The following is a 57,671-nucleotide window of genomic DNA, read 5'->3' on the forward strand; positions in this document are numbered from 1 at the left end:
CGAGCACAACATCGGCCTCGTGCTCGAACTCTGCGAGCGCATCTTCGTGCTCGATTCCGGCGAGATCATCGAAGTCGGCGCGCCGGCGCAGATCCGCAACAGCGACGCGGTGCGGCACGCCTATATGGGCACGCAGCGCGACGAAGTGATCACGGCGCCCGCGGCCGAGATGGGCGCCGCATCATGACGCTGCTCGCCGTCGACGACATCACCGTCAGCTACGGACGCCTGACGGCGTTGCGCGGCGTCACGCTGAAGATCGCCGAAGGTGAGGTTCTGTTCGTGACAGGCCCCAATGGCGCAGGCAAGTCGACCCTGCTGAACGCGATCGCCGGCGTCGTGCCGGCGGGCTCGGGCTCCATCACCATGGACGGCGCCAACGTGACGGGTGCCTCGCCGGAGGACATCGCCCGGCGCGGATTTTCGCTGGTGCCGGAAGGACGCAACGTCTTCGGCGCACTGAGCATCGAGGAAAATCTGAAGGTCGGCACCGGCATGCGAGCCGACAGGCACAAGATCGCCGGCGACCTGGACTCCGTCTACGCCGAATTCCCGATGCTGGCCGATCGCCGCCACACTGCGGCTGGCATGCTCTCCGGCGGCCAGCAGCAGATGCTTGTCATCGGTCGTGCGTTGATGACGGCTCCGCGCATCATGGCCATCGACGAGCCTTCGCTGGGACTTGCACCCAAGATCATCGATCAGGTCTACGAGATCCTGGTGCGGCTACGGGCGCAGCGCAAGCTGACGCTGCTGATCGTCGAGCAGAGCTCGACGCGCGCCATGATGACCGGCGGACGCATGATCCTGATTCGCGGCGGGCGCATCGTCCTCGAGGGCGCCGCGGCCGACATGATCAAGGACGAACGTCTGAAGCAAGCCTATTTCGGCTTCGGAGACCACTGAGAATGACGGCGGTTCTGCAGATCATCTTCGACGCACTGAGCCTCGGCAGTCTCTATGCCCTGGGCGCCCTCGGCATCGCGCTGATCTTCGGCGTCATGCGGCTGGTCAACTTCGCCCATGGCGACTTCATCGCCTTCTGCGTGTTCGCAATGCTATGGCCGTCGATCGATGCAACCGCGGTCGTTTTCGCCGGCATGCTGCCGTTCTATCTCCTGATTCCGCTGTTGCTGATCATCGGCGCGACACTGTCCATCCTGTCGGAGATCGTCGTATTCCGCCGTTTCCGCAACACCAATCCGGCGACGATGATGATCGCGTCCTTTGCCCTCGGCTTCGTCATCCGGCACTTGATGCTGATGCTCTATTCGAGCCGCCCGAAGTCGATCACGCTGTGGCCAAGCCTCGGCCTCCCGGTCGATTTTCTCGGCGCCCACATCCCGATGCTCCAAGTCGTGACCATCGTCATCACGCTGGCCGCGCTCGCTGTGCTGGTGCTGTTCCTCAAGCGCACGCGCTATGGCCTCGAAATGCGCGCCGCAGCCGAAAACTTCACCATGGCGCGCATGCTCGGGGTCCGTGCCAACGGCGTCATCCTGCTGGCCTTTGCCATCAGCGGCATGCTGGCCGCGGCGATCGGATTGATCCTGGCCACTATCTCCGGCACCGCCGACATCAACATGGGCGCCAACGTCATGCTGATCGCCTTCATCGCCACCGTGATCGGCGGTCTCGGCAGCGTGCCCGGTGCCGTCGCCGGCGGCTTCATCATCGGCGCCGCCAGCGTCATCTTCCAGGCGACACTGCCGCACGACGCGCGCGTCTTTCGCGATGCCTTCGTCTATGGCGCGGTGATCGTCGTCCTGCTGGTGCGGCCGCAAGGCCTGTTTGCACCGAAATCCGCCAAGCAGAGGGTCTGATCGATGCCAAAGCGGCCGTCCGTCATCCGGCAAACGATGCTGACACCGATCGTCCTGATCGTCGTCCTGCTCGTCATGGCTGCGCTGAGCTATCAGTTCGGCAGCCGCGCATTCAACCGAACCGCCGTCGAGATGTTCATCAACATCATGGTTGTCGTCGGCCTCTACGTGTTTGTCGGAAATTCGGGCCTGCTGTCGTTCGGGCACATCAGCTTCATGTGCCTCGGCGCCTACATGACCGCATGGCTCGCGATCCCGCCCGTGATGAAGTCGATGACGCTCAAGGGACTGCCGACCTGGCTGCTGCACACGCAATTGCCGATGTGGGTGGCCACGCCGATTTCGGGCGTGTTCGCCGCCCTGTTCGCGCTCGTCGTCGGACGCGTCATCATGCGCCTGTCGGGGATTGCCGCCTCGATCGCGACTTTCGGACTGCTCGGCGTCATCAACAACGTCTATTCGAACTGGGATTCGGTCACGGGCGGACAAGGTTCGATCGTCGGCATACCGCCGACCATGAACGTCTGGATCGGCTGGCTGGGTGCCGCAGTTGCGATCGCGATCGCCTACCTCTACGCGATTTCCCGCTCCGGGCTCGCGCTTCGGGCCACACGCGATGAGTCCGTTGCCGCCAGCGCCTCGGGTATCGACATTGTCCGCGAACGGCTGGTCGCGTTCGTGGTCAGCGCCTTCATCATCGGCATCGCCGGTGCGCTCTACGCGCACTTCCTCAGCATCGTCAACCCCGGTGCCTTCTATCTGCGGACGACCTTCATCACCCTCTCAATGCTGGTCGTCGGCGGCATGTACAGCCTCAGCGGCGCCGTCACCGGCGTCGTCACGATCTCGGTGCTGATCGAATTGTTCCGCAATCTTGAAAAAGGCATCAGCCTTGGCGCAATCAAGGTCGCACTGCCGAACGGGGTCCAGGAGATCGCGATCGGCATCATCACCATCGTCATCTTGATGTATCTGCCGACCGGTCTCACCCGCAACCAGGAGTTCTCCTGGCGCGGATGGCCGATGCTGCGACGTTTGTCACGCCCGGTGCGGACGGCGATGAAGGAACTGAACTGAAGTTCGCTACACAACTGGAGGAATGGTTATGCGTCTTGCGAGAATACTGGGTGTCCTGACTGGGGTGTCCGCACTCTGGTTCGCACCGGCCAAGGCGGCCGACGAGATCGTCATCGGATTTGCGACCGCAGCGTCAGGCTTCATGCAGGCCTATGACAAGCCGGCACAAGATGCGGCAATGATCCGCATCGACGAGATCAACAAGGCGGGCGGCTTGCTCGGCAAGAAGATCAAGGCCGTCTTTGCCGATACCAAGACCGACCAGGCCGAGGGCGCCAAGGCCGGCCTTGCCGTGCTCGACCAGGGCGCAGATCTCGTGGTCGTCTCCTGCGACTACGATTTCGGCGCGCCGGCGGCACTCCAGGCGCAGGCGGCCGGCAAGGTCTCGTTCTTCCTCTGCGCCGAGTCGATCAAGGCCGGCATCCCCGGCGTCGGTCCCTACTCGTTCTCCGGCTCCGTTCTGGCGGCCGTGCAGGGCGCGACCATGGCGGAATGGGCCTACAACAAGAAGAATGCCCGCAGCTTCTACCGGCTGCTCGACAGCTGGACCGTCTACAACAAGGGCATCTGCGACGGCTTCGACTGGATGATGCCGAAGCTGAAGGACGCGACGCTGGCCGGAAGCGACACCTTCAAGAATGATGATGCTTCGATTGCGTCCCAGATCACGCGCATCAAGAGCCTGCCGAAGGAGCCCGACGCCATCATGGTCTGCACGATGATGCCGGGCGCGGTGTCGGCCATCAAGCAGATCCGGGCCGCCGGCATCAAGTCGATGATCCTCAACGGTTCGAGCATGGACGGCAGCTACTGGCTGAACGCCATTCCGGATCTGTCGAACTTCTACGTTCCGGTGCAGGGCTCGATCTACGGCGACGATCCCAATCCGAAGGTCAACGAGTTCAACAAGAAGTACAAGGACGTGACGGGCGGCGATCCGTCCAGCCAGTACGTCTATCCTGGCTATGTCCTGATCGACGTCTGGGCCAAGGCGGTCGAGCACGCCAAGACCACCGACGCTCCGGCCGTCGTCGCGGAACTGGAAAAGATGAACAACGAGGCCACGCTGTTCGGGCCGCGCACCTTCAACAAGGACATCCACCATCAAAACCAGGGTCGTTACCTGATCATCGACACCGAGGCCGGCAAGCCGAAGATGGTCGATCAGTGGACCATCTCGGAGAAGATCCCGGTCGACTATCTGGTGTCGAAGTAAATCGGCAATGCGCCGCCCGCGGTGCCTGTCGCACCTGCGGGCGGCCGTCCCCCTTGGATCGAACGCAAGCCGTTGAGAGGAAACAGGAGAATGGTCGTGATTAATTGCGACATGGGCGAGGCCTATGGCCTCTACAAGATGGGCGACGACAAGGCGCTGATGCCCCACATCGATGTCGCCAACGTGGCTTGCGGCTTCCATGCATCCGACTTCAACCACATGCGGCAAACGGTGCAACTCGCCAAGCAGTTCGGCGTCAAGGTCGGCGCCCATCCGTCGCTGCCGGACTTGCAGGGTTTTGGGCGGCGGGAGATGAAGATCGACCGCGAGGAGTTGACGAACTGCCTGCTTTATCAGATCGGCGCTCTCAAGGCATTCCTGGATGCCGAAGGGCTGCCGCTCAATCACATCAAGCCGCACGGCGCCCTCTATGGCATGGCCGCGCGCAGCGAGAACATCGCAGAAGCCGTCGCGGATGCCGCCGATGTCTATAAGGTGCCGCTGCTCGGCATGAAGGGTACGCTGCATCAGATGGTCTACGAGCGGCGCGGCCATACCTTCGTCGCCGAATACTATGCCGACCTCGACTACAATGCCGACGGCAGCCTCATCATCACGCGCGAGCACGAGGCCAAGGATCCGGCCGACGCGGCGTCACGGTGCACGCGAGCCGTAAATGAAGGCAAGACCCGGTCGGTGGCCGGAAACGACGTCCTGGTCGGAGCCGATTCGATCTGCATCCACTCCGACACGCCCAACGCCGTCGCGATCGCGCACGCGGTTCGCGAAGCCGTCCGCCCCTATCTCACCGCGCGGTGAGAACGACCCGAAGAAGCGAACGACCAGGAGGACCCCATGGCAACTCAACAGATATTCTCGCCGCTGCCGGGCATATTCTATCGCAAGCCCGCGCCCGACAAGCCGGACTACAAGTCCGACGGAGATACCATCACGGAGCACGACACGATCGGTCTCATCGAGGTGATGAAATCGTTCAACGAGGTGAAGGCCGGCGCGGCGGGCAAGATCTTGCGTTTCCTGGCCGAGAACGAGGAGGCCATTATGGCGGGCCAGCCGATTGCCGAGATTGACGTTTGAAACGGTTCGCGCGTTCATGACGATCCAGAAGCTCCTCATCGCCAATCGCGGCGAGATCGCCGTCCGCATCATTCGTGCGGCGCGCGAGCTCGGTATTGCGACCGTCCAGGTCTACAGCAAGGCCGACAAGGACTCGCTTGCCGTCCGGCTGGCCGACCAGTCGATCGAGATCGGTCCGCCGCAGGCATCAAAATCATACCTCAACCAGGCGACGATCCTCGCCGCCGCCGGGACGACCGGCGCCGACGCCATCCATCCCGGCTACGGCTTCCTGGCCGAGAACGCCGAGTTCGCGGCCGCGGTCGAAGCAGCGGGGCTGATCTTCGTCGGCCCGACCGCGCAATCGATCAGGCTGATGGGCGACAAGGTCGCGGCCCGGGAGGCTGCGCAAGCCGCCGGCGTGCCGACCGTCCCCGGCAGCGCCGGACGCCTGGAATCTGCCGACGCAGCCTTCGCATTGGTCGAGAAGACCGGCTTTCCCGTGATGATCAAGGCCGCGGCCGGCGGTGGCGGACGCGGCATCCGCATCGCGCGTTCCGCCGAGGAATTCCATCATTTGATGCCTCAGGCACGGGCGGAAGCACTCGCCGCCTTCGGCGATGGCGGGCTCTATGTCGAGAAGCTGATCGAAGGCGCGCGGCACATCGAGGTACAAATCCTCGGTGACGGGCGCGACGTCATCCATTGTTTCGAGCGCGAGTGCTCGCTGCAACGACGCCGTCAGAAGGTCTGGGAAGAGGCGCCCTCACCGTCGCTGACACCGGCGGTTCGCGACAGACTGTGTTCGTCGGCGGTCGCGCTCGCCAAGGCGGTGGACTATCGCGGCGCCGGAACGCTCGAATATCTCTATGACGACCGCAGTCACGAATTCTACTTTCTGGAGATGAACACCCGGATCCAGGTCGAGCATCCCGTCACGGAGATGGTCACCGGCATCGACCTCGTCTGCGAGATGATCCGGATCGCCGGCGGCGAGCCGCTCCGCATTCGCCAGGACCAGGTTCGGGTCCGCGGTCATTCGATCGAAGTCCGCATCAACGCCGAGGATCCGGCGAAGGGCTTTCTCCCAAGCCCCGGCACAATCAATGCGCTCAGCGTGCCCAGTGGTGAAGGCGTGCGCTTCGACAGCATGCTCTATCAGGGCTACACGGTGCCGCCGTTCTACGACAGCCTGCTCGGCAAGCTGATCGTGCACGACGTGGACAGACCGCGTGCGATCCGGCGGCTCGAGCGCGCTCTTGCCGAGCTCAGCGTCGAGGGCCTGGCAACGACAAGGCCCCTGCATCAGGCGCTCGCGCGCGATCCCGACGTTCAGGCCGCGCGCTTTCATACCGCCTGGCTCGAGCCATGGCTGGAAAACCATGCGTCGTCGCTCGGCACCGCGGCGCCGTCACCGACCGCCAAGGTCGCGCAATGACCGCGAGAGAACCCGCCCCGTCAGCAACAGGAGGCCGCTAGTCATGCAAACCCGATTTTCCTACGGCGGCGATGAGCACATCTTCGCCGAGGTCGCTGAGTCCATGTCACTGGAGGCTTTCTTCAAGGGCCTGTTCGTCACCAATGCGGTGCGCGACGCCAGGATCAAGGGCGTGACCGAGATCTGCCCGGCCAACGCGTCCTATCAGGTCAAGTTCGATCCGGATCAGATCAAGCCCGACGACCTGCTTGCCGAGCTGAAACGGCTGGATTCCGCATCTGAAACATCCGCTCCGGTCATCAAGACGCGGATCATCGAAATCCCCGTGCTCTACAATGATCCCTGGACGCACGAGACCCTGATGCGCTTCCGCGAGCGCCATCAGGATCCCAACGGCACTGATCTCGAATATGCTGCGCGCATCAACGGGCTCGACGGGGTCGACGCCTTCATCAAGGCGCACTCCAGCGCGCCGTGGTTCGTCTCGATGGTCGGCTTCGTCGCCGGCCTGCCGTTCCTCTACCAGATGGTGGAACGCCAGCGGCAGATCCAGGCGCCGAAATATCTGCGCCCACGCACGGATACGCCAAAACTCACCGTCGGGCACGGCGGATGCTTCAGCTGCATCTATTCGGTACGCGGCGCCGGTGGCTACCAGATGTTCGGCATCACGCCGATGCCGATCTACGATCCCAACCAGAAGATCAGCTATTTGCGCGACTTCATGTGCCTGTTCAAGCCGGGCGACATCGTGAAATGGAAGCCGATCGACCGAGCGGCCTATGACGCTGCCGTGGCCGATGTCGATGCCGGCCGTTTCGCGCCTGTTATCCGCGACGTTTCGTTTTCGCTAACCGAGTTCAACAACGACATCGACGCCTATAACCGCAAGCTCGAGGGGGTTCTCCATGGCAATTAAAGTCTTGAAGCCCGGCCTTGCCACCACCGTGCAAGACCTGGGGCGTCCCGGCTACTATCACATCGGCATTCCGCTCTCCGGCGGCATGGACCGTCACGCGCTTGCCGCGGCAAACCTGCTCGTGGGCAACGAGGAAGGCGCTGCGGTCCTCGAGGCCGTATTCATGGGGCCGGAGCTCGAATTCACCGATGACGCCCTGGTCGCAATCACCGGAGCCGAGCTGCCGCCGAAGCTCGATGGCGAGCCGCGCGAGACCTGGACGAGCTTCAAGGTGAAGCGCGGCCAAAAGCTGTCCTTCGATTTCCTCAAGCAGGGCGCCCGCGGCTATATTGCAATCGCTGGCGGCATCGACGTGCCGCTTGTCCTGGGCTCCCGCTCCACCTATGCGCTCGGCGCACTCGGCGGCTTCAAGGGCCGGAAGCTCGAAGCCGGTGACGAACTTCCGATCGGCAAAGCCGGTGCAGCCGTCAGGGATGGCCGCACAGTCGCGAAGGAGCTGCGCGGCCTGCCGGCGGCGATGCCGACCGAACTGCGCGTGATGCCCGGGCTTTACTGGCACCGCATCACCGAGACGGCCGGCGTTGGGTTTTTCGGCGACACCTGGAAGGTCGCACCGGAAGCTGACCGGATCGGCTACCGCTTCAAGGGCGGCAAGCCGCTCGAATTCGTGCCGCGCGAGCCGCCCTTCGGAGCCGGTTCTGATCCCTCCAACATCACCGATGCCTGCTACCCCTACGGATCAATCCAGGTTCCCGGCGGCACTGAGCCGATCGTGCTGCATCGTGACGCGGTCTCGGGCGGCGGCTATTTCATGGTCGGCACGGTCATCGCAGCGGACATGGATTTGATCGGCCAGCTCCAGCCCAACACTCCGGTGAAGTTCGTCAAGGTCGGGATGGATGAGGCCCTTGCGGCGCGCAAGAGCCGGGCCGGCTTGCTGGGCAAGCTTCGCAGTGCTCTATTGGCGTAGGCGCTGAAGGGCCGTACGGTATCTGCGCCCCCGGTCGACCAAGCTCCGATACGGCGCTTGGTCGCTCTGACCGTCCGCTATTCCACTATTGTGTTGCTCAAGTTGCCCGCGCGCAGACTAGGCACGGGAGTTGCATTGAAATCCTTTGCGCCCAAAAGCAGCGCTCAACCGCTCGTGAGTTAGGTAAAATCAAATATCGGATCGACCGTGATGTCCGTTTCTCTGAAACAAATCCGCTATTTCGTCGCCGCCGCCGAGACGGGGCGTATCAGCCAAGCAGCCATCGACCTGAATGTCTCGCAATCCGCGGTCACCGCCGCGATCCAGCAACTCGAAGCCATCGTCTGTGCCCGCCTGCTGGAGCGCACCCCGACCGGCGTGACCGTCACCATGGAGGGCAACCGGTTCCTGTCGCAAGGACGCCAGATCCTTGCTTCAGTCGCCGAAGCCGTCCACGGGACGCATATGTCCGCCGGTCCGCTGTTCGGAACGGTGCGCATTGGCGTCACCTATACCGTTTCCGGTTATTTTCTGCCGCGGCATCAGATGCGTTTCCAGGCAAGCTTTCCCGGGATCACAGTCGAGCTGTTCGAGATGCCGCGCGACGTGCTCGAACGCGCCGTCGTCGACGGTGCGCTCGACCTTGCGGTCATGCTGGTCTCGAACCTGCACAACAACGCCATGCTTGCGAGCGAGACGTTGTTGCGGTCGCCGCGCCGGTTGTGGCTTTCTCCCGATCATCCACTGACACGCGCCGAGCGCGTCCATCTCGCTGAGATCGCGACCTACCCTTACGTTATGCTCACCGTCGACGAAGCCAAGCACACGTCGATGCGCTACTGGAATGCCTTGTCGCTCGAACCGCGAACGATCTTCCGCACCTCCTCCGTCGAAGCCGTCCGATCCATGGTTGCGGGCGGAATGGGCATTACCATCCTGTCCGATCTCGTCTACCGGCCCTGGTCGCTCGAGGGCCAGCGGATCGAGACCCGCGTCATCGAGAACGAAGTGCCCAGCATGGACGTCGGACTGGCCTGGCGCCGTGACACCGAATTTTCCGATGCTGCGAAAGCGTATCGCGATTTCATGCGCTTTGCCGTGGCGGGCGTTGGTCCCGCACGTCCTCCGGTCGGCACCGACCACCGACAACGATCGGACGAGGCCATCGAAATCTGAGATATCGGCCCCCGCTTATTTCGATTTGACGCCGTCATGTCGTCCTCGCCAAGCTTGGGCCGATCACGGCGGTCGGCGCGATGAAAGAGCGCAAGGCCCGAACGGGCGATGGCAGGGACGGAGTGCGGCATGCAGGCCACTTATGCGACCAGCAATGTTCCCTCGCAAAATCGGCGGCACTTCTGGCAGGACGTTGTCTCCAAGACATACTTCCCGCTTGATCTTGTCTTTCCCGGCGGCCGCGACTTCCACGCGAGCCTGGGCGCCTGGTCCATGGGCCCTCTCTCGGTCTCCCGCAATGTCTCGAATGGCCTGCTCTACAGGCGCCACGAACGCCACCTCGTGAACGAGCGGGAAGAATGTTTCCTCATCACGGTCCCGGAGCTCGCCGAAATCCGCTTCGAGCAGGACGGCAAGGATGTCCGGTGCCGGCCCGGCGCATTCGTGATCGAGCGAAGCCATCTGCCCTATGAATTCAGCCACGATGATCCGGCGGCGCTCTGGGTGCTGAAGATCCCAAGCGCCGTCTTGCGCGCAAGGATATCCCGTCCCGAACGCCTCGCAACCCTGCAATTCGACGCCAACCGCAGCGTGGGTGCACTGTTCGTCGACACGCTGCGGCTTGCCGGCGACCGCATCGCGGACATGGACGAGGCGGCCCGGGCCGTGATGGGCAAGCATCTCATCGATCTCCTGGCGATGGTGATCGCGTCGGATGACCGCGTGCTGGTGGGCCATTCCTCGTCCGTTCGCAACGGCCACCTCCATCGCTGCGAGCAGTTCATTCGCACGCGTCTCGACGACATGCGACTCACGCCGCAAATGATCGCGGACGGCTGTGGCATCTCGCTCAGATATCTGCATCAGGTTTTTGAGGGAGAAGGCATCACCGTTTGCGCCTATATCCGGAACCAACGCCTGTCGATGTCCGACGCCATGCTGCGCGATCCCGGCTGCCGCAAGAGCATTTCGGAAATCGCCTACCTGTGGGGGTTCGGCGACCAGGCGCAGTTCAGCCGGAATTACCGCAGCCGGTTCGGCTGCACCCCGAGCGAGGCTCGCGCGGCGGCGCGCACCGCCCCTTGCCTGAAAGCTCATTCGCGCGCCTGACCGACCTTTAGGCATCCGGCAGCCGGCGCCCGTGCGGCGGTCGTTGGTGCTCTCTCGCACAAATCTTCCTGCGCTCAGCGTCAAGAATTGCCGCCCCTGATCTGCCTATGATCGTCGATCGCAATTCGATGAGGAAGTCGCATGGTGCAGAACCTTCGCGTGGCCGTCGACGTCGGCGGCACCTTTACCGATATCTGCATCATGGACGAGGCAACCGGCCTGATCCGCATCGAGAAGACGGCGTCGACCCCCGACCCCATCGACGGGATCATGGGCGGTGTGTCCAAGGCCGGTGTCGATCTCGCCGAAGTGGCGCTCTTCTCCCACGGCACCACCGTTGCAACCAACGCGCTGATCACGCGCCGCCTGCCCCGCACCGCCGTGGTCACGACCAAGGGTTTTCGCGACGTCATCGAAATCCGCCGCGCCAACAAGGAAGACCTCTGGGATACCTACAAGGACGTCGTCAAGCCATACGTCCCGCGGCGCGACCGCCTGACCGTGCCGGAACGCGTCGACGCCGGCGGCATCGTGATCGAGCCGCTCGATGTCGAGGCAGCACGCAACGTCGCGCGTATTCTCAAGCGCCGCGGCGTTGCCGCGGTCGCGGTCTGCTTCATGAACGCCTATCTCAACGGAGCGAACGAGCGCGCCATGCGCGATATTCTCGTCGAGGAGATGCCCGACATCCCCGTCTCGATCTCCTCGCAGGTGCTTCCCGAAATCTTCGAGCACGAGCGGTTCTCGACCACGGTCGCCAATGCCGTCGTGAGCCCGGTCGTGGTCAGCTACACGAGCCGGCTCGGCGAGCGTCTCGCCGATGAGGGCTATACCCGCGATCTCCTGCTGCTGCACACCGGCGGCGGTGTCATGACGCCGGCCAGCGTCAAGGATTTTGCCGCGCGCCTTGCCGGTTCCGGAATTGCTGCCGGCGCCATCGCCAGCCGCTACATCGCCGGCCTCTGTGGCTTTCCCAACTCCATTGGCCTCGACATGGGAGGCACATCGACCGACGTCTCGCTCGCCTATGAGGGGCAGTCGCGCATCACCAAAGACTGGCACATCGAGTTCGGTTATCCGATCCGCTTTGCGTCCATCGAGGTCCTCACCATCGGAGCCGGCGGTGGATCGCTGGCCTGGACCGACTCGGCTGGCTCCCTGCGCAACGGCCCGCAATCGGCTGGCGCCTTTCCGGGCCCCGCCTGCTACAGCAACGGCAATACCCAGCCGACCAATACCGACGCCAACGTCACTCTCGGCCGGCTCGGCACAAATCTCGCCGGCGGCAAGGTGAAACTCGACCCCGCGCTGGCACGCCAGGCGGTCGAGGATGGCGTCGCAAAGCCCTTTGGCCTCGGCCTGCACGAGGCAGCCGACGCGATCGTCAAGGTCGCCAACGCCAACATGTCGGATGCCGTACGGCTGATCTCGATCAGCCGCGGCTACGACCCGCGCGACTTTGCCCTGGTTGCCTTCGGCGGCGCCGGCGCGCTGCATGGGGTCGATGTCGCCCGCGAGCTTGCGATCCCGGTCGTGATCGTGCCGCCCAACCCCGGCGTGACCTCGGCGCTCGGCTGTCTCCTGGTCGACATGCAGCACGATTTTTCGCAGAGCTGCATGACCGGCGCCGATGAGGCCGACGCCGCCGACATCGAAGCACAGTTCGCCGCTCTGGAGAAGGACGCGCTCGCCCGGCTCACCCACGAAGGCATTGCGTCACAGGATATCGTGCTCCAGCGATCGATCGACATGATGTACCGCGGCCAGTGGCGGTCGCTCGCGGTCCATGCACCGCGCCCCATCGGTGCGATCGCGGACCTCGTCCAAAGCTTTCATACCGAGCACAAGCGTGAGTACAATTTCCGCCGTGACAGCGCCCCGGTCAGCTTCTTCCGTCTCAATCTCAAGGCGGTGGGCGTCGTCCCCAAGGCGGAGTTCGCCATCCATGAACCGACCGGCGTGATCCCTGAGCCGGTTGGCCGCCGCAGGGTGTGGTTCGACGGCAACGGGTTGGACACGCCCGTCTACGAGCGCGACGACCTGCCCTGCGGCTTCTCTTTTCAAGGACCCGCGATCGTCGAGCAGGTCGACGCGACGACCGTCGTACCGCCAGGCGCCTGCGCCGAGGTCGACAAATATCTCAACATCATCATCCGCGTGAAGGAGTGAACCATGGCCGGAGATCTCCCGCTCGACCCCGTGACCTTCGAGGTCCTCAAGAACTCCTTCATTACCAGCGTCGACCAGATGGGCGAGCAGGTGCTACGGACCTGCTACTCGTTCGTCATCTACAACCGCGATTTTTCCAGCGCCCTGCACGACGCCAAGGGCGAATGCGCCGCACAGGGCAATCAGGACATCGCCGTCCATGTCGGTACGCTGCATTTCACCTGCAAGGACGTCATGCGCTTCTTCGACGGGGATATGCATGAAGGTGACGTCTTCGCCATCAACGACCCCTACGCCGGCGGCACGCATTTCCCGGATGTTCGCCTGATCCGGCCGATCTTCGCCGACGGCAAGATCATCGCCTTCAGCCAGTCGAACGGCCATTGGTCGGATGTCGGCGGCAGCGTGCCGGGGTCGTTCGACGTCTCCGCGCGCGAAATGTTCCGCGAGGGGCTGCGCATCACGCCGGTACGGCTGTTCGACAAGGGCCGCTTCTGCAAGGACGTCGCGCATCTGATCGCCTCGAACACCCGCGACCCGGTCTCGATCATCGGCGACATCCAGGCGCAGTCCCAGGCCACCCAGGTCTGCGAGCGCGAGATCCTGCGTCTCGTCAACAAATATGGTCGCAACACGGTCGAGACCGGTCTTGCTGCCGTGCAGGACTATGTCGAACGTTCGGTGCGCCAGCGCATTGCGGCCCTGCCCGATGGCGAATGGGAGACGGTCGACTTCATCGACCGCGACCCCGCCGGCGGCGAAGGCATGATCCCGATCCGTATCAAGCTGACGATCAAGGGCGACCGCGCCATCTACGACTTCACCGGCAGCCATCCAACCATCGGTTCGATCTACAACTCGGCCTTCGGTACGACCTTCTCGGCCGTTGCGGCCGGCATGAAGACTTTCTTCCCGGATCTCCCGCTCAACTCCGGATTCTACCGCTGCTTTGAAATCATCGCGCCGGAAGGCTCAATCGTCGATGCCAAATGGCCGATCGCGGTCACCGGCTTCCTGATGCCGTTCGAGAAGATCATGAATTCGATCTACGAAATGTGGTCGAAGCTGATGCCGGAGCGCGCGCTCGCCTGCGCCTTCAATCTCGAATATCTGCTCACCGGTGGTCTCGACGCCCGCAGCCCGGACAAGCCCATCTTCATGTTCTACGACTGGCTGCCCGGCGGCTGGGGCGGACGCAACGGCAAGGACGGCAGCAACGTCACGACGGCATGCTTCGGCACCGGCCTGATGTCGCAGCCCGTCGAGGGCCAGGAGCGCGCCAACCCGATCCTGACCACGGAATGCGAAATTCTCAAGGACTCGCCCGGTCCGGGAAAATGGCGCGGCGGCGCCGGGGTGGTCAAGACGTCGCGCATACTGCAGGCCGAGAAGACCGTGATCTCCTATATCTGCGACCGCGAGCGTGCGGTGGTATGGGGCATCGAGGGCGGCTTGCCGTCCATGCCGCACGGGCTGACATTGACCCGCGCCGACGGCAAAGGCGAAGAGCGGCTCGGCTCGATCTTCTCGGATGTCCCGATCGGTGAAGGCGATATCTTCTCGCGCCCGACAGCCGGCGGCGGCGGGTTCGGCGATCCGCTCGAACGCGACCCGGCCCTCGTGATCGAGGACATCAAGGACGACTATGTCTCGGTCGAGCGGGCTGCGAAGGATTATGGCGTTGTCGTGCATACCGTTGACGCCGAGCTTTGCGAATATGAGGTCGACAAGGCCGCGACCGCAGCGCTTCGCACCAAAATCAAGGCCGAGCGTGTCGCCAATGTGCGGCTCGATCCTGAGATCGTGGCGAAAAATTATCGCAACGGCGCGATCGGCGTGCTCGACGTGATCCGCCAGCACGCCGTGATCCTCGACTGGGGCACCGGTGCTCTGCTTCCAAAATCCACAAGTCAGTTTCGCGAGGTGTTCGAGCGGCGCTCAGTGGCGAAGTGGAGCACGGGCTGACCGATCGAACCGAGAGCGCGGACGACATGGATACGCCTGCTTCGAGGTCCGTCTACGTTGCGCCATCGCTGACGTCCGCGCTCGATGCGCTCGACGAAGGCGGCGCCGCAGCCGCGCCCTTCGCCGGCGGCACCTGGATCATGCGCGCCCCAATCCGGCACGAGCTGCTCAAGCCCCGTTACGTCGCAATCGGGAGCATTCCGGAGCTCCATGGCATTAAAATCGATGCCGATGCGGTTGAAATCGGCGCGGCGGTCACGCACGCCACGCTGGCCGCAGCGCTGGCGGAGCTTTCGGAATTTAATGTGCTCACGGCGGCGGCCGGCCGCTCAGCCAATCCTGCTATCCGCGGGATGGCGACCATTGGCGGCAACCTCGCAACGACAGCATTTGCCGCGGCCGATTGCGTGCCCGCGCTGCTCTGCCTCGATGCCGAAGTCGAGATCGCGAGCCGAGGCAGCCGGGAGCGGATCGATCTGGAGCAATTTCTGACAATGAGATCGACACTTGCGCCCGGGTGGCTGGTCCAACGCATCATCGTGCCGCGGCAGGAGCGCAAGACCGCTCACGCTCGCCTGCCGCTGCGACAGGCCGGAGACTATCCGACCGCCATCGTCAGTCTCGCCGTGAGCCTTGACGATGTCGGGCGTGTTCAGACGGCACGTGTCGCCGTCGGTTCAGTCGAGCCGGTTGCGCGCCGATGGGAGCGCCTTGAGGACGCTCTTGTCGGACATCCGCTGAACGCGGCGAAGGCTGCGCATGCAGCGGCTGGGCTGGCGGATGAATTTACGGGTCGCGACAGTACCGACGTGCCTGCCTGGTACCGGGTGCGCGTCCTACCCGGCCTCGTCCGCCGTGCAGCCGCCGCGCTTGGCTCTTGAACCGTCGGGGATGAACATGGGCCTTAGCCTGACCGTCAACGGCGATCACCTCACCTCCACTGCCGATCCCATCACGCCACTCGTCGACGTCCTACGCGAGGAATTTCATCTGACGGGCGCAAAGCCGGTGTGTCGCGAGGGCTTTTGCGGCGCCTGCATGGTGTTGATCGACGGCAATCCCACCCCGTCGTGCCTGATGCCGGCCGCGCTCGCCGAGGGTTGCGATATCCGCACCGTCGAGGGCCTTGCCGTCAATGGCGGATTGAACCCGATCCAGGCCGCGCTCGAGGCCTGCGACGCGGTCCAATGCGGCATGTGCTTTCCCGGCATGGTGGTGAGCCTGACGCATCTCCTCACAACGCGCCCTGGGGCAACGCGCGACGATATTCGTGCTGCTCTCACGGGCAACATCTGCCGTTGCACCGGATACGAACGCATCATCGAGGCCGCGCTGCTGGCGCTTGCGACGACATGACGGGAGACGCAAAAGTGTCCGATGCTTCCGCAACCATGAATTTTAGACGACGCGACGCGGCGGACAAACTGCGCGGCCGCACGCGCTACACCATCGATCGCTACCTGCCCGGCATGCTGCACGCGGCTATCTTGCGTGCCGGCGTGCCGTCAGGCAGGATCGCCCGTCTCGACATCACCAAAGCTGCCCGCATGCCCGGTGTGCGCGCCGTCGTGACGGCTGCCGATGCGCCCGGCATGATCGGGATCGGCATCGCCGACCACCCGCTCTTTGCCCGCGACGTGATCCGCTACGATGGCGAGCCGATCGCCGCGATCGCGGCGGACACGCTGATGCAGGCTCACGCCGCGCTTGCTGCAATTGACGTCGAGATCGAACCACTGCCCGTGGTTCTCACCATGGCGGATGCGCTTGCGCCGGACGCTCCGCTCGTGCATCCCGACTGGCGCAACTACGAGGTTCTGCTCGAGGGCGGTGTCCGCGGAGGCAACATCGCCTGGGAGGCGACCGTCGTTCGCGGTGACGTCGATGCCGCATTTGCCCGGAGCGACGTCGAGATCATCGATAGCTCCTTCAGGGTCGGTCGCCAGAACCACGTCGCCTTCGAGCCGCGCGCAGTGGTCGCAAGTTATGAAGACGGGCGCTTCCACATCGAGACATCCACCCAGGTGCCCTGGACCATCCGCAACGCAACCGCACGCCTGCTGGGCGTGCCGGCCTCGCGGGTCCGCGTCACGGTACCGCCGGTCGGCGGCGGCTTCGGCCTCAAATTCGATCTCGCGATCGAGCCTTTTGCGGCCCTTCTCGCTCGCGCGAGCGGACGGCCGGTCCGGCTTGTCAATTCGCGCGAGGAAGAGATGCTCACCTGTCTCTTTCGCGAAAACGCCGAGATTCGCATACGCTCGGCGGTGACGCGCGATGGCGAGATCGTCGGACGGGAAGCCGTCGTCCTGATGGATTGCGGCGCATATGGTGGCGAACAGATTTTCCTGACGACGATGACCGCTCACACGCTCGGCGGAAATTACTCCCTTGGCGCGGTGCGGCTCGTCTCGCGCGCGGTCTATACCAACACCGCTCCGAACGGCGCTTTCCGTGCCTGCAACGGCGTCTACAACACTTTCGCGCTCGAGCGGCATACCGACGAGGTCGCGGCCCGGATCGGCATGGATCCCCTTGCCTTCCGCCGCCGCAACGTGCTCGGCGACGGCGATCTCGGCGCCACCGGCCAGGTGTTCGAGGGCGACGTGCTCGGCCCGATGCTTGACCGGATGGATACGATGCGCGATGCCGCCGCAACGCCGCCCGGGTGTGATGACGGCCGGCTTTATGGACGCGCGACCGTGGTCGGCACATGGTTCGTCTTTGTCGGCCCGTCGGCCGCGACCGTGAACATGAATGCCGACGGGACGGCGACGCTGGTGACGTCGGGGGTCGAGATCGGGTCAGGCTCCATGATGCAGGCTCTGCCTCAGATCGTGGCCGGCACGCTCGGCCTCAGCCCTCATGATGTGATCGTGCGCGCAGCCGACACGGATGCCGCCGGCTACGATGTCGGAGTCGGAGGCGGCCGAACCACTGTCTCGCTCGGTGCAGCCAGCTTGTCGGCGGCGCACGAGGTGCGCACGAAGCTGCTGAAGGTCGCCTCGGAGATGATCGAGGCCGCGGCCGAGGATCTGGTCATGCGCTCGGGGCGAATTGAAATTGCCGGAGCGCCGGGCTCCGGCCGCCTGATCTCCGAGGTTGCAGCCCGCGCCCAGGCGCAGATCGGCCCGATCTCCGGCACCGGCGCCTTCACAGGAGCCGGTATGCCTGCGATGCCCGGCTGCGTCGCCGGCCATTTCATCGACGCGATCGACATCCCCGTCTTCGCCGTCCATGATTGTGAGGTTGCCGTCGACACTGAGACAGGACACGTCGAGGTATTGAGCTATCGCGTCGTGCAGGACGTCGGCCGCGCGCTGAACCCGCGCGCAATCCATGGCCAGATCCAGGGCGGCGTTGTGCAGGGATTGGGCTATGCCCTGCATGAGGAAGTGACGATCGGCAGCAATGGCCGCGTCCGTCAAAATGGCTTCGAGACCTACCGCGTGCCGCTGGCCCTCGATGTCGTGCCGGTCGAGATCAACCTGTACGAAGGTGCGCCGTCGATCGGTCCGCTCGGGACGAAGGGTGCCGGCGAAGTCCCGATCCTGAATGTCGCAGCCGCCGTCGCTTGTGCCGTCGCCAACGCAATCGGAAAACCGATCCTGGAGCTGCCACTAACTCCGCCGCGGGTGCTCGAACTCCTCCTCGACCAAAGGCCGACTCTCTCCCTGCCCCACATTGCCGAAGCCTGGACGAACAATCTGCTGCGCCCGCACAAAACTGACGGGTCGAATTGAACGACCAAAGGCGGCAAGATTCCGCTTGGAGCTTTTGCCCCTAAAACGAGCACCCAGGCTCGGCTGGATCGGTCACCCCGACCGTATGGTAGGCGCGGCCGAAATAGATCAGATTGTCGGTGCAGCCGGATTTTTGCACAGCCACGACACGGCAGAACAGCACATCATGCGTGCCGACATTGACGATATCGGCAATCCGGCAGTCGAACGCGGCAGCACAGTCGGCCAGCACCGGCGCGCCTGTTTCGAGCGTCGACCACGCGGCTGCGGCAAACCGTTCCTCCGCTGGCACCTTGCCGCCGAACAAGCGGGACAGTGGCTCGTGCCGGGCCGAGAGCACGTTGACGCACACCACCTTGTTGCGCGTCACGCCGGCATAGGCCGAGGAGCCGCGGTTGATGCAAACCAGCAGCGTCGGCGGATCGTCCGTGACGCTGCAAATCGCAGATGCAGTAAATCCGGCACGGCCAGCGCCGCCGTCGGTCGTGACGATACTGACGGCCGCACCGAGACGAGCCATCGCGTCGCGGTAGTCTTGAGGGGCGACGTCCTGCATCGATATTCTTACGCCTCGACGGCAGGCGCAAAGGCGAGCCTGCGCAACACCTGCACCAACACGGACGCGCCGGCGGCAACGTGATCAGGTTCGGCCCATTCGTGCTCGACATGGCTCGCGCCGTCGCGGCACGGGATGAAGATCATGGCAGCGGGACAGATTTTGGCGAGATGACGGGCATCGTGACCTGCCGCGGAAAGGATCGTCATGGTGGAATGTCCCTGCTCACGCGCCGCCTGCGCGATGCTCGCCCGCAGGCGCTCATCGAAGGCGTTCGACGGCGCATCGACGAGCGGCGTCACCGTGACCGCGCACGGTGAGGCGGTCTCCTCGCAAAGAGCTTTGATACGCGCACCGGCCGCATCGAGCACGGCATTGTCAGGGTGACGCAGATCGATACTGAAGCTGACGCGCGACGGCACTACGGACGGCGCATTCGGCGAGACTGTAACCCGGCCGATGGTGAATTTGATGTCTGCGTCAATGGTGCCGATCTCGGTATGGAGCGCCGTCGCCATCCGGGCAAAGGCCGCGAGCGCATCCCGCCGCTCCAACTGCGCCAGCGTGCCGGCATGGCCCTCGGCACCCACGACCACCACCTGAAAGGTCTTCTTGCCCTGGATGCCGGTGACGACACCGATGGTGCAGGCGGCCGCTTCCAGCAATGGTCCCTGCTCAATGTGCAATTCGAGATAGGCTCCGACCGCAAAGCCGAGTGGTCGATGCGGCATATCGGGAAAAGCCTGATGGAGGCGATCGAGCGCCTCGCCGACGCTGATGCCGTCTGCATCGCGCGCGGCGCGGATCGCGTCCATGTCGCGCTCGCCCGTAAAGGCCTCCGAACCCATCATGCCCGGAGCGAAGCGCGAGCCCTCCTCGTTCATCCAGGCGACGACGATGACGTCGCGCGCAGGCTTGTCGCCTCGCTCGGCGAACGAGACCACCGCCTCCAACGCTGCCATCACGCCGGCAGCACCGTCGAACTTGCCGCCGGTCGGCTGGCTATCGAGATGGCTACCAAGGAGAAACGGCGGCGCGGCGCGGTCGCGGCCGGCCAGCGTCAGGAACAGGTTTCCCGCAGCATCCGTCGACGGTGTCAATCCTGCCTCAAGCGCCCAGCCGATGACCCGTCGCCACGCCGCGATCTCGCCATCGCTCAGCGCCTGGCGGTTGACCCCGCCGGCCGGCGTCGCGCCGATCTCGGCGAGCGCCATCAAGCGGATCCAGAGCCGATCGGCGTTGATCAGAGGTTGGCTCGTCATCGATCTACTTCGTACGCATAATCTGGCCCGGCAGCGCGCGGGGATCGCGTGGCAGCCAGTGTCCGACCTCGACCTGGGCAATGAACTCGGCGAGCAGTGCGTTGAACGCCGCCGGTTCTTCGAGATTGAGCGTGTGGCCGGTCTTGGGGAAGACCGAGAGGCCGCAGGCCGGAATGGTCTTCTTCAGGAAGATGCCGGGCTGGAGGCAGTGATCGTCCTCGTCACCGACGACGACCAGCGTCGGCACCATCATCTTTTTCAGGTCGTCTTCGAGATCATAGAAGGACGGCCGCCGCGCCTGGACGCCGCGCATGGTGTTGGCGGCACCGCGATCGGAATGGGTGGCAAGGCGATCGGCGAATTCCTGCCAGCCCCGCGGATCCTTGTTCTGGAACTGAACGCGGCTCGCGCCGAGCGCATAGATCTTCGAAAACTCCTTCGCGCCCTGCTTCTCGAAATTGTCGGCGACTTCGCGCGAGACGCCGCGAAAATACTCCTCGAACTCCTTCTCGCAGCCATAGCCGGCACCGGCAACCGTCAGCGACAGAGCGCGCTCCGGCGTACGCAGGCCGAAATGCACCGTGCAGAAGCCGCCCATGGAGAGGCCGACGATGTGCGCTTTCTCGATCTCGAGCGCGTCGAGCACGGCGACCGCATCGTCCGCAGCGATCGCCTGCGAATAGGCCTCCACGCTGTCGGGCACGTCCGACGGCGGATAGCCGCGCGCGGCGTAGCTGATGCAGCGGTAGCGGCGGCTGAAATAGCGGAGCTGCGGCTCCCAGCTTTCGTGATTGCCGCCGAACTCGTGAATGAAGAGGATCGGCGTGCCCTCGCCCGCCTCTTCCACATGAAGCTTCACACCGTCCTTCGTTGTGATCATCGTCATCGGCATCGTCCCTAGAATTGCGGCGGCAGGTCGTTCAGCGTGCGTGCCTGCGCGACCATCTCCGGCAATAGCGTGCAGAGCTTTTCGACCCAGGCCTGCGGCACCGAGGTGCTGATCTTCACAAAACGGTCGCCGAAGCGCTGGGTGTGATAAGTGCCCTGGCGGATCATGATGCCCTGGCGGCGATAGCACTCGACCAGCGCCTCGGGGCGGATGCCTGCCGCGATGGTTTCGAGCACCAGGAAGTTTCCGTGCGAGGGCATGATCGGCAGCGCGAGTCCCTCGATACCGGCCGCCGCCTCCTGGATCATCGCCTTGTTGGCGCGGTCGGTGCTGCGGACCTTCTTCATCCATTCGGCCTTGACCGACAAGCCCGCCTGCGCGGCGCGCTGGGCGATGACGCTTGCGCCGAGCACGCTGGTGGAGGTGTGCGCCAACTCCGCGAACAGGTCGGGCGCTGCGACAAGCGCACCGATGCGCAGGCCGGCGAGCCCGAGCCATTTCGAAAAGCTGGTCGAGACCACCGAGCCTTTCGGCGCCACATGAAGTGCCGGCGTGTGGCCGTCGGCGAAATCGCGGTAGGTGCAGTCGTGCACCAGCAGCGCGGCGCAGTCGCGCGCGATCGCCGCAAAACTCTCGATCTCCTCGCGCGTGTAGCGGATGCCGAGCGGATTGTTGGGATCGACCAGATAAATGATCGCGGTGCGCTCATCGACATGGGCCTTCAGCGCCTCAGCCGTCAGGCGATAGTTGCAGGCCGGATCGTAGATCGGAATCTCGATCACCTCGGCGCCCTGCTGGCGCGCGAACAGGCACGGCCATTTCCAGGTCGGATCGGTCGTCACAAACGTCGTGCCGGGCTTGCAGCGGGCGCGGCAGATCATGGCCAGCGCATTGACGCCACCCTCAGTCACCAGCGCTTCGGCACCGGGCGTGCCGAGATCAGCGACGATCGCCGCGCGTAGCGCCTCGAAGCCGAGCGGCGGGGCATAGGCATTGAACTCGCCCGCCTCGATCGAGCGCAGCATCGCTTCGCGCACGGCGGGATGGCTCTCGATATGGTTGGTGTTCTGGCCGAGCCAACAGAGTTCCGGCGTCGCCAAGAGCTCGTCGAAATAGCGATTGCGGACCAGCGCCGCGGATTGAGGTCCCGACATCGACGCCTCAGATCACCGAGCCGCGCGCGGCAATGCCGCCGTCGATCGTCACCACGGTGCCGGTGACGTAGCCCGACCGCGGCGAGGACAGGAAGGCGACGAGATCGGCCACTTCTTCCGACGTCGCTGGGCGCTTGCCCGGATATTTGTCGAATAGCTCCTCCCAGCGGCTTTCGTCGCCGAGCATGTCGATCGCCTTGCGCTTCATGATCTTGAGCATGCGGTCGGTGGCCACCGGCCCCGGATTGACCGCGACGACGCGCACGCCGTGATCGAGACTGCGGCCGCCGAGCGCCTTGGTGAAGGACATCAGCGCCGCATTGCCGGTCGAGCCCGCGATGTAGCTCGCGTCCCAGTTCTCACCCGAATTGCCGATGATGTTGATGATGACGCCGTCCTTGCCCTTCATGCGCGGATAATAAAGACGCGACAGCGTGATGTAGCCGAACACCTTGAGATCGAAGCCGCGCCGCCATGCGGCATCGTCGAGGATCTCCAGCGAGCCGGCCGGGATGTCGCCGGCGTTGTTGATGAGAATGTCGATGTCGCCGACTTCGGCCGCGAGCTTCTCCATCGCAGCCGTACTCGACAGGTCGAGTGCGTGGATGCTGATCTTCACACCATGGCGGGCTTCGAGCTGCTTCTTGGCCTCGAGCATCGCCTCGCCGTTGCGGGCAGCGAGATGCAAATGACAGCCCTCCGCGGCGAAGAGCTCGGCCACCGCAAGTCCAATTCCTTTCGACGCCCCGGTGATCAGGGCGGTCTTGTTCGTCAGCTTCAGGTCCACTCCGGGTCTCCAGGATGCAAGCTAGATATACAAGGTCTAGCAATTTGCATACCAACCGATCCCCGGGTCATTCGAAGCCGGCGAGAAAGTCCAGAAGGTTGTCGCCGAGCAGGTTGACGTGGTCTCGCATGGCGCTGTGTGCGCGCTCCGGATCGTGAGCCAGGATCGCCTGCATGATGGATTCATGCTCGCGGATCGTATCGGCGATCCGGTTCGGCATGCGCGTCACGCGGCGGCGATAGGCCGCCACCTGATTGCGCAGCCTGCGGGTTTGATCCGCGAGGAAGGCATTGCGCGAGGCCTCGTAGATCGCTTCGTGGAATTCCTGGTTGATGTCGTAGAAGACGTCGATGTCGCCGGTTTCGCCCGCCGCCACAAGCCGCTGGTGAATCTCGTCAATTTCCGCCCCCCAGGCTTGCGAGACACGCCGCGCGGCAAGCCGTGCGCAGAGCCCCTCCAGCTCCGCCATGACCTGAAACATCTCGATCAGCGCCTGCGCCTTGATGCTCCGGACCGTCGCGCCCTGCCGGCCGCGCAGCTCGACCAAATTGTTGGCGGCCATCAGGCGGAACGCCTCTCGCACCGGCGTGCGCGAGACGCCGAAACGCTGGGCGATTTCCTGTTCGTCGAGCCGGCTGCCGGGTTCGAGATGGCCCGCCGCGATCGCCCCTTCAAGCTTCTGGCGCAGGCTCTCGGCGAGCGTCATGCCGGGGCTCGCAGCGAGGGTTTCATGCCCATTTTTGACGCGCTTGCCTCCACTCTGTGCACTAATATCTGCCATCATGTTTCTCCGATACCAATGTAAGTATACATATTGGCACTCACATCCCAGTGAAATGCCCTATTCTCTCTCGGAGATGCGCACCTCTCCGACCTTCTCGCCGTCGACCTCGCAAGTCTTATGCCTGATTTGCGGGGAAATCGCACTGGCACACGAGTTGCTAAGAGATTTCGACGCGGCCCGCTTTCGTATGCGAATGGCCGCCGCCATTATACAAGGACATGCCGGTGCAGGCCGCCCGCCTCCCCAATCCCGGACCGACCATCGAAGTCCCGCAGGCTCACCCAAAACCTGAGCCGCTGCTCGAGCTGCGCGCGATCAACAAGGCCTTTGGCTCCGTCGTGGCGCTGTCCGGACTTCATGCGGCCGTCGCGCCCGGCGAGTTCGTCACCGTCGTCGGCCCCAGCGGCTGCGGCAAGAGCACCCTCTTCAACATCGTCGCCGGCCTTGAGGAACCGGACGCCGGCGGCATCCTGCGCTTCGAGGGCAAGAGCTGCCATGCCGCCGACCTGCTCGGCCGCGTCTCCTTCATGCCGCAGCGCGACCTCTTGTTTCCCTGGCGTAACGTGGTGGACAACGCCATCCTAGCGCTCGAGGTCGAGGGCATGCCGCGCGACCAGGCGCGTGCCAAGGCGCTCAAGATGCTGCCCGAGTTCGGGCTGGCGGGATTCGAGAAGCAATATCCAAATCAATTGTCCGGCGGCATGCGCCAGCGCGTCGCCCTGATGCGCACCTTCCTGTTCGAGCGCGACCTGATGCTGCTGGACGAGCCGTTCGGCGCGCTCGACGCGCTGACGCGGGCGATGATGCAGCGCTGGCTGCTCGATGTCTGGCAGAAATACCGCCGCACCATTCTCTTCATCACCCACGACGTCGACGAGGCGATCTTCCTCGGCGACCGCGTGTTGGTCATGACCGCACGTCCCGGCTCGGTGAAGCTCGAACAGGTCGTCGATCTTCCCCGCCCGCGCAAGCCCGAGATCGTCACCTCCCCTGAATTCGTGCGCCTCAAGCGCGCGCTGCTCGATGCGATCGAGGAGGAAAGCATGAAATCGTTCCAATCCTCCATCGCGCAGGAGAAGTCGCAATGAACGCGATGTCAGCGAGAGAACAGCGGGGGATCAATCCGGCGGAGTGGGACGCCCGCGTCAAGCTCGCCGCCTGCTATCGCATGGTCGCCAAGCTCGGCATGGACGACTTGATCTATAATCACATCTCGATGCGCGTTCCCGGCCATGACGATCAGTTCCTGATCAATCCCTATGGGCTTCTGTTCGACGAGATCACAGCCTCGAGCCTGGTGAAGATCGACACCAAGGGCAACAAGCTCGACGACACGCCGCAGGCCGTCAACGTCGCCGCCTTCGTCATCCATGCCGCGATCCACACCTCGAACCATGATGCGGCCTGCGTGCTGCACACCCATTCCGACGCGAGCGTTGCAGTCTCCGGACAGGAGAAGGGCCTGCTGCCGCTCAGCCAGTTCGCGATGCGCTTCCACGATCGCCAGGCTTTTCACGATTACGAGGGCGTCGCCATCGACCTGGACGAGCAAGTTCGCCTGGTACGCGATCTCGGCCAGCACAAGGTGATGCTGATGCGTAATCACGGCATCCTCACTGTCGGCCGGACGCCAGGCGAAGCCTTCATGCTGCTCTATTATTTCGAGCGCGCCGCGCGGATCCAGCTCCAGATGCAGGCCGCGGCCGCAGCCGGCGCCAAGCTCGTGATGCCACCGCACGAGGTCTGCGAGAAGGCCGCCCGCCAATTCTGGGAATTGCAGGGCGACATTCTCGTGCCCGGCGAACGCGAATGGCCGGCACTGATGCGTCAGCTCGACCGTACCGATCCATCCTATCGCAATTGATTTTCATCGCCTGGAGTATGACCATGTTGAGCCGACGCTACGCCTTCTCTGTCCTCTCCGCACTCGCACTGGCGACCGGCTCACTTGTCACGGCCGCGCCCGCCGCCGAGTTGCAGAAGGCAAGCTTGCGCCTGAAATGGTTGCCGCAGGCGCAGTTCGCCGGCTTCTACGTCGCGGTGGCCAAGGGCTACTACAAGGCCGAGGGCATCGACCTCACCATCAATCCCGGCGGACCCAATCTGCTGACCGAAAATCTGGTCGCGACCGGCGCCGATATGTTCGGCTTGTCCGGCGGCACCGACAGCGTGTTCGCGGCGCGCGACAAGGGGCTGCCGATCGTCTGCATCGGCGTGTCGCACCAGATCACGCCATTCATCTTCGTCACCCGCAAGGACGGTCCGGTGAAGACGCTCCAGGACTTCAAGGGCAAGACCGTCACCACATGGTTCACCGGCGCCAACCATGTGCTGAACGGCATGCTGGCCAAGGAAGGCATCAAGCCGGATGAGCTGAAGATCCAGCCGCAGCAGGTTTCGGTGACGCCCTTCGTCGACGGCAACGTCGACGTGATCACGGCGACCTACTACAATGAGTTCTACACCATCCAGTCGCGCATGCCGAAGGACAGCCTGAAGACCTTCGTCGCCGAGGATTACGGCATCACCTTCCCGCGCGACACGCTGATCGTGGCCGAGGCGACCGCCAAGGAGAAGCCGGAGCTGGTCAAGGCGTTTCTGCGGGCGTCGCTGAAGGGCTGGAAGGATGCGTTCTCAGATACCAAGGGCGCCGTCGACACCGTGATGGCCGCAGCCCCGACGCTCGACCGCGCACAGCAGGAGTTCATGCTGACCGAGGTGAAGCGCCTGATGACAGCGGGCGCAGCGGCGAGGAACGGCATATTCTGGATCGACGCCGACGCGGTCAAGACCGCCCACGACTTCTTCCTGAAGTACGGCGTGATCTCCAAGCCGCTCGATCTTGCCGCCGCCTATGACGCCAGCTTCATCCAGAGCATCCCAGCGGCGGACCGGCTGCCGTGAGCAGCCCTGCGGCGACATCGCTCAGTGACGGCCGCGCTGCCGTGCGATCGATCACGATGCCGGATTCGTTGCGCAAGCTGATCCGGCTCCTGCTTGGCCTCGCTATCGCGGCGGTGATCTGGGAAGGCGCGGTGCTGCTGTTCGGCATTCGGCCCTATTATTTGCCGCGCCTCAGCGCGATCCTGATGGCGATGGCGGCGACGCCCCGCGCCTATGTCGACGGCTTCCTGCGCACCCTCGCCGAGACGCTGATCGGCTTCGCCTCCGGCGGCGCGTTCGGCGTGCTGATGGGCGTCGTGTTCTTCCGCGTCCGCGCACTACGCGAGATGGTGTTTCCGATCTTCGTGGTGTCGCAGACCATTCCGGTCATCGCCTTCGGCGCGCTGGTCGTGCTGTGGTTCGGCAACACGCTGCTCGCCAAGGCCATCATCGCGTTCTACCTGACCTTCTTTCCGGTGACGGTGAACACCCTGCTCGGCCTCGAAACCGTCGACCTCAGGCAGGTCGACCTGATGCGCAGCTTCGGCGCCTCCAACGGCCAGCTCCTGCTCCGCTTGCAGCTTCCGACCGCGCTGCCGCAGATCTTCGTCGCGCTGCGGCTCGCCGCGTCGCTGAGCCTCGTCGGCGCCATCGTCGGTGAATGGTTCGGCGACACCACGGGGCTCGGCGTGTTGCTGCTCCAGGCCATGTTCACCGAGAACGTCGTGGCGATCTGGGGCGCTCTGCTGGCTTCGGCGCTGCTCGGCACCGGCTTCTATGCGGTGGTCGCCGCAGTCGAGCGGCGCCTCGTGTTCTGGAACGCCGAGCAGTGAGCCGCGCAATCGCCTCTCCCTCGCTCGCCGTCCAGCGCGGCATTTTGGGCGCCGTCCTCCTGATCGCATGCTGGGAAGGCACAGCGCGTGGACTGCACCTGCCGGCTTATGTTCTTCCCGCGGTCAGCGACATCCTCGTCGGACTATGGTCGAAACGTGCAACGCTCATCGACGCTGCCGGCTACACCCTGCTCGAAGCGCTGGTGGGCTACGGACTCGGCTGCCTGATCGGCATTGGCCTCGCCGTCGCCATCGCGTTGGTGCCGGCGCTTCGCGCCGCGATCCTGCCGCTCGCAACCGCGATCAATTCGGTGCCCGTGGTCGGCTATTCGCCATTGATCCTGCTCTGGTTCGGGATCGGCGTCAGCTCGAAGATCGTCATGGTGGCAATGGCGGTGAGCTTCACCATCCTGCTGTCGATGCTGTCCGGGCTCGACCGTGTCGACCGCCGCGCCGTCGACCTCATGAAGAGTTTTGGCGCAAGCCGTTTTGGCGTGCTGTGGCGCCTGCGCTTGCCGACCGCACTACCGCTGCTGCTCGCCGGCATGCGCGTCTCGACGGTACGCAGCGTGATCGTGGCGATCGTCACCGAGATGCTCGGCGCCCAGGGGGGGCTCGGCTGGGTGATCTACCAGGCCGTGCTCCAGATCGACTTCGTCCAGGTCTGGTCGGCGATCTTCGTCGCCTCCGCCGCGAGCCTCGCCTTCTTCGGCCTGATCGGCTTCCTCGAGCGAAAAATCCTGTTCTGGACATGACGCCATGAAACGACAAATGCATCTCGGCCTGTTCATCCTGGGCACCGGCAGCCATGTCGCGGGATGGCGCTATCCCGGCGCGGTCGACAGCTTTCAGGATTTTGCGGCGATCCAGGAGATCGGCCGCACCGCCGAGCGCGGCAAGTTCGACCTGATCTTCATGGGCGACAATCTCTATGCCGATGCCGTTGCCCATCCCTCCTACACGCTGCGGCTCGAACCGCTGACCATGCTGGCCGCGCTTTCGACCTCGACCAGCCATATCGGTCTCGGCGCCACCGTCTCCACCACCTACAGCGATCCGTTCTCGGTCGCGCGCGTCTTTGCCTCACTCGACCATATTTCCAAGGGACGCGCGGCTTGGAATGCGGTGACGACGGCCAACCCGGCCACGGCGGCGAATTTTGGTACCGCTCACCCCGACCACGCCCGCCGCTACGAGATGGCAGGCGAATTCCTCGACGTGGTCAAAGGCCTGTGGGACGGCTGGGCGGATGATGCCATCGTCGCCGACCGCGCCAGCGGCGTCTACATCGATCCGGCGAAGCTGCGCGCGATCGACCATGACGGCGCGTTCTTCAAGGTGAAGGGCCCGCTCAACATCGGTCGCAGCCCGCAAGGCCGCCCCGTCGTGCTGCAAGCCGGCGGCTCTGAGGCCGGGCAAGCGCTCGCCGCGCGCACCGCCGACATCGTATTCTCCGTGGTGCAGGACATCGACGAAGCCAAAGCCGGCTACACTTCGCTGAAGACGCGGCTGCCGGCGTTCGGCCGCAAGGCCGAGGATGTCACGGTGCTGCCCGGCGTGATGCCCGTCGTCGGCCGCACCGACAAGGAGGCGTTCGAGAAGCTCAACCTGCTCCAGAGCTTTGTCAGCGGCAGCAACGCGCTTGCCATCCTGTCCGACCGCTTCGGGTGCGACATGTCTGCTTACGACCTCGACGGGCCGATCCCCGACATCGCGCCGCCCGACAGCTACCACAGCTTCGCCAGCGTCATGCTGGCCAAGGGCCGCCGTGAGAACATGACGCTGCGCGACCTCTACAACCTCACAGCTGCCGCCCGCGGCCATTGGGTGCTGTGCGGCTCGGCCGAGCGCATCGCCGACACGCTCCAGCTCTGGTTCGAAGAGCATGCCGCCGACGGCTTCAACGTCATGCCGCCCTATTTCCACGAAGGTTTCGAGGATTTCGTCCAGCTCGTCGTGCCGATCTTGCAGGATCGCGGGCTGTTCCGCACGGACTATGAGGGAACCACGCTGCGCGATCACCTCGGCCTCGCGCGGCCGGCCAATCCGTTCTTCCAGGCCTAGTCTAGCCCGCACTGGCGATCCGCAAGGTGCGCTCAAGCGCCTGCCGACCTCGCGGGCGAAACCCATCTCGTGAGCGACGCACAGCATGGTCATGCCCTCTTCCGGGGGCCTCTTCGCTCGCAAGAGTCCCCAAAAGCGAAAGCATCTCTTCGCCATTCCTCATCGAACACTGCGGCCCGCGCACTTCCCGTGCCGACATAGATGCCGAGGAAATTCTTTTCCGGCATGCTCCGTGATTTCCTTACCGTGTTTGACGATGACGCGTCTTACAAGTCGTTGCTCTGGGGCAGGATGACGAGATCGCGGATGGTGACGTTCCTCGGCCGCGTCAGCATGAACAGCACGGCCTCGGCCACTTCCGCAGGCTGCATCAAGCCTCCGGCGGCCAATTCGTCATCGAGCTTGTCCTTGGGCCAGTCCTTGATCAGGGCCGTGACCACGGGACCTGGAGCCACGGCGCCGACGCGCAGCCCATGCTTGGCGACCTGCCGCCTGACCGTATGCACGAACGCCTGAACGGCATGCTTGGAAGCGGTGTAGATCGGCTCCCATACCACCGGCACCAGACCCGCAATCGAGCTCGTCACGATAATGTCGCCCGTCCCGCGCGCAACCATGTGTGGCAGGACGGCGTGTACCGAGCGGAAGGCAGCGTTGACGTTGAGGTTCAGTACGCGGTCCCAGATATCGGGATCGCCGTCGAGGATATCGCCGCCGACGTAGGTTCCTGCATTCGCATGGAAGATGTCGAGTTGGCCCGCGAGGTCCAGTATCCGCGGCATCATACGGCTGACGCTTTCAGGCATGGTGAGGTCGATCGTCAACGGGATCGCCTCCTGACCGAGGATTGCGCAAGCCGACTTCAAGGCATCCTCGTCACGGTCGACCAGCACGACGCGCGCGCCCTCGCGCAGCAAAATCCTGGAGCATTCCAGACCGATCCCAGAGGCCGCTCCCGTGATGGCGGCCACTTTTCCGGACAGCGTGAGAGTCATGGCATTCCTGTTGCTTGGGGTGATTTCAGGCCCGGCCATGGGACATGCGCGAGCGGCGGGCCAGCGAATCGACGATGACGGCAACGGCCAGCACGGCACCGGTGATCATGTACCGGAGCGAAGATGATAGATCGAGCAGCGTCAGACCACTTGCAATCGATTGAATTACGATGATGCCAAGCAACGCGGAATAAGCGCTGCCGCGACCGCCGAACAGGCTGGTTCCACCGATCACGGCGGCAGCGATGGCGTTGAGATTGACATCGCCGGTGCCGGCCTGCTGGCTCGCGGACGCGAGGCGCGCCGCCGAAAGGATGCCGCCAGCGGCCGCGAAGGTCGCGCATAGCACGAAGGCCGTCATGTGGGTCCGACGCACGTTGATTCCGGCGCGGCGCGCCGCCTCCCGGTTGCCGCCGACGGCATTCATCGAGCGTCCCCACTTCGTTCGGGTCAACGCATAGTTCATCGCGACGACCAGGGCTACGAACAAACCGAACATCCAGGGCACGCCGCGATCCTGGTTGAGATAATAAACGACGAGCTCGAGGACGATCGTGATCACGATGCCGCGAAGCAACAGGCTGCCCAGCGATCTCGCCGACAGACCAGCCCGCTTGCGGCGGGCAGCCGTTCGAAAGGCCGTTGCGAAGATCACCGCGCCGGTCACCGCAGCCAGCGTGTAGGCGACAGCAGGCGACATCACCAGCGTCTGGCCAAAATTCACAAGCGGCGAGCCATACGGCAGATTGATCGAGCCCGTCGAGCCCAGAAGATAAAGCTGCAAGCCCAGAACCGCGAGCAGGCCGGCCAGTGTCGAGACGAAGCTTGGCATCCCAAAGCGGTTAAACAACACCGCGTAGAGTGCGCCAATGGCTCCGCCGACGACGAGGCCCGCGAAAATCGCGAGCCATGCGGGCCATTCCATGTTGACCCAGAGCACGCCGACCACGGCCGAAGCGAAACCGCTGACCGAGCCGACCGACAGATCGATTTCACCGACCATCAGCACGCAGACAATCCCAAGCGCGATCACCCCCACAGTCGAACAGTCGAACAGCAGGTTGACGAGATTGTTGCTCGACAGGAACACGGGATTGAGGCTCTGGAACGCCGTGCAGATGATCACGAGCCCTATCACGACCGGAAGCGCACCGAGATCGCCGGAGCGGACCCGGTCCAGGAAGGCGCGCGTGGCGCCGGCAAGACCCGCATCATGGCGAATCCGCTCGTCCGCGCGATCGAGCGGCGCCGACGTTGCGCGACGTTCCTTGTCGCCGTTCACGGCCGCGGCTCCCCTGAATGTTCGCGTGAGCCCTGTCGCCGCTCCGCGCGGCGGGACACGGCATTGTTCGAGGCCCCCGTGATGGCGCTCACGAGCTCCTGGTTGGAAGCGTCGGGATGGAAGATGCCGTTGTTGCGTCCGAGCCGCAGCACCACGATCCGGTCCGCGACCGCGCGGACGTCTTCCATATTGTGGCTGATCATCACCACGGCGAGACCACGATCGCGGACGCGCTCGATCAAATCCAGCACCTCGGCGGTCTGCGCCACGCCAAGCGCAGCCGTTGGTTCGTCGAGCAGGATCAGCTTCGGCTCGAGCAGCAGCGAACGGGCGATCGCAACCGTCTGGCGCTGGCCGCCGGAAAGCGATGCCACCGGCTCGCGAACACTAGGGATGCGCGCCGACAGTTCGTTGAGCAAGGTCCAGGCCCGAATCTCCATCGCCACCTCGTCGAGACGCCATGGATCAAGTTCCCGTCCGAGGAAAATGTTAGCGACGACATCGAGATTCTCGCACAGCGCCAGGTCCTGGAATACGGTCGCGATTCCGAGCCGCAGCGACGCGGCCGGATCGTCGAGGACGACGATTTCACCGCAGAAGGTGATCGTGCCCGAATCCGGCAGATGAACGCCGGCGAGGATCTTCACCAGGGTCGACTTGCCGGCGCCATTGTCGCCGACTAGCGCGACGACCTCGCCGGCGTGCACATCCAGATCGATTTTGGTCAAGGCGGAGACGGCGCCGAAGCTCTTCGAAATGCCGCGCAGGCTGAGCACTAAGCCGTTCCGCGAATTGGATTGGGATACCGGGTCGGTCATGCGGGCGTTCCGTGATCGTCCCGGCCATGCGGCGAACCGAACCGCATCGCCTGGCCAAATGATACCTTGCCGAAATTCTACTTCGTAATGCCGAGTTTCTTGCAGCCTTCGGTATAGCGGCCCGCGCAGAGCACTTCGGAAGTCTGGATCGGCTTGCCGTTGATCCGCTTGTCTACGATCTCTGCCTTGAGGTTGTCGGCCGTGACCAGCGTCGGCGTGAACAGCTGCGATGGCGTGTTGAATAGCGTCGTCTCAGATTTTGGCTTCTCCCCCGCCAGCAATTGGACGGCCACATTGGCCGCTGCGGCGGCGACGATCTCGCTTGGCTTGTTGATGGTGTTGTATTGGTCGCCGGCGATGATGAGTTGAAGGCCGGCGATCGTGGCGTCGTTGCCCGTGACCGGCGGCACCGGATTGACGCCGGCGGCCTTGAGCGCCGCAATCGCGGCGCCGCCGGTACCGTCGTTGGCAGCAACAACGCCCACGATCTTCTTTCCGAAACGGGTGATCTGGCCGCTCGCCCACTGCTGTGCCTTCGGCGGCGCCCAATCCGGCGTGTCGTACTCTGCGAGCGTCTTGTACCCGCTGCCGGCCAGACCGTCGTGGATGCCGTCCCTGATCAGCCCGGCCGCGGCATCGGTCGGTGAGCCGTTGATCTCCAGCACGCCGACATCGTCGGCCGGCACTTTGGTCGCCTTGAGATGGTCGACCAGCGATTTGGCGATCGCCTTGCCGATCGCCTTGTTGTCGAAGGACACGTAGAAGTCCGCTGGCGTGGAGGGGATCGGCCGGTCATAGGCAATGACCTTCACGCCCTGGCCCTGCGCCTGCTTCACCAGCGACGCTGCGGCGGTGGAATCGACGGGATCGATGACAATCACCTTGGCGCCTTGCGAAATAACAGAATTGAACTGCTGCTGCTGGCGCGACGCATTGGCGTCGGCATTCTGATAGAGCACCTTGCAGGTCGGGCACAGCTTGCTCATTTCAGCCACGAAACCGGGGTGATCGTGTTCTTCGTAACGGGTCGATGCCTGGTCCGGCATCAGAAAGGCGACGGTCGCTCCTGACACCTTGGCATTCTGACCGAAAGCGGAGCCTCCAGTCAGGACGCCCAAGGCTAGCGCCGCCACCCCAACCGCGTTCAATGATGATCGTGTCATATGGTCTTCTCCCTAGTGTAAGAGCAACCTTTCCGGTTGCCTTTTGAATGCGTAGGGTTGGCGCCGGCGATCCCGGACGATCCCGCTTCTTTTTGTCTATCGCTGAACACAACAGTCTTCGTTGGCGCAACCGGTGGAAGCCGGTCGGCCGTGATTTGTCGATGTTGCGTTCCCTCCCGCGCTTGCAGCTACGCGATTATGCCGTGGTGCTTTCTCATGCAGCTTTGGGCGCGTTGATGTTGTCGAACAGCAACCGCCGAAACTGTGATGGCGTCATTCCCTTTTCGGCGAGGAACTGTCGGTTGAAATTCGACATGTTGTTGTAGCCGACTTCATAGCAGATGCTTGCGATCGAAGCCTGCTCGTCGCTCATCAGAATTTGGCAGGCAAGATTGATGCGCAGCCGTTTGACATATTGCGTCAGCGACATGCCGGTGTGCTGGCGGAACGCACGCGAGAAGGCGCTTGTGGTCTGGCCTGCGATCTCGGCGAGATCCATCTCGCTGAACGGCTTGGTCAGATGCTTGCGGAGATAAGCGAGCGCCTTATTGATGCCCGCGGACATATAGCCGGACGGATCGGGCAGATAGCTAGCGCTGGCCAGCACGCGCGATCCCCGTGCCCGGCTCAACACGCCGGCGATCAGCATGAACAGCTCGATGCGGCGCATGCCATTGGCTTGCATCGTCTCTTCGAGCAGCGGCAACAGCCGCTGGCTGGTTTCGCTGCTGAACAGCACACCTCGCCGCGACGATTCCAGCACCGGCTGCAGCGCCGCGAGTTCCGGCAGGGCCTTGATGGCGCCGTCGATGAACTCCTCGCTGAACTGGATAATGCGGCAACGCAGCGGAATGCTGGTCCCCGGCGGAATGTCGCTGACCCAGTTGTGCGGCAGATTGGGCCCGGTCAGCACGAGGTTGCCGGGCGCGAAATCGCCGATGAAATCGCCGACGAAATAGCGGCCGGTGGTCGCCGCCACCATGTGCAGCTCATATTCCGGGTGAAAATGCCATCGTACGGTGCGGAAAGGATAACCGTGCGACCAGGCGGCGAACGACTCCCCCGGCCTTATCTGGACCAGTTCAAGATCCGGCTCCATGTCCTTCCTCCCGGTCGCGGGCAAAATATCCGCAACGACCTCGTTCCCAGCTGGCCGATTTTCTTGATACCGGCTCTTGCTTGACCGCCACGGTAGGTCACGAAATAGACGCGTACCACCACATTTGGCGGCCAATCGTGATACTTTTTTGACTTGACTGACACCCCCGGATGCAAAAAGCGAGTTCACGTCTTGGCCGCGACAAAACCATGGGGCCGGAGTTGCCTCCCGCCCCATCCGTCGCATTGGACAGACTTACTTGCCGATACAGGTGGCGACGGTCGCGGGCGTGCAGACATCGAGACCGGTGTAAGTCGGATCCGCAGGCGCGGGCTTGCCCGATTTCATCGCTTCCAGCGCCAACATCGTCTTGTAACCCATTTCGAACGGCCGCTGGCCGACCTGGCCGAGTGACAGGCCCTCCTTCATCTGATCGATCTGCACCGGCAGTGTGTCCGCCACCACGAGGGCAAGTGCTTTCGAGGCAATCTTGTCCTTATACGGTGCCACCGCGGCGCGGTTTGCGTCGGGAATGAACTGCGGGAAACCACCGGTCGGGATGAAGGCATCGAGTTTCGGGTTCTTCGCCATAGTGTCGGTGAACTGCTGCACAGATACCGGGAAGTCGTCATTGGTATAAAGCGGACACCCCTGAATCTCGGTCCACCCGTTCTGGCCGGTCAAGCGGTCGCCAGGAGAAGCGGCCGATTTCTTGCCCGACAATGTGTCGCGAATTCCCTGCATCCGTTCATTGTGGTTAGCGGCAGCGGCGCCGCCCGACTGGATGCACACGGTGCCGCCGTTCGGCTTGATCTGCATCGCGAGTTTGGCGAGGTTCACGCCGATCTCGTAATTGTGGGTGCCGATATAAGCAACGCGCAGGCTCTTGCTGTCAGGCAGCAGATCGGAGTCCCAGGTAAGAACGGGAATACCGGCCTGCTTGGCAGCTTGTAACGCCACGGCGACGGCTGCGGCATTGGATGGCGATACGGCAATGCCGTTCACCTTCTTGGCAATCAAATCCTGCAGGATTTGCACTTGCTCCTCGCCGCCGCCGTGCTCACCAGGGCCGATATACATGCATTCAAAGGCACCTTTTGATTCTGCTTCGGCCTTCTTGCAGCCGTCGCGGGCCTGATCGAAGAACGGGTTGTTCATGTTCTTTGGCACCAAAGCGAAGACATCCTTCGCCTGGGCGCCGGACATCGCTATCGACATCGCGCCGAAAGCAAAAGCCGTGCTTAAAAGAAATCTTTTCATCTCGTTTCCTCCTCATTGACCTTCACTGATTGCCCGCAGTGAATTCGGTTTCTAACGATGCTTCTTCGGCAACAACCGCTCCAAAATTGCCGCAACGATCGCCTTGCCTCCGGTTTGCATGCCGAGAAGCACCGCTAGAATGATGAAGGCGCCGACAAATGCGCCCTGCCAATTGGAATCGATGCCCGCCATCAACAAGGCATTGCGAATGACCTCGAGAAAAGCCGAACCGATGAAAGCCCCGAAGGCAGTACCCGCCCCACCCATCAGGTTCGCCCCGCCGATCACGGTCGCCGCGATGACGCGCAGCTCGTAGCCCTGTCCCATGGCGTTGATGGCCGAGCCGTTGTAACCGAGCAGCAGAAGCGAGGCTAACGACGCGGTGAATGCGGAAAAAACATAGGCTTGAAATTTGATCCAATCGACGGGAACACCGGTGAGCCGGGCAGCCTGCTCGTTGCCACCTATTGCAAAGAGATGGCGGCCCCAGGCTTTGGAGTTGAACACGTAGCCGACGATGAGGGCGAGTCCGACCATGACCCAGAAATGCGAGGACAATTCGGGCATCCACTGCGGCGCCCAACCGGCCGGCGCGCGCAAGGGCCATTTCGCCTGACCGATGGCTCTAACGATGGGCGCGTCCGGTCCGAACTGATAGAGCATCTGGTTGGCCGAAAACACCACCGCAAGCGACCGTGCGATTGACAGCATGCCAAGTGTCACGACGAAGGAAGGCATACCGACATAGGCCACGAAAAAGCCGTTGACCGCGCCGCAAGCAATCCCGGCAATCATCCCCATCGCGAAGGCGAGATACCAGGGATAGTGCCAGGTCAGGAACAGGCCCGCGACAATCGCCACCAGGCCCATCACGGACCCTACAGAGAGGTCAATGCCGCCGGTGATGATGACCACGGTCATCCCCATTGCCATGATTCCGATCGGCGCGAAGTTGCGCGTGACGTTGGCGGCATTTTCGACGGTGCCGAAGCTCGGTTCGTTGATGGCCATGATCACGACCAGCGCGATAAGCGCGATCGTCACCCAGAATGGCTGGCTCGCGAAGACACGCGCAGCGAAAGTCTGCTCCTTGTTCTCCGCAACATCTGAAATTGCGGCATGACCTGGGTCGGCCGCCTTGACGAGATCATGCTGCACGGATCGCTCCCGTAATCAGGCCGGTGATTTCCTCCGGCGAGGTCGATGTGGTTGCCTTGTCGGCCACTTTGGTACCGCGCCGCATGACAATGATGCGGTCGCTCACCGCGAACACGTCCGGCATACGATGGCTGATGAGAATAACCGCCACCCCCTGGTGCTTCAGACGGCGGATGAGCTCGAGCACCTCGGCGACCTGGCGCACCGAGATGGCGGCGGTCGGCTCGTCCATCAGGACAAGCTTCGCGTTGGAAAGCCGGGTGCGGGCGATGGCCACCGCCTGGCGCTGGCCGCCCGACATTTTCCTGACCAGATCGCGCGGCCGCGTTTCGGATTTCAGCTCGTCGAACAATTTCGCCGAGCGGTCGACCATCGCCTGCTTGTTGAGTACCCGAAAGGGCCAAAACCCCTTGTTCAGCTCGCGGCCCAGGAACACGTTCTGCGCGGCCGTGAGATTGTCCGCAAGCGCGAGATCCTGGTAGACGACCTCGATGCCCTTGGCGCGCGCCTGGATGGGCTTATGGAAATGGCAGACCTCGCCGTCGACAAGAACTTCGCCATCGGTTGGCGGAAAATTCCCGGCAATCAGCTTGACCAGAGTGGACTTGCCGGCACCGTTGTCGCCCATCAACCCAACGACCTCGCCGGGCTCGACCGACCAGCTGATGTCGTTGACCGCGTGAATAGCGCCAAAACTCTTCGATACGTTACGAACTTCAAGCAGAGCCACTGCAGCACCTCCCCTGTCATGCAGCTCTTCCGGCTGCTTCAAGTTCGACTATCTTATCATAGCCGGGGTTGCCCCTGGCATTCCAGCGGCAATGGTCGCCGCGTCTACTCGATCGCTTGCCACGTCCGCGATTTGGATGATCGAACCGCCGTATCGATGATCTTCTGAATTTCCCAGGCTTCGCGAAAATCCGGCCCGCGCCTCTCTCCACCAGCAATCGCTTCCAGGAATTCCGCAACCTCGATCGTCTTGAGATCGTTGAAGCCAAGTTGGTGACCCGGCGCGACGCAAAACAGCCCATAGGGATGATGCTGGGGCCCTGCCTCGATGCGCGTATAACCGCTGTGGCGTGGGTCGCCGTCGGTACGGTATTGTAGCAGCTCATTGAGGCGTTCTTGCGTATAGACAAGAGACCCCTTTGCGCCGGTCAATTCAAACCCGAGCTGCATTTTTCGTCCTGTCGCCACCCAGTTTGCTTCAATCGTTCCGCGGCATCCCCGCTCAAATCTCACGGCGAGGCGCGCAATATCATCGACTTCGACGGCGCGGCGTTCCGATGAACCGGCGCGAACGGGGCGGCTTTTGACGACGGTTTCCAAATCAGCGTCGACGTGGCTGATGGGGCCGAGAAGAAAACGGGCCATTCCGATAATATGGCTGCCGATATCGGCGATCGCACCCGCTCCACCGCTGGCATCCAGGCGCCAGTTGTAGGGAGCTTCCGGATCCGCCATGTAATCTTCGGCGTGAATGCCGCGAAAGCCGGTGATTTCTCCGAGTTCTCCGGCCGCAACCATGGAGCGGGCAAGTTTCAGGATCGGATTTTTGATGTAGTTATAACCAACTTGCGTCACGACGCCGGCTGCTTCAGCGGCCTCCATCATATCCTTTGCCGCATCGGCATTTGGCGCGATCGGCTTCTCGCAATGGACGTGCTTGCCCGCCGCTATGGCCGCGAGCGCCATTTCGCGGTGAACGGCATTTGGCGCCGTGATCGAGACGACCTCGATATCCTGGTCGTCTACGAGCGCCCGCCAATCGGTTCGCCAGCGGCGAAAACCGAATTGTTTGGCGGCCTGCTCTGCGGCTTCTCCATTGATATCTGCAACCGACTGCAGAACCGGACGCAGACTGTCCGGAAAAATGCCGGCAACGGCCCGATAGGCAAAGCTATGGGCCTTGCCCATGAAGCCGGTGCCAATGACGCCTACGCCAATATCCCGCATGTCGTCCCGATCCCATTCTGATCAAACTTTGACGGCTCGGCCCGTCAGGGCGGACTCAAGAGCGCAGTCGGCCAAACGAAGCGCCTGGCGCCCGTCATGCGGGGTCGTAGGCAGTGGCGAACCGCTTTCGAGCGCATCGGCAAATTGATCGAATTCCGCCTTGTAGGCCTCGGCATATCGCTCCAGAAAGAAATTCAGGAGCGGGTCGCGCGCTTCTGTCCCGGCCTTACCCCAACGCCGGACCGTGGTCGGCCGCAGATTCTCGTTCAGCAGCATTCCAGTCGATCCAAAGATTTCCATCCGTTGATCATAGCCATAGACCGCTTCGCGGCAGCAGTTGATATGACATTGCCGACCCGAAGCCGTGCGCATCTGAACCATGAGCGTGTCGAAATCGTCGAACTCAGCCAATCCCGGATCGACAAGTCGGCTCGCCGTCGCCATGACCTCGATCGGCTCTTCGCCGAGCAGCCAGCGCGCCATGTCGAAATCGTGAATCACCATATCGCGAAAGATTCCGCCGGAGTGACGTACGTACTCGCGCGGCGGCATTCCCGGGTCCCGGCTGCTGATGATGACCTGCCGCACATCGCCGATTTCACCGTCATCGATCGATCTGCGGAGCTGTCGGGCGCTTGGATCGAAGCGGCGGTTGAATGCCACCATGACGCGGCCGTTGAGCCGCTCGACCTCAAGGACAGCAGCGTCCACTTTGGTGATGTCGAGGTCGATCGGCTTCTCGCAAAGTACGGCCTTTCCGTTCCGCACTGCATGCAGCATCAAGCTGACATGAGTATCCGTCGGCGTGCCGATGATGACGGCATCGACATCGCCTCGCTCGATCGCCGCGCCGGGATCAAGCGAGGCCTCGCAACCGAGGCGATCCGCCAACTCCTTAGCTGCAGTGCCGTATGGATCGGCAACTGTCACAAGCTTTGCCTTGGGATTTCCCGCCACGTTGGCCGCATGGATTTTCCCAATTCGCCCAGCGCCAAGAACCGCAACTCGCAACATGTAGGAAACTCCGGCCTATCCTGGGGTTGAGCGACTTCCTTCGCCAAACCCGCATTGATGCGCTGACGCAAAGGACACTGGTGTGACGCGGGTAACCTCGTCCTGCACAACGTTCCGCGGCTATTGAAGCTCAGGAGCCGACACGTTGGCGCAAGGTCGGGACGCGATGAATCTATCTGTCAGGCCTACCTCCCGTGATCGCAACCGCCTATGCGGGTCTACTGTTCTTACAGCGAGCAAATCCGCTCTTGCGACTTCAGCGACGTTTCCTCATTTCGAATTCTGTTGTCGGCGCATTCCATACGCCCTAAACAATTATCGTTGCTTAATTCTACTTTTGCAACAATAATTTCACGATCGGCAAATGAACTTTTTTGACACTGATGAACCACGCGGATTCCGAGATACGCCAAAGAAATGATTTTCAGGCGGGTGATGGAAATCGCAGGCGAGGAATGAGAATGCCAACCAAGCGCAGCGGACCAGCAGCAACAATCCCGAAAAATTATGAGGGGATCGTCAATCTGATCACTCGCGAATACCCAAACTTATCGACCGGATTTCAGCAGATCGCGAGATTCCTGACGCAGAATCCGAATGTGGTGGCACTCGAATCGATCAATGCCGTCGCCGCCAAATGCCGGACTCATCCATCGAGCCTCGTCCGCTTCGCGCAGAGCCTCGGCTACTCCGGCTTCAAACAGCTGCAATCTGTTTTTCAAACCAGACTTGCCACTGCCGCCCCCGGATTTCGGGAGCGCATCAGCGCTCTCGAAAGTGAACTTTCACGAAATAAGGACCACGGCAGTCTCGGCTATTTGCGGGATCTGGTCGTGCGCGACATGGCGGCACTTCAAGATCTTCTCGAAGTCATATCGGAAAAAACCCTCGCCGACACCGCCAAGCTGCTCGTGCAGGCGGAAACGATTTACATTGCCGGACAACTCCGATCCGAACCTATTGCATCGTTGCTCAGGTATCTTCTGACGATGCTGCGCCGCCGTGTCGTCCTTCTCGATCCTGCCGGTGGCCTGGCGCAGGAAATGGCGACGACCATGACCGACCGCGACGTCCTGATCGCAATCGCATTTCGACATTATGCAAAAGAAGTCGTCGTCATATCCGAGGTGGCCGTAGCCAACGGAACTTACATCATAGCCATTACCGACAGCCAATTGTCGCCCCTCGCAAAAGACGCCCGGACACTCTTCACGATTCCGGAGGACGAATATCTGTTCTCCAGGTCGCTCGCGGCACCGATGTGCTTGGTCCAGTGTATTGCGATGGCAACGGCCGCCCTGCTTCAGCCAGGCCGGGACTCGACGCCACGAATTCCGACGGTGACCGAGATGGCGCGCAATCGAACTGTCGCGCAAACACGGCAGCAAAGGCATTCTTCCAGGCGATGATATTGAGCGCTCCGGCGTTTTAGCAATTTATCTTGCTAAAAGCACGAAATGACAATAAATATTCCCGAAACCGAATATGCACCATCGAAGGTGATCGAGAATTTCGGGAGGAACGCGCATGTCGACGGTTCGCTGCACCATGGCGCAGGCCCTGGTTCGCTATCTGTGCAATCAGTTTACGATCATTGATGGCAGAAAGGAGATGCTTTTTCCCGGCGTCTTTGCCATTTTTGGCCATGGCAATGTCACCTGCCTGTCGGAAGCCTTGGAAGCCGTAAAAGATACTCTGCCGACCTGGCGCGGTCAGAATGAGCAATCGATGGCGCTTGCCGCCATAGGCTTCGCCAAGGCCAAACGCCGCCGCCAGGTCATGGTCGCCACCTCCTCGATCGGTCCCGGCGCACTGAACATGGTAACTGCCGCCGGAGTTGCCCATTCCAACCGCCTGCCGGTCTTGCTGCTGTCCGGTGATACATTCGTCAATCGCCGCCCCGATCCGGTCATGCAACAGGTCGAGCACTTCGGTGACCCTTCGATCAATGTCAATGACGCCTTTCGTGCCGTGACGCGTTATTGGGATCGCATTACCCACCCGGAACAGATCATCTCGTCGCTGCCGCAGGCTGTCGCTGTCCTGCTCGATCCGGCGGATTGCGGCCCGGCTTTCATCGCGCTGCCGCAGGACGTGCAGGAAATGGCCTGGGACTACCCGGAAGCCTTTTTCAAGCCAACCGTCCATGCCATTGCACGTCCGCGCGCCGACAAGGATCGTCTGGCTCAGGCGCTCGAAATTCTCAAGAGCGCCAAACGACCGCTGATCATTTCAGGCGGAGGCGTGCGCTATTCCGGCGCCGAAGAAGTTCTCGGCGCTTTTGCAACGGAGCACGGCATTCCGGTTGCCGAAACCATCGCGGGCAAAGGTGCGTTCACGCACCATCACCCAGCTCATATCGGTCCGATCGGCATCGTTGGCTCGACCTCGGCCAATGCTCTCGCAGCTGAAGCCGATATCATTCTGGCTATCGGCACCCGCTTGATGGATTTTACCACGGGATCATGGACTTGCTTCGCGCCGGACGCGAAATTCGTCTCGATCAACGCAGCGCGCTTCGACGCAACCAAGCATCAAGCCCTCGCGGTGATCGGCGACGCACGCGAGACCGTTGCTGAACTGGCAGCTTCCCTCAAAGGGTGGAAGTCCGACGTGACATGGACCAATCACGGCAAATCCGAGTTTGCGAAATGGAACGCTGCGCTCGATTCCTATCAGAGACCCACGAACGAACCCATTCCAACCTATGCGCAGGTGGTTGGCATCGTCAGTTCGCATGCCGGCGAGCGCGACTATCTCATAGCTGCCGCCGGCGGCCTGCCCGGCGAAGTGATGAAGAACTGGCGCGTCAAAACGCCCAATACTTTCGACTGCGAATTCGGTTTCTCCTGCATGGGCTATGAAATCGCGGCTGGATGGGGCGCGGCCATGGCGGACCCAACCCGCGTCCCGATCGTCATGGTGGGTGACGGTACCTACATGATGATGAACTCGGATATCTATTCAACCGTTCTCACCGGCCACAAGATCATCGTGATCGTTTGCGACAATGGCGGCTATGCCGTGATCAATCGCCTGCAGAACGGCAAGGGCGGCGCAAGCTTCAACAACCTGATCAAGGATTGCCGCGTCAAGCAACCGTTCGCCGTGGACTTTGCCAAACACGCCGAATCTATGGGAGCGCTCGTGCGGAAGGTCGAAAGTCTCGCCGATCTCGGTGCTGCCATGGATTGGGCCTTGGGCACCGATCGTACCACGGTGTTGACCATCGTCTCCGACGCTTTCACCTGGACGCCCGGCGATGCCTGGTGGGATGTCGGCGTGCCGCAAGTCAGCGCCCGCGAGGGCGTTCTCGAGGCCTCGAAAGGCCAACTGGACGGCCGCAAAAAACAGCGTGTCGGCGTTTAGCGCCGTTTGCGCAAGTGACAAGCGGTTTAACTCCCGGAGACTCCTATGAAGGCGAAATTGGGTATCGCTCCGATCGCGTGGTGGAATGACGACCTGGAGGAGCTGAGCGATGATGTTTCGCTCGAAGAATGTCTGCGTCAGGCGAGCGACGCCGGTTTCACCGGCATGGAGACGGGCCGCCGTTTTCCGATGGACGCGAACGTGCTTGGCCCCGTCCTGAAAGCCCACAGAATGAAGGTATGCGGCGGCTGGTTCTCCGGTCTGTTGCTCGATGGCGATTTGGAACAGGAAAAGCAACGCGTCACCGAGCAAATGGCGTTGTTCAAGGCTGTCAACGCCCCCTGCATCGTTTACGGCGAATGCGCACGTACTGTTCAGGGCGATCGTTCGAGGCCTCTGGCAACGAAGCCCAAGCTTTCGGAGGCCGAAATCAAGGTCTATGCCCACAAGATGACGAAGTTTGGCGAATGGTGCGCCGAGCAGGGCATGCCGCTATCCTATCACCACCATATGGCCGCTGTGATCGAGACCGAGCCGGAACTCGACATGTTCATGAGACATTCCGGCGAAGGCATCCCGCTGCTGTTTGATGCAGGCCACATGGCTTTTGCTGGCGGCGACGTCATGCGCGTCATCGACAAGCACCACAAGCGCATCACGCATGTTCACACCAAGGATGTGCGCATGGATGTGATCGGCAAGCTTGACCGCACCAGAGAGAGTTTTCTCGACGCGGTCGTCAAGGGCGCCTTCACGGTGCCTGGCGACGGCTCGCTCGACTTCGCCTCCATCGTCGGACGACTGGCCTCCTATGGCTATGAGGGCTGGTTCGTCGTCGAGGCCGAGCAGGATCCGAAGATCAATCCACCGCTCGCAATGGCAAAAAGAGGACACGCGGAGCTGGTGCGCGTAATGGCCTTGGCTGGCTATGAGGTCGTTCGATGAATCGCTTGGGTCGTAGGGTGCGCATGATCGCCGCGTGAGGCGGGGTCTCATCACGGCGCTCGCCCGGGAGGACGACTGCGAGCGGATCGAACGCATCCGGAAGGCGTTGGGCCGCGGAAGCCTAAAGGAGCAAGGAAATGGGCGTTGGTGTAGGTGTCATTGGAACGGGCGTGATGGGTTCGGAACATGCGCGCCTTGTCAGCCGCGAGATCCCCGGCGCGCATCTGGCGGGGGTCTTCGACGCCGACGCCGCCCGCGCGCAAGCGGCCGCGGCGGGCGCCACTGTCTTTCCTGACCCTCGATCTCTGATCGCCTCAGACCGCATTGAAGCGGTGATCGTCGCATCGCCGGACGGGACGCATGCGGAGATGACCTTGGCCTGCCTGGAAGCGGGCAAGCCCGTCCTGTGCGAAAAGCCGCTGGCCTTCTCCGCGGCGGAAGCCCTGCGCGTGGTTCAGACTGAAGTCGCATTGAAGCGCAGGCTGATCCAGGTCGGCTATATGCGGCGGTTTGATCCCGGCTATCAGGAGATGAAGCGGATAAAGGACGAAGGCGCTGTGGGCGCAACCGTCTTGCTGCACAACGTCCACCGAAACGTCAGCGCGCCGGAGTGGTTTACCGGACCGATGGCGGTGACGAATTCATTCGTGCACGAGATCGACATCAGCCGATGGCTGACCGGATCGGAAATGGTCTCGGCTCATGTCGCCAGCGGGCCCGGCGGCGAACCGCTGATGATCACGATGCGGACCGACCGCGACGAGATCGTGTCGACCGAGGTCAATATCAACGCCGCCTACGGCTATCATGTCCATGCCGAACTGGTGGGTCGGGAAGGAACGATCGCGCTGGCGCTGCCCTCGCTCACGATGTGCAATAGGGACCGCATTGGCGGAGTCGCCTATCCCGGCAATTGGATTCCGCGGTTTGCGGACGCTTATCGCAGGCAATTGACCGACTGGATTGGCGCGGTGACGACAGGAACTCCGGTTGGGGCGAGTGCCTGGGACGGCTATATCGCCTCTGCCATCGCCGAGCAGATCGCAGCAGGTCTAACCGAGAACCAAGCGACGACGTTGAAATACCCGTCACGTCCCTCGTTGTACGACTGAACCCATACGCCAAGCCACAGGCGAGACGTTTCATCCCCTTTCAGGCATTCCATCGGCGACATCAGGGAGAGAATTGATGATCAATTATGCCGTCGTCGGCGCCGGCTGGATTTCGCAGCAAGCGTTCCTGCCCGGCGTGGTTCAGTCGGGAAATTCGCGGGTTGCGGCCATCGTGACCGGCGACCGCGCCAAGGCAGCGCGCCTCGCGGACTTTTACGACATTGGCTCGGTTGTCGGCTATGACGGCTACGACGCCCTGATCGCCAGCCCCAGGATCGACGCGGTCTACATCGCCCTGCCGAACCACATGCATGCCGATTACGCCATTCGGGCCGCACGCGCCGGCAAGCACGTCATGGTCGAGAAGCCGCTCGCCGTGAGCGAGGACGAAGCGCTCGCCATGATCGTCGCGGCGCGCAGCGCCAACGTGTTTCTGATGACCGCGTACCGGCTGCACCACGAACCGGGAACCGTCGCCGTTCTCGAACACATCCGCGCCAACGCCATCGGCCGACCGCTGTTCTTTCAGTCGGTGTTCAGCTTCCAGACGTCTCTGGGGAATCATCGGTTGCAAGCGACGGCCTGGGGTGGCCCGCTTCAGGACGTCGGCGTCTATTGCATCAACGCCGCCCGTCACATCTTTGCGGAAGAGCCGATCGAAGCCATAGCGACGGCGCACCGGCCGGTCGACGACCCGCGCTTTGGCGAGGTGGACGCCTCGGTGGCTGCAACGTTGCGATTTCCCTCGGGCGGCCTCGCACAATTCGTCGCCAGCTTCGCGGCAGCGGCGGTCGACAATTATCGGGTCGTGGGAACGACGGGCGACCTGGAGCTCGATCCTGGCTTCAGATTCGAGACTGCGACACGGCTGCGGCTGCGCAGTGACGGAAAGATCGCCGAGACCCGGTTTCCGCAAATCGATCATTTTGGCGCGCAGGTCGCGTATTTCTCGGACTGCATCAGATCGGGAACGCCGCCTGAAGCGGATGGCGACGAGGGCTTGGCGGACATGCGCGCACTGCTCGCCATTCAACGGGCCGCTTCAACCGGGGTACCGCAAGCGATTTCGGCTCAACCGCGCTCTCGCCACCCGACCCCCGACATGGTGCGGCTTACTCCCGTAACTGATCGTCGCCTCGTTGTCTGATTGCTACGGCCGGTTACCAAATCGAAGGACATCGTCATGAGCGGACTGACTGGAAAAATTGCGGTCATTACCGGTGGCACGCAGGGACTCGGCGCAGCCATCGCGAGGTTGTTTGCCGATCGTGGCGCATCCGGCATCGTGACTTGCGGCCGCTCGGCGGCAAAAGGCCAGACGAAAGCCAGAGAAATTCAGGATGCAACCGGCACGAGGGTTGTGTTTGTCGCCGCCGATTTGGGCAAGGTCGAAGATTGCCGGACCGTCATAGCAAAGGCCGACGCAGAATTCGGCCGCGTCGACGTACTGGTGAATGCCGCTGGAGTAACAGATCGCGGCACGATCCTCGATACGTCGCCTGAATTGTTCGACAGGATCTTCAATGTCAACGTTCGCGGCCCATTTTTCCTGATGCAGGAAACGATCAAGATCATGCGCCGTGAAAAGATCGCGGGCAACATCGTGAATATTGGTTCGATGTCGGCCAAAGCCGGCCAACCGTTCATCGCCGCCTATTGCTCGTCAAAAGGCGCCCTGGCAACACTTACGGAGAATACGGCCTATGCCGTCATGCGCAATCGTATCCGCGTCAACGGGCTGAATATCGGATGGATGGCCACCGAAGGCGAAGACCGGACTCAGATCGAGCATCATGGTGCAAGCTCGGATTGGCTGAAACAGGCGTCGGCCGTTCAACCATTTGGCCGTCTCATTGACCCCCATGAGGTTGCGCGCGCCGTTGCCTTTCTGTCGACGGATGAGTCAGGTCTGATGACGGGGTCCATGGTGAACTACGACCAGTCGATCTGGGGTGCATACGGCTCCTCGCCACAGCCCGAGTCTGCGCTGTAGATTGATCGCCGCACTCCTTTCCACCAAGCGGGTGACCGGATCCACCGTGCTCATCCCGTGTGAAAATGGGGAGCAGCCAGCAACGCCGGGTCCTGCAAGCAGCCGGTCGGATAAAATGCCTGGTGGATCGGGCCAGAGGCGTCTCCGGGCAACCTGGCGGCTGCCGCGAATTGATCCATCATGGCTGCAAGGCGACCAATATGCCCCGCATCCCCGCTCGAAGGGTCATTCGGGCCAGCCGATGAAGACTGCGCTGCACCCGACGTTGGCGCCGGAGGATCGGTCACTTGCATGGTCTGCGCCACCGACGTCGCGGTTTCGCCCGTAGTTGTGTTGCTCGCCGTTACCGTGAACGTAGCGACCGGGTGGTCGGTGCCCGTATAGCTCGACGACAGCGTCAGCCCGGTGAGTAGATTGCCTGTCGTGGAGGAGCCCTCGGTAATGGACCAGGTATAGGTTCCGTTGGATTGAAGGCTGCTCGTCACAGTGTTTCCGGCTGGGGCTGTGATCGACTCGTAACTGGGCAAGCCGCTGATCGTCAGCGACAGTTTGTCGTCGGAGTCGACGGGCGTCGCGGTGATGCCCAACGCCACGGATCCTCCGGCCTGCACGGTCAGCGAGGTGTTGCTGATGGTCAGTGCCGGGACCTCGGGCCCCGCGTCCTGATCCACCGCGGCCAGCGCGGCCCCGCCGGCAGCCGTCCCAAACACTTGAATGGGCGGCGCTGTCGCGGCGTTGTTGGGAGCGGTCAAGCCCAATGAATCAGTGATCGTGCTCAGAACATTGTAGTGATTGTAGGCGGCGCCGTAGTTTCCCGCGACCACGTTGGCGCCATACAAGAGAGTTGGAACCTGATTGGAAGCAGCCTCGGAAGTCGAATCGTCATTTTCGTCCCAGGTCACGATCAGCAGCGAATTGTTGTTGACCGCCCACTGAGCATAGCCGCCCAGGTTTTGCTGAAGCCATTTATCACCCTGGGCGATCGTCCCGTCGTGCATGTCGTTGCTCACGCTGGGAATGACGAACGAGACGGTCGGCAGGCTCGAATAATTGCCGTTGGCAAAAAGCGCCGGGAAGCTGGTGAAATCCGTTTGAACCGTGCGCCCCTCCGGGAATGAAACCCAGGGGTCATGATTGAAGTCACTGCCGATCCCGCCCTCGTCCACATAGCCCGTGAACGAGAGACCCGCGTTGTGCAAGACCGTGTAAAGTGTTGGGTCCGGGAGGCTGTAGGAGTTGTCGTCCGTTGTACCGAATGTCGAGCCGGCATAGAGTGCGAAATAGTCCGGCTGGCTTGGATGAGCCTCCGACGTCATGTTGGTTAGCGATGCGCCGCCGGCCATGAGGCTGTTGATGTAAGGTGCTTGGCTATTGCCGGCGATCTGGTCATAGTTGTGGTTTTCTTCAACGACGACCACGATATGGCTGTACTTCGGTACGCCAGTGGTGGTCGTGGTCGGGTTGACCTGCAGGGTGCCGGTGGGATTGTAGTTGGCGGCGCCAGACAAGTTGGCGGCGTTGCCGGGTCTGTCGTTGATCGCCCCACCGTTGAGGTTCAAAGACGAGATGGCGAGATCGGACGTGGTCTGGCCTGCCGCGACCGTGTAGCTGAAGGTGAGCGCGGTGCCGCCGGAGCCACCGGTGTAGCTCGCCGTGCCGCCATCGTTGAGGGTGAGCGTCGGCGTGCCGCCGGTGGTGTTGACTGTGACGGCCTCACTGAGATTGACGGTCAAGGTGACGACTTGGCCGGTGTTCACACTGCCGGTGCCGTTGGTGATGCCGGTGCCGGTCGCGACGATCGAGGCGATTGTCGGCGCCGTCGTATCGATCTGCAGAATTCCGACCGGGTTGGAGTTGGTGGCGCCCGCCAGATTGGCGACGTTGCCGTTGCCGTCGACGATGGTTCCGCCGTTGAGGGTGAGCGATGAGACGATGAGATCGGCGGTGTTCTGGCCTGCCGCGACCGTGTAGCTGAAGGTGAGCGCAGTGCTCCCCGAACCGCCGGTGTAGGTTGCCGTGCCGCCATCGTTGAGAGTGAGCCGCGGGGCGCCCCCGGCGGTATTCACCGTCACGGCCGCACTGAAGTTGACCGTCAGCGTGACCACCTTGCCGGCATTGAGATCGCCGACGCCGTTGGTGATGCCAGTGCCGGAGGTCGCGATCGAGGCAATCGTCGCGGGCGGCCTGTTGACCTGCAGGATGCCGGTCGGATTGTAATTGGTGGCGCCCGCCAGATTGAGAACATTGCCGGCGCCGTCGTTGACGACCGCGCCGTTGAGGTTGAACGCCGAGATGGCGAGATCGGCTGTAGTCTGCCCCGCCGCGGCCGTGTAGCTGAAGGTGAGCGCGGTGCTGCCTGAGCCGCCGGTATAGCTCGCCGTGCCGCCATCGTTGAGGGCGAGCGTCGGCGTGCCGCCGGTGGTGTTGACCGTCACCGCCTCGCTCAGATTGACCGTCAAGGTGACGACCGCGCCAGTATTCACATTGCCGGTGCCATTGGTGATACCGGTGCCGGTCGCAACGATCGAGGCAATCGTCGGTGCCGTCGTGTCGATCTGTAACGTGCCGGCCGGATTGTAGTTGGTGGCCGCCGTCAGATTGGCAGCAATGCCGTTGCCACCGGTGATCGTCGCGCCGTTGAGGGTGAGCGATGAGACGATGAGATCGGCGGTATTCTGGGCTGCCGCAACCGTGTAGCTGAAGGTGAGCGCCGTGCTCCCCGAGCCGCCGGTGTAGCTTGCCGTGCCGCCGTCGTTGAGGGTGAGCCTCGGGGTTCCGCCCGCGGTATTGACCGTCACGGCCGCACTGAAGTTCACGGTCAACGTGACCGCCTTGCCCGCGTTGAGATCGCCGGCGCCGCTGGTGATGCCGGTGCCCGAGGCCGCGATCGAGGCAACCGTCGGTGCCGTCGGGTTGACCTGCAGGATGCCGGCGGGATTGTAGTTGGTCGCGCCGGCCAAGTTGGCGCCGTTGCCGGCGCCGTCGCTGATGACGGCGCCGTTGAGGTTGAGCGACGAGATGGCGAGATCAGACGTGGTCTGGCCTGCCGCCACCGTGTAGCTGAAGGTGAGCGCTGCGCTGCCTGAGCCGCCGGTATAGCTCGCCGTGCCACCATCGTTGAGGGTGAGCGTCGGTGCGCCACCGGTGGTGTTGACCGTCACGGCCTCGCTGAGATTGACGGTCAAGGTGACGACGGCGCCGGTGTTCACATTGCCGCTGCCGTTGGTGATTCCGGTGCCGGTCGCAACGATCGAGGCAATCGTCGGCGCCGTCGTGTCGATCTGAAGGGTGCCAGTCGGATTGTAGTTGGTGGCGCCTGACAGGTTAGCGGCGTGGCTGCCGCCATCGGTGATGCTCGCGCCGTTAAGGTTGAACGACGAGATGACGAGATCGGCGGCGTTCTGGCCTGCCGCCACCGTGTAGCTGAAGGTGAGCGCAGTGCCGCCCGAACCGCCGGTATAGCTCGCCGTGCCGCCATCGTTGAGGGTCAGCGTCGGTGCGCCGCCGGTGGTGTTGACCGTCACGGCCGCGCTGAAGTTGACCGTCAGCGTGACCACCTTGCCAACATTGAGATCGCCGGCGCCGCTGGTGATGCCGCTGCCCGAGGACGCGATCGAGGCAACCGTCGGCGCCGTTGCCGCGGAACCCTGGACGGCGATCTGAGCGACCACAGTCTGCCACCAGCCGTTGGCCACGTATTCGTTCGATATCCAGAATCCGTTTGCGTTGTTCGGATCGGCTATTGCGGTCGAATAGGTCCCCCAACGCTGGTCGTTCAGACTTCCGGTATCAAGAAACGTGGTGCTCGCCTGGTAAAGCGTCGGGCCGCTGAAAGCGGAAGCGCCGGCGCCGAGCACCATGTAGTAGTCGGAAGGATACATGTTCGGCCCCGAGGCCGAGAAATTGATGAGCACGTCGCCGTTCTTGTCGACCGCAATCGAAGGATCGAACACGGCGACACCCGTGCCGATGGACGCGCCGGAAATGACGTTCCCGATGACAAATTGCGGATTCGTGGGATCGGTGACATCGAGCTTGAACCACTCGATTTGAGCGAGCCCCCCTGCGGTCGGCATGGCTTCGCTCACGCCGTAAACGTAATTGTGTCCTCCCGAGGAAGTGTAGGCAAGGCTTTGGATGCGCCCGTCGTTAATGCCGATCCTCTTGGTCGTGCCCAACTGCGCGGCGGTGTAGTCGCTTCCGCCCCCTCCCACATCGGCGTCGCCGAGGAAGATCGTTTGGGTCCCGCTGAAGCCATGCGTCGGATCGTACGTTTGATATGCGAGCGCGGTTTCCCTCGCGGTCGAATGGGCGCTCAAATAGTAGGTCACCCCGTTGTCGCCGGCGACGTTGCGCATGATGCCGGCGGTCCCAGGTACGCTACTGCTGGCGTCAGGCGTGATCGCGCCGTTTCCAGCGGCTATTACCCTGCTTTCGTTGACGACGAATTCGCCATTGTTGTAGCCGCCTCCCGCGTCTAGAAATTCGGGCGTGGAGATATAGATTTTGCCGTTGCTGACCGACAGATAGGGCATGTCCGATTGGGTCGTGGTGCCGTTGGACGTGTCGATCGAAGCCAAATACCAGCCGTCGCTCGGATTGCTATCCACCGACACGGCGACGTCGATATTGGTGGCGAAGTTCCCGCCTCCTGGTTGAAAATTATCCACAGTGACCACATAGCGGCCGGTCGAACTGTCATAGACGGCGCGCGCATCGAGAAGGCTGTTGTCAAGCGTGCCGCCAAGCGACGAGAACAAGCTATACAATGATCCGTTGGATACAATTGGATTGCCGCTAAGGTCGGTTATCTCGTAGTGCGTGGTCTCCGCGGTGAAAATGTAATTCGGCCCTACCGCTAACGCATTTTGGGGCGGATTGTTGGTCCGGTCGGACAATCCGGAAAATGAGCGAGTGACCGAGGCGGACGCCCTCGCCGGCGTCGACGAATAGAAGTTGAGTGCCGGTACGCCGGCGCTGGCGCCGATCGGCGCAGCGCCGTAAAGGCTTTCGATCGTGGCAAGCAGGGAATAGGGGTCAGCCGGCGAGTCGTTGACGGCCCCTGCCGGAACGCCTCCGCCGACGACGATTGCCGCAACGTGATTGGGGTAGGTCACCGCCGGATTGGTGTTGTTTTCGTCGAAGGTGACGATCAGCAGCGAATTGTTGGCCTGCGCCCAGGCCGCGTAGGCAGAGAGATTGGCCTGGACCCAGGCGTCGCCCGCCGGAATCCCGCCGCCGTTGTCGCTTGTCGGCGTCATGTTGTCGGCGTCGTTGGGCGAAGCATAGGAAACCGTCGGAAGGTTGGCGAAGCCGGCCGCGGTCTGAGGGAAAGCGCTGAAATCGTGACCATCGTTGGCCGAATTGGCGAAGTGGATCCACGGTTGGCGTTCGGGATCCGCCGTGGTTTCGGCGTAACCGCCGAACGTGTAACCGCTAGCGGCGAGCGTGCTCGCCAGCGTCGGTACGCTGGCCGGAAGTTGGGGAAAGGTGCCGTTGTTGGTGACGCCCTGCGTCGAGCCGGAAAACAGGGCAATGTAATTGGGCTGGCTCGGATGGGTCACACCGTAGTAATTGGTGAGCAGCATCCCCTGAGCGATCAGCGAGTTCAGGTAAGGCGCCTGGGAACTACCTACGATGTCGGAGTAGTTCTCGTTTTCCAGGGAAAGGACGACGATGTGGCTAGGTCTGGCGGTGGTGGCCGGGTTGACCTGCAGGGTGCCGGCGGGATTGTAGTTGGTCGCGCCGGCCAAGTTGGCGCCGTTGCCGGCGCCGTCGCTGATGACCGCGCCGTTGAGGTTGAGCGACGAGATGGCGAGATCAGACGTGGTCTGGCCCACCGCCACCGTGTAGCTGAAGGTGAGCGCTGCGCTGCCTGAGCCGCCGGTATAGCTCGCCGTGCCACCATCATTGAGGGTCAGCGTCGGTGCGCCACCGGTGGTGTTGACCGTCACCGCCTCGCTGAGATTGACGGTCAATGCGACGACCTGGCCGGTGCTCACATTGCCGCTGCCATTGGTGATGCCGGTGCCGGTCGCAACGATCGAGGCAATCGTAGGCGCGGTCGTGTCGATCTGCAGGGTGCCGGTCGGATTATAGTTGGTGGCACCTGACAGGTTAGCGGCGTTGCTGCCGCCATCTGTGATGCTCGAGCCGTTAAGGTTGAACGACGAGATGACGAGATCGGCGGTGTTCTGGCCTGCCGCCACCGTGTAGCTGAAGGTGAGCGCAGTGCCGCCCGAGCCACCGGTGTAGCTCGCCGTGCCGCCATCGTTGAGGGTCAGCGTCGGTGCGCCGCCGCTGGTGTTGACCGTCACGGCCGCACTGAAGTTCACGGTCAGCGTGACCGCCTTGCCCGCGTTGAGATCGCCGGCGCCGCTGGTAATGCCGGTGCCCGAGGCCGCGATCGAAGCAACCGTCGGTGCCGTCGGGTTGACCTGCAGGATGCCGGCGGGATTGTAGTTGGTCGCGCCGGCCAAGTTGGCGCCGTTGCCGGCGCCGTCGCTGATAACCGCGCCATTGAGGTTGAACGCCGAGATGGCGAGATCGGACGTGGCCTGGCCCGCCGCCACCGTGTAGCTGAAGGTGAGTGCGGTGCTGCCCGAGCCGCCGGTATAGCTCGCCGTGCCGCCATCGTTGAGGGTCAGCGTCGGTGCGCCAACGGTGGTGTTGACCGTCACGGCCTCGCTGAGATTGACGGTCAAGGTGACGACCGCGCCGGTATTCACATTGCCGGTGCCGTTGGTGATGCCGGTGCCGGTCGGAACGATCGAGGCAATCGTCGGCGCCGTCGTGTCGATCTGAAGGGTGCCGGTCGGATTGTAGTTGGTGGCGCCTGACAGGTTAGCGGCGTGGCTGCCGCCATCGGTGATGCTCGCGCCGTTAAGGTTGAACGACGAGATGACGAGATCGGCGGTGTTCTGGCCTGCCGCCACCGTGTAGCTGAAGGTAAGCGCAGTGCCGCCCGAACCGCCGGTATAGCTCGCCGTGCCGCCATCGTTGAGGGTCAGCGTCGGTGCGCCGCCGGTGGTGTTGACCGTCACGGCCGCACTGAAGTTGACCGTCAGCGTAACCAGCTTGCCGGCATTGAGATCGCCGCCGCCGTTGGTGATCCCGGTCCCGGAAGCGGCAATCGAGGCAATCGTTGGGCCGGTTGCCGCGGAGTTCTGGATGGCGATCCGGGCGACCGACGTCTGCCACCAGCCGCTGGCGACGTATTCATTCGATATCCAGAACGAACTCGGATTGTTGGGGTCGACGGTGGCTGATGAATTGGAGCCCCATGGCTGCACGCTGCTTCCATCGCCCGAGTTGAAAAAACTGGTACTCGCCTGATACAGGACCGGCGCGCTGAAAGAACCGGCGGGATCGCTGCCGCCCTGGAAGACGTAGTAGTCCGCCGGATACATGTTCGGACCACTGGCGGTGAAATTGATGACGACATCGCCCGATGCGTCCACAGCGATGGACGGATTGAAGGTTGCCACACCGGTTCCGATTGCGGCACCGGAGATGTCGCCCTGTGCCACGAGGGACGGAGCACTCGGATTGCTGACGTCGATCTTGAACCAATGGACCAGCGGCACGCTCGAGCCGCTCGGCTTCATCTCGGCCACTCCATAGAGGAAGCCGTTGGCATAGACCATGTTGGCAATGCGGTTATCGCCGGCATCGAGCAGGAGGCTCGTCCCCTGCTGCTGGGCGGTGTAGCTGCCGCCCTGGTCGATATTGCCAAGGGCGATCGTGCTGGTGGCGCTGAAACTATTGGTGGTCTTGTCGTAGGTCTGCAGGCCAACGACGACCTGGCCTCCGCTGGAGAAGGCGCTCGCGTAGTAGGTCTTGCCATTGTTGCCGGCTGCAACGGCAAAGATGTCCTGCGTCGACGGCATGACTTCGCTTGTGGTCACGCTCAACGTGCCGCCGCCATAGATGCCACCGCCAGCACCGGCCGTATCGCCGATCACCCAGTTTTCCGTGCCGGCGTAACCGGACACGTTGATGTTGTACTGTGCTGCCGAGATGTAGACGTTCGAACCGTCGACCGCCAATGTCGGGCGGTCAGAGTCAGTCGACTGACCGTTGATCGTGACAGTCGTATTGAGCTGCGAGAAGGTCCAGCCATCGTTCGGATTTGAGTCCTTGGAGACGGCAATATCCATGGCGGTGGTGGTGCCGTCCGGCGCCAGGTACTCCATCATCGCGACAAAGCGCTGATTGACGCTGTCGTAGATGACGCGCTGATCGAAAAGGCCGCCGGTCGGCGACAGCGATGAGAAGAAGCTGTAGACCGACTGCTGGGTCGGCGACCCGCCGGTCAGGTTCGTCCATTCGATCAGCGATCCCTCGATCATCACAACGAAGTTCGACCCGACGGCAAGTCCGTTGTGCGGCGGATAGGTGCTGGTGGTCGATGGCCCGGAAAACGATGTCTGGATGGTCGAGGAATAGGTCACCTTAATGCTCCCTCTGTCCGAGTCTGCACATCATTTTTGAACATTCACGTTGCCGCATAACATTCGGCCGGGCCGCGGCGAAATTCGGTGAAGTTCGCAAGTCAACGTTTGGCGGAGCTTTGCAATCCAGGTTTTCCTCCGGATGCGCCAATGCGCATGCCGGCCCCACAGATAGATGATCTCTGTCCGCCTTCGGAGCTAACGCTGTCTCTGGCGGGTCGCTTGATATTGGACGACGTGTAAGCTGGAATTTGTAGCAGGACGACGGACTATTCTGTCGACCCAAAGGGAGTACTCCCCCCATCGGATCCGAGTGTTGCCCGCACTTTCGTTGCGTTACCGGCGACGCCGGGCGACCGCGAGACACTGTGCCGCAAGGGACATTTGCTTCTACTCGACCGTCACCGATTTGGCGAGATTGCGCGGCTGGTCCACATCGGTGCCCATGATCACGGCCGTATGATAGGCGAGCAACTGGATGGGAACGGCGTAGACGATCGGCGCGAAGGTCGGCACCATGTCCGGCAGCAGTACCGTGGCTTCGGGCTCCACGGCCGCCTCCGCCGCTCCCCTGGCATCAGTCATCAGAATGATCCTGCCCCCGCGCGCGGCGACCTCTTGCATGTTCGACATGGTCTTTTCGAACACACCGTCGAACGGCGCGATGACCACAACAGGCATGTTCTCATCGATCAGGGCAATCGGGCCATGTTTGAGTTCGCCTGCGGCATAGCCTTCGGCGTGGATGTAGGAGATCTCTTTCAGCTTCAGCGCGCCTTCGAGCGCCAGCGGATAGCTGGTGCCGCGGCCAAGATAAAGCACGTCCCGCGTTTTCGCGATGGTGCGAGCCAGCTTCTCGATCTGCGGCTCGCTGGCGAGGGCCGCCACCATCAAACGCGGCACTTCGATCAACGCTCTGACCAGCCTCCTCTCCTCGCCCGCGGAGATCTCGCCGCGCGCTGCTCCCGCAGCGACCGCGAAGGCGGCGAGCGCCATCAGTTGACACGTGAAGGCCTTGGTGGAGGCGACGCCGATTTCCGGACCAGCCAGCGTCGGCAGCACTATGTCGCTCTCACGCGCAATGGTGGAAGTCGGCACATTCACGACGGAGACGGTGTGCGCCCCTTTTTCCTTGGCATGGCGAAGTGCCGCCAGCGTGTCG

47 protein-coding genes (2 of these 47 only partly in view) are annotated in these 57,671 nt (G+C 62.7%); 29 read left to right on the forward strand and 18 right to left on the reverse strand.

Annotation, left to right across the window (positions count from 1 at the left end; all coding sequences use genetic code 11):
• The 17 genes from FXB38_RS02155 to FXB38_RS02235 form a co-directional block, all read left to right on the forward strand.
• A protein-coding gene (locus tag FXB38_RS02155; RefSeq protein WP_148749131.1) for an ABC transporter ATP-binding protein crosses the window boundary here: on the forward strand, positions 1–187 show its 3' portion. 590 nt of this gene lie to the left of the window's left edge; 187 of the gene's 777 nt are visible here — the last part of the coding sequence; its start codon lies off the left edge, out of view; its stop codon occupies positions 185–187.
• Positions 184–906, forward strand: a complete 723-nt coding sequence (locus FXB38_RS02160) for an ABC transporter ATP-binding protein (RefSeq protein WP_148749132.1) — start codon at positions 184–186, stop codon at positions 904–906. Before FXB38_RS02155 ends, FXB38_RS02160 begins: the two co-directional genes overlap by 4 nt.
• A 2-nt stretch (positions 907–908) precedes the next feature.
• On the forward strand, positions 909–1,823 hold the full coding sequence (locus FXB38_RS02165; RefSeq protein ID WP_148749133.1) for a branched-chain amino acid ABC transporter permease: 915 nt from the start codon (positions 909–911) through the stop codon (positions 1,821–1,823).
• A 3-nt stretch (positions 1,824–1,826) separates the two neighbouring features.
• Positions 1,827–2,900: a branched-chain amino acid ABC transporter permease gene (locus FXB38_RS02170; protein ID WP_148749134.1), complete on the forward strand. Its 1,074-nt coding sequence runs from the start codon at positions 1,827–1,829 to the stop codon at positions 2,898–2,900.
• A 28-nt stretch (positions 2,901–2,928) separates the two neighbouring features.
• Positions 2,929–4,116: an ABC transporter substrate-binding protein gene (locus FXB38_RS02175; RefSeq protein ID WP_148749135.1), complete on the forward strand. Its 1,188-nt coding sequence runs from the start codon at positions 2,929–2,931 to the stop codon at positions 4,114–4,116.
• A gap of 90 nt (positions 4,117–4,206) precedes the next feature.
• The gene (locus FXB38_RS02180) at positions 4,207–4,935 is read left to right on the forward strand and encodes a LamB/YcsF family protein (RefSeq protein ID WP_148749136.1); all 729 of its coding nucleotides are present in this window, start codon (positions 4,207–4,209) and stop codon (positions 4,933–4,935) included.
• Between the two features lie 36 nt (positions 4,936–4,971).
• Positions 4,972–5,214 (forward strand): acetyl-CoA carboxylase, encoded by a 243-nt coding sequence (locus tag FXB38_RS02185; protein ID WP_148749137.1) that lies wholly within the window; start codon positions 4,972–4,974, stop codon positions 5,212–5,214.
• Positions 5,215–5,230: 16 nt separating this feature from the next.
• A complete protein-coding gene (locus tag FXB38_RS02190; RefSeq protein ID WP_148749138.1) occupies positions 5,231–6,631 on the forward strand; it encodes an acetyl-CoA carboxylase biotin carboxylase subunit in 1,401 nt (466 codons plus the stop codon).
• A 43-nt stretch (positions 6,632–6,674) separates the two neighbouring features.
• On the forward strand, positions 6,675–7,550 hold the full coding sequence (locus FXB38_RS02195; protein ID WP_148749139.1) for a 5-oxoprolinase subunit B family protein: 876 nt from the start codon (positions 6,675–6,677) through the stop codon (positions 7,548–7,550).
• Positions 7,540–8,520 carry a 5-oxoprolinase subunit C family protein gene (locus FXB38_RS02200; protein ID WP_148749140.1) on the forward strand — a complete coding sequence of 327 codons (981 nt, stop codon included), beginning with the start codon at positions 7,540–7,542 and terminating at the stop codon, positions 8,518–8,520. Before FXB38_RS02195 ends, FXB38_RS02200 begins: the two co-directional genes overlap by 11 nt.
• 210 nt (positions 8,521–8,730) lie before the next feature.
• Positions 8,731–9,696 (forward strand): LysR family transcriptional regulator, encoded by a 966-nt coding sequence (locus FXB38_RS02205; RefSeq protein ID WP_148749141.1) that lies wholly within the window; start codon positions 8,731–8,733, stop codon positions 9,694–9,696.
• 129 nt (positions 9,697–9,825) lie between these two features.
• A complete protein-coding gene (locus FXB38_RS02210) occupies positions 9,826–10,806 on the forward strand; it encodes an AraC-like ligand-binding domain-containing protein (RefSeq protein WP_148749142.1) in 981 nt (326 codons plus the stop codon).
• Between the two features lie 144 nt (positions 10,807–10,950).
• Entirely contained in the window at positions 10,951–12,975 is a 2,025-nt protein-coding gene (locus FXB38_RS02215; RefSeq protein WP_148749218.1) for a hydantoinase/oxoprolinase family protein, read from the forward strand.
• 3 nt (positions 12,976–12,978) lie between these two features.
• Complete coding sequence (locus tag FXB38_RS02220) at positions 12,979–14,940, forward strand: hydantoinase B/oxoprolinase family protein (RefSeq protein ID WP_148749143.1); 1,962 nt, start codon at positions 12,979–12,981, stop codon at positions 14,938–14,940.
• 26 nt (positions 14,941–14,966) lie between these two features.
• On the forward strand, positions 14,967–15,821 hold the full coding sequence (locus tag FXB38_RS02225; RefSeq protein WP_148749144.1) for an FAD binding domain-containing protein: 855 nt from the start codon (positions 14,967–14,969) through the stop codon (positions 15,819–15,821).
• Positions 15,822–15,831: 10 nt separating this feature from the next.
• Complete coding sequence (locus FXB38_RS02230) at positions 15,832–16,296, forward strand: (2Fe-2S)-binding protein (RefSeq protein ID WP_246229602.1); 465 nt, start codon at positions 15,832–15,834, stop codon at positions 16,294–16,296.
• A 14-nt stretch (positions 16,297–16,310) separates the two neighbouring features.
• On the forward strand, positions 16,311–18,680 hold the full coding sequence (locus FXB38_RS02235) for a xanthine dehydrogenase family protein molybdopterin-binding subunit (RefSeq protein WP_148749145.1): 2,370 nt from the start codon (positions 16,311–16,313) through the stop codon (positions 18,678–18,680).
• Positions 18,681–18,720: 40 nt separating this feature from the next.
• On the opposite strand, the gene FXB38_RS02240 is transcribed toward FXB38_RS02235, so the two are convergent.
• From FXB38_RS02240 to FXB38_RS02265, 6 genes are all read right to left on the reverse strand, one after another.
• Positions 18,721–19,236: a flavin reductase gene (locus FXB38_RS02240; RefSeq protein ID WP_148749146.1), complete on the reverse strand. Its 516-nt coding sequence runs from the start codon at positions 19,234–19,236 to the stop codon at positions 18,721–18,723.
• 8 nt (positions 19,237–19,244) lie between these two features.
• The gene (locus FXB38_RS02245) at positions 19,245–20,498 is read right to left on the reverse strand and encodes a Zn-dependent hydrolase (RefSeq protein WP_148749147.1); all 1,254 of its coding nucleotides are present in this window, start codon (positions 20,496–20,498) and stop codon (positions 19,245–19,247) included.
• A 4-nt stretch (positions 20,499–20,502) separates the two neighbouring features.
• Positions 20,503–21,384, reverse strand: coding sequence for an alpha/beta fold hydrolase (locus tag FXB38_RS02250; RefSeq protein WP_187434612.1), 882 nt, complete (start codon positions 21,382–21,384; stop codon positions 20,503–20,505).
• Positions 21,385–21,395: 11 nt separating this feature from the next.
• Positions 21,396–22,541, reverse strand: a complete 1,146-nt coding sequence (locus FXB38_RS02255) for a pyridoxal phosphate-dependent aminotransferase (protein ID WP_148749148.1) — start codon at positions 22,539–22,541, stop codon at positions 21,396–21,398.
• Between the two features lie 7 nt (positions 22,542–22,548).
• On the reverse strand, positions 22,549–23,328 hold the full coding sequence (locus FXB38_RS02260) for an SDR family oxidoreductase (RefSeq protein WP_148749149.1): 780 nt from the start codon (positions 23,326–23,328) through the stop codon (positions 22,549–22,551).
• A 67-nt stretch (positions 23,329–23,395) separates the two neighbouring features.
• Positions 23,396–24,034: a GntR family transcriptional regulator gene (locus FXB38_RS02265; RefSeq protein ID WP_187434613.1), complete on the reverse strand. Its 639-nt coding sequence runs from the start codon at positions 24,032–24,034 to the stop codon at positions 23,396–23,398.
• 302 nt (positions 24,035–24,336) lie between these two features.
• Between FXB38_RS02265 and FXB38_RS02270 the strand changes: the two genes are divergently transcribed.
• From FXB38_RS02270 to FXB38_RS02295, 6 genes are read left to right on the forward strand one after another with little or no spacing between them, the layout of a single operon-like run.
• The gene (locus FXB38_RS02270; protein ID WP_148749150.1) at positions 24,337–25,200 is read left to right on the forward strand and encodes an ABC transporter ATP-binding protein; all 864 of its coding nucleotides are present in this window, start codon (positions 24,337–24,339) and stop codon (positions 25,198–25,200) included.
• Positions 25,197–25,976, forward strand: coding sequence for a class II aldolase/adducin family protein (locus FXB38_RS02275; protein WP_148749151.1), 780 nt, complete (start codon positions 25,197–25,199; stop codon positions 25,974–25,976). The genes FXB38_RS02270 and FXB38_RS02275 overlap by 4 nt, the downstream gene beginning before the upstream one ends.
• A gap of 23 nt (positions 25,977–25,999) precedes the next feature.
• Positions 26,000–27,016 (forward strand): ABC transporter substrate-binding protein, encoded by a 1,017-nt coding sequence (locus FXB38_RS02280; RefSeq protein WP_148749152.1) that lies wholly within the window; start codon positions 26,000–26,002, stop codon positions 27,014–27,016.
• Complete coding sequence (locus FXB38_RS02285) at positions 27,013–27,828, forward strand: ABC transporter permease (RefSeq protein ID WP_148749153.1); 816 nt, start codon at positions 27,013–27,015, stop codon at positions 27,826–27,828. Before FXB38_RS02280 ends, FXB38_RS02285 begins: the two co-directional genes overlap by 4 nt.
• Complete coding sequence (locus FXB38_RS02290; protein WP_148749154.1) at positions 27,825–28,583, forward strand: ABC transporter permease; 759 nt, start codon at positions 27,825–27,827, stop codon at positions 28,581–28,583. The genes FXB38_RS02285 and FXB38_RS02290 overlap by 4 nt, the downstream gene beginning before the upstream one ends.
• Positions 28,584–28,587: 4 nt before the next feature.
• Entirely contained in the window at positions 28,588–29,892 is a 1,305-nt protein-coding gene (locus FXB38_RS02295; RefSeq protein WP_148749155.1) for an LLM class flavin-dependent oxidoreductase, read from the forward strand.
• A gap of 266 nt (positions 29,893–30,158) precedes the next feature.
• On the opposite strand, the gene FXB38_RS02305 is transcribed toward FXB38_RS02295, so the two are convergent.
• From FXB38_RS02305 to iolG, 10 genes are all read right to left on the reverse strand, one after another.
• Complete coding sequence (locus tag FXB38_RS02305; protein WP_148749156.1) at positions 30,159–30,887, reverse strand: SDR family oxidoreductase; 729 nt, start codon at positions 30,885–30,887, stop codon at positions 30,159–30,161.
• A gap of 25 nt (positions 30,888–30,912) precedes the next feature.
• Positions 30,913–32,169, reverse strand: coding sequence for a sugar ABC transporter permease (locus FXB38_RS02310; protein WP_148749157.1), 1,257 nt, complete (start codon positions 32,167–32,169; stop codon positions 30,913–30,915).
• Positions 32,166–32,987 carry an ATP-binding cassette domain-containing protein gene (locus tag FXB38_RS02315; protein WP_148749158.1) on the reverse strand — a complete coding sequence of 274 codons (822 nt, stop codon included), beginning with the start codon at positions 32,985–32,987 and terminating at the stop codon, positions 32,166–32,168. The genes FXB38_RS02310 and FXB38_RS02315 overlap by 4 nt, the downstream gene beginning before the upstream one ends.
• A 77-nt stretch (positions 32,988–33,064) precedes the next feature.
• The gene (locus tag FXB38_RS02320) at positions 33,065–34,150 is read right to left on the reverse strand and encodes an ABC transporter substrate-binding protein (RefSeq protein WP_148749159.1); all 1,086 of its coding nucleotides are present in this window, start codon (positions 34,148–34,150) and stop codon (positions 33,065–33,067) included.
• Positions 34,151–34,364: 214 nt separating this feature from the next.
• Positions 34,365–35,249, reverse strand: coding sequence for an AraC family transcriptional regulator (locus FXB38_RS02325; protein ID WP_148749221.1), 885 nt, complete (start codon positions 35,247–35,249; stop codon positions 34,365–34,367).
• A 255-nt stretch (positions 35,250–35,504) separates the two neighbouring features.
• Positions 35,505–36,509 (reverse strand): substrate-binding domain-containing protein, encoded by a 1,005-nt coding sequence (locus FXB38_RS02330; protein ID WP_148749160.1) that lies wholly within the window; start codon positions 36,507–36,509, stop codon positions 35,505–35,507.
• 51 nt (positions 36,510–36,560) lie between these two features.
• Positions 36,561–37,520 carry an ABC transporter permease gene (locus FXB38_RS02335; RefSeq protein WP_347340217.1) on the reverse strand — a complete coding sequence of 320 codons (960 nt, stop codon included), beginning with the start codon at positions 37,518–37,520 and terminating at the stop codon, positions 36,561–36,563.
• Positions 37,521–37,656: 136 nt separating this feature from the next.
• Positions 37,657–38,397: an ATP-binding cassette domain-containing protein gene (locus tag FXB38_RS02340; protein WP_148749222.1), complete on the reverse strand. Its 741-nt coding sequence runs from the start codon at positions 38,395–38,397 to the stop codon at positions 37,657–37,659.
• A 104-nt stretch (positions 38,398–38,501) separates the two neighbouring features.
• Positions 38,502–39,623: a Gfo/Idh/MocA family protein gene (locus FXB38_RS02345; protein ID WP_148749162.1), complete on the reverse strand. Its 1,122-nt coding sequence runs from the start codon at positions 39,621–39,623 to the stop codon at positions 38,502–38,504.
• 21 nt (positions 39,624–39,644) lie between these two features.
• Positions 39,645–40,637 (reverse strand): inositol 2-dehydrogenase, encoded by a 993-nt coding sequence (gene iolG, locus FXB38_RS02350; RefSeq protein ID WP_148749163.1) that lies wholly within the window; start codon positions 40,635–40,637, stop codon positions 39,645–39,647.
• Positions 40,638–41,098: 461 nt separating this feature from the next.
• Here iolG and FXB38_RS02355 point away from each other — a divergent pair, with 461 nt between their 5' ends.
• From FXB38_RS02355 to FXB38_RS02380, 6 genes are all read left to right on the forward strand, one after another.
• Positions 41,099–42,046 carry a MurR/RpiR family transcriptional regulator gene (locus FXB38_RS02355; RefSeq protein WP_148749164.1) on the forward strand — a complete coding sequence of 316 codons (948 nt, stop codon included), beginning with the start codon at positions 41,099–41,101 and terminating at the stop codon, positions 42,044–42,046.
• A gap of 118 nt (positions 42,047–42,164) precedes the next feature.
• Positions 42,165–44,006 carry a 3D-(3,5/4)-trihydroxycyclohexane-1,2-dione acylhydrolase (decyclizing) gene (gene iolD / locus FXB38_RS02360; RefSeq protein WP_148749165.1) on the forward strand — a complete coding sequence of 614 codons (1,842 nt, stop codon included), beginning with the start codon at positions 42,165–42,167 and terminating at the stop codon, positions 44,004–44,006.
• 45 nt (positions 44,007–44,051) lie between these two features.
• The gene (gene iolE / locus FXB38_RS02365) at positions 44,052–44,951 is read left to right on the forward strand and encodes a myo-inosose-2 dehydratase (protein ID WP_148749166.1); all 900 of its coding nucleotides are present in this window, start codon (positions 44,052–44,054) and stop codon (positions 44,949–44,951) included.
• A 137-nt stretch (positions 44,952–45,088) separates the two neighbouring features.
• Complete coding sequence (locus FXB38_RS02370; protein WP_148749167.1) at positions 45,089–46,063, forward strand: Gfo/Idh/MocA family oxidoreductase; 975 nt, start codon at positions 45,089–45,091, stop codon at positions 46,061–46,063.
• Positions 46,064–46,139: 76 nt separating this feature from the next.
• Complete coding sequence (locus tag FXB38_RS02375; protein ID WP_246229608.1) at positions 46,140–47,210, forward strand: Gfo/Idh/MocA family protein; 1,071 nt, start codon at positions 46,140–46,142, stop codon at positions 47,208–47,210.
• A 36-nt stretch (positions 47,211–47,246) separates the two neighbouring features.
• Positions 47,247–48,056, forward strand: a complete 810-nt coding sequence (locus tag FXB38_RS02380; protein WP_148749169.1) for an SDR family oxidoreductase — start codon at positions 47,247–47,249, stop codon at positions 48,054–48,056.
• A gap of 50 nt (positions 48,057–48,106) precedes the next feature.
• Here FXB38_RS02380 and FXB38_RS02385 read toward each other — a convergent pair whose 3' ends face one another.
• Together FXB38_RS02385 and glmS are read right to left on the reverse strand one after the other, a co-directional pair.
• Positions 48,107–56,509, reverse strand: a complete 8,403-nt coding sequence (locus FXB38_RS02385) for an alkaline phosphatase family protein (RefSeq protein ID WP_148749170.1) — start codon at positions 56,507–56,509, stop codon at positions 48,107–48,109.
• Positions 56,510–56,899: 390 nt separating this feature from the next.
• Positions 56,900–57,671 carry the 3' end of a glutamine--fructose-6-phosphate transaminase (isomerizing) gene (gene glmS, locus FXB38_RS02390; protein ID WP_148749171.1) on the reverse strand. Its footprint extends 1,055 nt past the window's final position, so the window shows 772 of its 1,827 coding nt (coding positions 1,056–1,827); its start codon lies beyond the right edge, outside the window — the gene reads right to left on this strand; it ends in the stop codon at positions 56,900–56,902.

The sequence above is a fragment of the Bradyrhizobium cytisi genome (genome assembly GCF_008123515.1).
Classification (GTDB): domain Bacteria; phylum Pseudomonadota; class Alphaproteobacteria; order Rhizobiales; family Xanthobacteraceae; genus Bradyrhizobium; species Bradyrhizobium cytisi.

What these genes read in the sequence shown, in the direction of transcription:
- FXB38_RS02160 (WP_148749132.1), top strand. Translation starts at nt 184, where the DNA reads ATGACGCTGCTCGCCGTCGACGACATCACCGTCAGCTACGGACGCCTG.
- FXB38_RS02165 (WP_148749133.1), top strand. Translation starts at nt 909, where the DNA reads ATGACGGCGGTTCTGCAGATCATCTTCGACGCACTGAGCCTCGGCAGT.
- FXB38_RS02170 (WP_148749134.1), top strand. Translation starts at nt 1,827, where the DNA reads ATGCCAAAGCGGCCGTCCGTCATCCGGCAAACGATGCTGACACCGATC.
- FXB38_RS02175 (WP_148749135.1), top strand. Translation starts at nt 2,929, where the DNA reads ATGCGTCTTGCGAGAATACTGGGTGTCCTGACTGGGGTGTCCGCACTC.
- FXB38_RS02180 (WP_148749136.1), top strand. Translation starts at nt 4,207, where the DNA reads ATGGTCGTGATTAATTGCGACATGGGCGAGGCCTATGGCCTCTACAAG.
- FXB38_RS02185 (WP_148749137.1), top strand. Translation starts at nt 4,972, where the DNA reads ATGGCAACTCAACAGATATTCTCGCCGCTGCCGGGCATATTCTATCGC.
- FXB38_RS02190 (WP_148749138.1), top strand. Translation starts at nt 5,231, where the DNA reads ATGACGATCCAGAAGCTCCTCATCGCCAATCGCGGCGAGATCGCCGTC.
- FXB38_RS02195 (WP_148749139.1), top strand. Translation starts at nt 6,675, where the DNA reads ATGCAAACCCGATTTTCCTACGGCGGCGATGAGCACATCTTCGCCGAG.
- FXB38_RS02200 (WP_148749140.1), top strand. Translation starts at nt 7,540, where the DNA reads ATGGCAATTAAAGTCTTGAAGCCCGGCCTTGCCACCACCGTGCAAGAC.
- FXB38_RS02205 (WP_148749141.1), top strand. Translation starts at nt 8,731, where the DNA reads ATGTCCGTTTCTCTGAAACAAATCCGCTATTTCGTCGCCGCCGCCGAG.
- FXB38_RS02210 (WP_148749142.1), top strand. Translation starts at nt 9,826, where the DNA reads ATGCAGGCCACTTATGCGACCAGCAATGTTCCCTCGCAAAATCGGCGG.
- FXB38_RS02220 (WP_148749143.1), top strand. Translation starts at nt 12,979, where the DNA reads ATGGCCGGAGATCTCCCGCTCGACCCCGTGACCTTCGAGGTCCTCAAG.
- FXB38_RS02225 (WP_148749144.1), top strand. Translation starts at nt 14,967, where the DNA reads ATGGATACGCCTGCTTCGAGGTCCGTCTACGTTGCGCCATCGCTGACG.
- FXB38_RS02230 (WP_246229602.1), top strand. Translation starts at nt 15,832, where the DNA reads ATGAACATGGGCCTTAGCCTGACCGTCAACGGCGATCACCTCACCTCC.
- FXB38_RS02240 (WP_148749146.1), bottom strand. Translation starts at nt 19,236, where the DNA reads ATGCAGGACGTCGCCCCTCAAGACTACCGCGACGCGATGGCTCGTCTC.
- FXB38_RS02245 (WP_148749147.1), bottom strand. Translation starts at nt 20,498, where the DNA reads ATGACGAGCCAACCTCTGATCAACGCCGATCGGCTCTGGATCCGCTTG.
- FXB38_RS02250 (WP_187434612.1), bottom strand. Translation starts at nt 21,384, where the DNA reads ATGACGATGATCACAACGAAGGACGGTGTGAAGCTTCATGTGGAAGAG.
- FXB38_RS02255 (WP_148749148.1), bottom strand. Translation starts at nt 22,541, where the DNA reads ATGTCGGGACCTCAATCCGCGGCGCTGGTCCGCAATCGCTATTTCGAC.
- FXB38_RS02265 (WP_187434613.1), bottom strand. Translation starts at nt 24,034, where the DNA reads ATGACGCTCGCCGAGAGCCTGCGCCAGAAGCTTGAAGGGGCGATCGCG.
- FXB38_RS02275 (WP_148749151.1), top strand. Translation starts at nt 25,197, where the DNA reads ATGAACGCGATGTCAGCGAGAGAACAGCGGGGGATCAATCCGGCGGAG.
- FXB38_RS02280 (WP_148749152.1), top strand. Translation starts at nt 26,000, where the DNA reads ATGTTGAGCCGACGCTACGCCTTCTCTGTCCTCTCCGCACTCGCACTG.
- FXB38_RS02295 (WP_148749155.1), top strand. Translation starts at nt 28,588, where the DNA reads ATGAAACGACAAATGCATCTCGGCCTGTTCATCCTGGGCACCGGCAGC.
- FXB38_RS02305 (WP_148749156.1), bottom strand. Translation starts at nt 30,887, where the DNA reads ATGACTCTCACGCTGTCCGGAAAAGTGGCCGCCATCACGGGAGCGGCC.
- FXB38_RS02315 (WP_148749158.1), bottom strand. Translation starts at nt 32,987, where the DNA reads ATGACCGACCCGGTATCCCAATCCAATTCGCGGAACGGCTTAGTGCTC.
- FXB38_RS02320 (WP_148749159.1), bottom strand. Translation starts at nt 34,150, where the DNA reads ATGACACGATCATCATTGAACGCGGTTGGGGTGGCGGCGCTAGCCTTG.
- FXB38_RS02325 (WP_148749221.1), bottom strand. Translation starts at nt 35,249, where the DNA reads ATGGAGCCGGATCTTGAACTGGTCCAGATAAGGCCGGGGGAGTCGTTC.
- FXB38_RS02330 (WP_148749160.1), bottom strand. Translation starts at nt 36,509, where the DNA reads ATGAAAAGATTTCTTTTAAGCACGGCTTTTGCTTTCGGCGCGATGTCG.
- FXB38_RS02335 (WP_347340217.1), bottom strand. Translation starts at nt 37,520, where the DNA reads ATGGCCATCAACGAACCGAGCTTCGGCACCGTCGAAAATGCCGCCAAC.
- FXB38_RS02345 (WP_148749162.1), bottom strand. Translation starts at nt 39,623, where the DNA reads ATGCGGGATATTGGCGTAGGCGTCATTGGCACCGGCTTCATGGGCAAG.
- iolG (WP_148749163.1), bottom strand. Translation starts at nt 40,637, where the DNA reads ATGTTGCGAGTTGCGGTTCTTGGCGCTGGGCGAATTGGGAAAATCCAT.
- FXB38_RS02355 (WP_148749164.1), top strand. Translation starts at nt 41,099, where the DNA reads ATGCCAACCAAGCGCAGCGGACCAGCAGCAACAATCCCGAAAAATTAT.
- iolD (WP_148749165.1), top strand. Translation starts at nt 42,165, where the DNA reads ATGTCGACGGTTCGCTGCACCATGGCGCAGGCCCTGGTTCGCTATCTG.
- iolE (WP_148749166.1), top strand. Translation starts at nt 44,052, where the DNA reads ATGAAGGCGAAATTGGGTATCGCTCCGATCGCGTGGTGGAATGACGAC.
- FXB38_RS02370 (WP_148749167.1), top strand. Translation starts at nt 45,089, where the DNA reads ATGGGCGTTGGTGTAGGTGTCATTGGAACGGGCGTGATGGGTTCGGAA.
- FXB38_RS02375 (WP_246229608.1), top strand. Translation starts at nt 46,140, where the DNA reads ATGATCAATTATGCCGTCGTCGGCGCCGGCTGGATTTCGCAGCAAGCG.
- FXB38_RS02380 (WP_148749169.1), top strand. Translation starts at nt 47,247, where the DNA reads ATGAGCGGACTGACTGGAAAAATTGCGGTCATTACCGGTGGCACGCAG.